Here is a 55,585-nt window from a genome sequence, read left to right on the forward strand (position 1 = left end):
AAGTGCATATGAACGAAACGATCATCGGCCGGCCGCCACGCAGCGAGGCAGCCAGTCCGCTGCAGATAGATCTGGCACGGCGGATTCTGGAGCGGATCAGGGATTCGGGCTGGACGGTCGGAACCCGCGTCTCGGTGCCGGACCTTGCCCGCACGTTCGGCGTCTCGCGTTCTCCCGTCAGCGCAGCGCTGGAACTGCTCGTCGCCCAGGGCATCTTGAGCCCATTCGAGACGAGGGGGCTACATCTGGCGCGTGATGTCGCCGATCTCGACCCGGAGGATATCTTGCCAAGTTCTCCGCTCGAGGAGCTTTACCGCAGGATGATGCGAGAGCGCGCGCTCGGCCAACTGCCCCAGGAAGTGTCCGAGGCGGAATTGATGCCGCGCTATCAGGTGTCGCGCGGTGTCGTGCGCAAGCTTTTGCTTCGCTTTGCCGCCGAAGGCCTGGTGCAGCGCCTGCCTGGGCATGGCTGGCGCTTCGCCGACACGCTTGTCGGCGAAGATGCCTACCGGGAAAGCTATGAATTCAGGATGGCCGTCGAATGTGCGGCGCTGCGGTCGCCCATGTTCAGCGCGGATCCCCAGCAACTGGTGCCGGTCCGGCGCGCTCACGAGCGTATCCTGGCGATCGTGTCGACGGGCAAGACGCTGATTGGCGGCGACGAATGGTTCCGGATCAACGCGTCATTTCATGAAGGACTTGCGGCCTGTTCCGGCAACCGTTTCCTGGCGGACGCGGTGCGCCAGCAGAACAATCTGCGCCGGTTGCAGGAATCGGCGGGTTTCGAGGAACTGCCGGCGGAACGTATCGAGCAGTCCTGCCGGGAACATCTGACAATCCTCGATGCCGTCGAGGCGGGCGAGATCGAATGGGCCGAGGCGCTGCTGCGCCAGCATCTGCGGCAGGCTTCGGAATTCGCTTCGCCGCAGCGCTCGATCTGATGCTTGTGGTCCGCAATGCGTGGCCACCATCCGCCATCAGTGAGGAGCTGTGCGAACTGGAAGAGCATTTTTCTTGATCGCCTCACGCCAAAATCTGCTCCATCAAACGCCGAGATGGGACGTTTGAGGGCCGATTTTCAGCGGTGCGTCGTTTTCATCCGGATTGGGGACAGGGGCTTCGTCGGGAAGTCTGTCTGGGTCCGGCTCACGCACCGGCTTCGGTTCAGGAAGCGGCGGCGGCGTGGGTGCGGGAGTGGGCGTTGGTTCGGGAGTAGGAAGAATGGCCATGGTGTGATTTTCCTTCCGCTCGCTACACTCTGCCCTGGCGGCCATCGATGTCAGCGGGATTTTGACGCCCCCCGTTTCGACGGTCTCGCTCTCCGGGCTGTTGCAGCAGAACGACCACGCGTGGCTATGGTTCCGATATGATGCCTCCAGCGATCCCGCAGGCATCAGGCGCACGATGGCGGGACGGCGCCATCAGAAAAAGTGATCGAATTGTCCACGTCTGCGGGCCTTGTCGGCCTCGCGGAGCGCCATAATTCCATTTCAGGGTGAGGCGAACTCACCTGTTGAATAGGAGGCGGCCGTGAAGCACCAAACACTTGACCAACTGCATGCCGTTGCCGACGTTCACGCTGAAGCAACAGATCTAGTGGCAACTCGCAGTCAACGTCTCGAACGTTGGGCGAAATTGCTGGAAAAGAATCCCGATCGGCGTCTCGAAGCGCTGACAGGCACCGAATACAAGTCCCCTGAGATACGCGAAAAAATGCGCTACAACGATTCACCTCTCACCGTTGCCTTCGAGGACCCGATTTTTCGGGCGCAAGGCTTGCGAGATGACACTTACGGTGAAGCCAGGCGCTTCTTCGAGCTGACCGACTGGCAGTTGCACGAGATCGTCTGCCATTGCCATGCCGGCGCCACGATACGAGCACGATGGGCTGCCTCTCGCGTCCGTGCGGCAATGTCCGAGAGGTTCGGTTTCTTCGCCTGGCTGCGGGGCATCTTCGCGCATTGAGTCAGCGGGCATTCACGCCGCCGGCATCGATACTTAGAGCGGTTCAGCTTTCGATAGAACCGCATAACCGCTCTAAGTATTTGTTTTTGCGCAATTCCCCAGGGAAAGCGCTACGCGCTTTTCCCGGGAAAACCGCTGCGCACTTTTCCTGGAACTGCTCTGGGGGCGGCATGTCCGGATGATGGAGCGGCGAAGTGGTTCCCGGGCCTCCCATTCGTGGTCGTGATGACGGATGTGCCATTCGGCGGCGATCCGCAATCGGCGGAACTTGATATCGTCGGCGTAGGCGGATTCAGTCGGCGGGCGCGGTGTAGCGACGATGGACCGCTTCGGCGATGGCGGCGCGGCTCCTGTGCGGATCGAGGCTTTCGTCATCCTCGATGATAGCCGCTTCCTCCGCAAGTTCCTCGTCTTTGACCTGGTTGCGGAACCAGGCCGAATAGTCGCCCGCGCGCAGATGATGTTCCCAGGTGCGGTCGTCGATCCCTTCGGCGATATGGAGGAACATCATCAGATTTTGCGCTTGCAGGTTGAGCGTACCGTCAGCGCCGCGGAAATAGAAACTGTTGTCGCCAAGATCGCCCTCGGCATACTTTCGAATATGCCGCTTGCGTTCCTGCCGGGGACGCTCGACCGCGATCGGCCTCGCGGGATCGGCTGTCGAGCGGTCCCAATACAAAACCTTATTTTCCGGTGGCGGCGCGACGCCCTCTGGCAGGTGCTCGCCAATTGCGGCACAGAAGCTTTCGACGACCTTGTCGGCTTCCGAACCGAGCGCCAGCACCGTGTCGACACCTGCCAGCACGTCCCGCGAAACCAAATCGGGATGAACTGTGATCAGAATGGTCGCCGAAAGGCTTTTTGGAAGCGCAAAGGACGTGCCGTCGCGCGCGTGCGGCAGCACGTGGTGTGCCTCGTCGATGATCAGCCAGTGCGGGCGTCCGGTGCGGGCGCGAAGCGCGGCAAGCTCCGGCAGCAACTTGGCGAAGGCGTTTGGCCGCTCCTCGGTCTTGATCCCGAGCATGTTGACGGCGACATTGTTGGACGGCTTTGACAGAAGATCGAAGATTTCGCGCGAGCTCGGCGGGCTGTTGGCATCGCCGACCACCAGCACGTCCTCCAGTTCCTCGTAGTCGCCCTCCGGGTCGAGCACGCAAAACTGAAAGCCCCGCTCGACGAAGCGTTCGGTCAGAGCGGTGGCGAGGGTGGATTTTCCGATTCCCGACGTGCCGGCCAGCAGGACGCTGCCGCCGCGTGGCGAAAGGTGCATCATTGCGCCCGAACCGTCCGCACCAATCTCGATGCGTTGCCGCGCCGTGTCCAGCAACGCGGCGTCATGCGCGATCAGGCCCTCGATCAACTCCCTCACGCCCGCGCCGCGGGCACCATTCGTCACGTAGTCCGCTGTCTCCCTTACCTTCGGCAGTGCATTGGCAACTGCAACGCCGAAACCGACAGCACGCAGAAAGGCATGGTCGTTCTCCGCATCGCCGATGCCGACGACATTGTGGGCGGACAATTCCAGATCCTCGAGGGCAGCGGCAAGACCGGTCGCCTTGTTGACACCGCTTGGCAGCACCATGACGGCGCCCTTGTTGAAGATGATCTCCAGCTCCAGGCCGAGGTCCTTGATCACTTCCAGCACGATGATCTCGTTGGGCTCCCTGGTGGCGACGACGGAACGTCCTATCGACAGGGGCGAAATCTTGCGCATCCTCAGCCGGTCGACGAACTCCGCCGGAGGGGCAGGCGCCAGGATCCGCTCCTTCTTCGAAGCCGGCGTGTAGACGAGCGCGCCGTTTTCGGCGACGACCTTGTCGAACATACCAAGCTCCGGGAAAACGCTTTCAAGGTCGGCAAGCTCGCGACCGGTCACCATTATCAATTTGCGGCCGGTTTCCTTCAACCGCTCGACCGCGGCACGGGTCGCGTCGGAAACGATCCCGTTTTCCGCGAGTGTGCCGTCGTAGTCGGTGGCTAGAGCAAGGGCATACATGGAACTGTCCGTCGGTAGGCCGAAGCTGACCTGAAATGCTTTCTCGCCGAACTGAGCGGAAAGCCGTCTGCTCCGGTGATTTTGTTGTGGCTGACTGGTTCCAACGGCATTGGCTGCCGATTGTTCCCGACGACGGAAGGCAAGAGTTGCTGATGCCCGGCTTTTGCTTGAGCATCGGTTTTTCCAAAGCCGGCACCCACTTCTAGCCGATGATCCTGAATCCGTTCGGCTCCTGGCCGGGATCGACATCTTGAGATGTCACGCCGGCGACCGCCGCCCCGGTCGGCCCTTTCCACAACCGGCTCATCATCGTCGAAACCGCGTCTTCGGCCCCGACGATCAGCGCCGTTACGGATCCGTCGTCCTCGTTGCGAACCCATCCGGACAGACCGAGCCTCTCGGCCTCGGTCCGTGTCCACACGCGAAAAGAGACGCCTTGCACTCTTCCACTTAGCTTGACGCGTACGGCCTTGCGCTTGCCCTCCATAGTCACCTCCGTGCCGGTGGTTTTCTCATATCATCAACTCCTCGGCCGCGAAAAAGGCTCCGCCGTCGCATTTTTAGCGGATTTGGCGGCCCGGCCGTCCGATGGAAGTGTCCGGTCCGCATGATGTCGGCAACGGAACCATGCGGCGGCGGCTTTGTTAAGGACGGACAGCTGCAGGTTGCTGGGCTTCGGAGCCACGATTTCATGACCAACAATTCTCCAACGGGAGGCGCCATCCCGGCATCCGTTCCGACGATCGATCCAAAAGCCGCGCCGACGCTTCAGCACGCCGAGGCCGAAGTCTTCTACACAGAGGCGATCCGCGAACTCGCCGCGACGGACATCCCCTTTCTTGTCGCCGGCACCTATGCGGTGAGCGCCTACACAGGCGTTACGCGCCAGACGAAGGACCTCGACATTTTCTGCAAGGCCGGCGACTACGCGCGCATTCTCGCCCATTTCAAGCAGGCCGGTTATGCGGTCGAGATCGTGGACGACCGATGGCTTGGAAAGGTATTCAAAAGCACGCATTTTTTTGACGTCATATTCGCATCGGCGAACGGGACCATGCCGGTCGGCGACCAGTGGCTGGAGCATGCACGGCAAATCGAGCTGCTGGGCACTCAGGTGCGGATCGTGGGTCCGACCGAGCTTATCTGGTCCAAATGCTTCATCCAGGACAGAGGCCGCCACGACGGCGCCGACGTCGCTCATACCATCCTCAAGGCGCAAGATCAGATCGACTGGCACCGGCTGCTTTCCTATCTCGAAGTTCACTGGGAGGTGCTGTTGATGCAGCTTCTGAATTTCCGATGGATCTATCCAAGCGAGCGCGATCATGTTCCCGCATGGCTGCTCGACGAATTGCTCGACCGTCTCGCCAAGCAGAGGGAGTTGCCTACTCCACGGATGAAGATCTGCCGCGGACGACTGCTTTCGCCCACCGACTATGAAATCGACGTCAAGGAATGGGGTTTTGCCGGCGTCGGGGGAACGGGAGAATTTCGCGATGGCTGACAAGAGCAAAACTGTCACGGCAAGGGATGGGAACGGCGGCACCGTGAGGATCGCGGCCGTCGGCGACCTGCATGTGAACGAGGACGCCCAGGCCTCTTGTCGCGATCTCTTCGGCGAAGTTTCGCGCGAAGCGGATATCCTCGTGCTCACTGGAGATCTGACCAATCTCGGCAGACCCCGGGAAGCCGAAATCCTTGCCGAGGATTTGCGCGCCTGCGCGATCCCGGTCGTCGCCGTGCTCGGCAACCACGACTATGAGTCCGGCGCGGTCGAGGACGTCACCAACATCCTTCGGCAGGCAGGGGTCCATCTTCTCGATGGCCAGACGACGGAAATCAAGGAGGTCGGCTTTGTCGGCGTGAAGGGCTTCGTCGGCGGTTTCGGATCGCGTATGCTCGGCTCCTTCGGCGAGCCGGCCATCAAGGCGATGGTTGCTGAAAGCGTCAGCGAGTCGATGCGGCTCGAAAACGCGATGCGGCAGGTCCGCACCAATCGCACGCTTGTCGTCCTGCACTACGCTCCGATAGCCGAAACGGTGGCCGGCGAGCCATTGGAGATTTTTCCGTTCCTGGGCTCGTCGCGCTTGGCCGAGACCATCGATCGGTTCAAGGTCAGCGCCGTGGTGCATGGCCACGCGCATCGCGGCGTCTATGAAGGTCGCACGCCCGGCGGTGCTCCGGTGTATAACGTCGCCATGCACGTGACGAAGCCGACCGGCCGTCCTTACGCCTTGCTCGAAATCTAAAAACACCCTACGCGTCGTTAGAGCGAGACGCGTTCAAGTTGAACTAGGGTATCCTGCTCTATCTATTTGTTTTAGCTGTGCTTCTGCGGCGGAATTTGATTCCACTTGCGCGCACAATGCTTTAGCGGTCGATCTCGCCGAACACGATATCGAGCGACCCGATAATCGCGGCGACATCGGCGATCATGTGCCCTCGCGACAGAAAATCCATAGCCTGGAGATGGGCAAAGGATGGCGCCCGGATCTTGCATCGATACGGCGTATTGCTCCCGTTCGAAACCAGATAGACGCCGAACTCGCCCTTTGGCGCCTCTACCGCGGCGTAGACCTCTCCTTCGGGCACACGAATACCCTCCGTGTAGAGCTTGAAATGATGGATCGTCGCTTCCATCGAGCGTTTGATCGTCGCCCGCGGCGGCGGCGTGATCTTCTGGTTCGGAATTGCCACCGGCCCTTGGCCTTCCGGCGATCGCAATTTCTCCAGGCATTGTTTCATGATCCGCACCGACTGGCGCATTTCTTCCATGCGGACGAGATAGCGGTCATAGCAGTCGCCGTTCTTGCCGACGGGAATGTCGAAATCCATCTCGGGGTAGCATTCATATGGCTGTGCCTTGCGCAAATCCCACGCCGCACCCGACCCGCGTATCATCGGGCCGGAGAAGCCCCAGGCCCAGGCCTCGTCCTGCCCGATCACACCGACATCGACATTGCGCTGCTTGAAGATGCGGTTGCCGGTGAGCAATTCGTCGAGATTGTCGCAAACCTTGAGGAACGGGTCGCAGAAAGCCCAGATGTCGTCCAGGAGCTTTGGGGGCAAGTCCTGGTGCACGCCGCCGACCCTGAAATAATTCGCATGCATGCGGGCCCCGGAGGCGCGCTCGTAAAAGACCATCAGCTTCTCGCGCTCCGCAAAACCCCAAAGCGGCGGGGTCAGCGCACCGATGTCCATGGCCTGTGTCGTGACGTTGAGGAGATGCGACAAAAGCCGGCCGATTTCGCAAAAGAGGACACGGATGAGTTGCCCGCGTTTTGGCACCGATAGTTTGAGCAGCTTCTCGGCGGCGAGGCAGAACGCATGCTCCTGGTTCATCGGCGCGACATAATCGAGCCGGTCGAAATAGGGCAGGGCCTGCAGATAGTTCTTGTACTCGATGAGCTTTTCCGTGCCGCGGTGGAGCAGACCGATATGAGGATCGGCGCGGTCGACGATCTCGCCGTCCAGTTCCAGCACCAGCCGCAGGACGCCGTGAGCAGAGGGATGCTGCGGCCCGAAGTTGAGGGTGAAGTTGCGAACTGCGGCTTCGACCATGACGGTGCTCCGCTGTACTGGGCTGTTACGGCCGAAGCCGGATACCCCGGTCGGCCGCCGGACCGCCGATCAGGTGCCTGCCGATCAGGTGGTTGTCTGGATGATCAGCGTCAGCGTGCCATCGCCATCGATATTGGCAGCGACAACCTGCGACGAATCAAGTCCGTTCGCCGCCAGCGCGGTTGCTGCCTGTGGCGACTCATCGATCGAGTTCTGCAAGGTAAGCAGATCTTCAACGCTGGTTTGGGTGATCACGGCCTCAGCCTGTGTCTTGAGTTCCGGAGGCAGATCCTCAAGGGCGACGATCGCAATGCCAGTAAAGTTCTGGTCGGTGAAACCCTGATCTGGCAAGGCTTGATCCGGCAGGGCTTGGTCGGGCGGCGTTTGGTCAGGCAGGCTTGGATCGGGCTGGGCTTCCGGGGCCGGGGGTGCGATCTGCGGAAGCTGCGGGTTGGTGGATTGCGCGTAGATCGGCTGCGCCAGGGCCAACCCCGAAAGGGCGGCAATTGTCGTCAACATGCGCATGATCGGTCCTTCCGTTTTCCGTTTTGCTCGAGGGAGGATCACCTGATCACCACTCAACCGCTGTGCCGGATTATGGTTCCCGGTCCCGTCCACGGATAAAGTCATTGGGGCGGCTCCGCCGCGACGAGCACAGCCGCCATTGCGCCACGGCGTTGTGCCCCCGTTTGCATGATCCTCCGGGAAAATCGATTCCGATTTACGGGGGCATGCGTCGGGCCGACGCTACGCAACGGAGAATCGATCGATGACCCACAGCCATGTCCCGTCGCCTTGGCGACGGGCGACCTCGGCAGTTACGGTGCCGTCGGGCAGGCGGGTTGACGTGAGTGCCAGGTCTCCGCTGACGACAGCCGGTGCCTGATTTCCGGAAGCAAATTTTCGGCCCGTTGCGGTGATGTCTGCGAAGAGTGCCCGGATCGCTTCCCGGCCAAGCGTCAGCTGCCCTTCACCGCTGTCGACGACGGCGTGCGGCTCAAAAAGCGCGGCCATGCCGTCGATGTCTCCCAGCCACTGCCGGGAAATCAGCAGGCGCTCCAAATCCTGGGGATCACGCGCAGGCTCACGGCGTGATTCATCGGTCATGGCAACGCTCCTCCGGGCCTATCATGAACTGCGGGTTCCTACGAACCGCAGGGTCTCATGAGTTGCAGGCTGCCGCAAAGGTCTTGGCGGCCTGCGCGCTGCCCTTGGGGGAAACGTCGTAGGTGGATTCGCCGCCGAGGTTGATGTGAAGGCCGCTTCCGGATGCGATCCAGCTCAGGAGGGGATCCTTGGCGCTCGCCTTGAATACCGGCATGGCGATGCCAAGATTGTCGTCGATCACGCCCTTGCCGACATAAACCCCAGACGCCGGGCGGCCTGTGATGCCGAGCTTGGCCATCATCCGCCTCGGTCGATATCGCGGTCCGCAACGCGCCATTTGGCGGCGCCGGCGCGGCGCCGGTAACTGCGGCCCTCGTTGAGGAAGTCGGCGATCCTTGCCGCCAACTTCGCCGAGGCGAAGGTGAGCAGCCGGTCGTGATGGACGACGGGCTCGCCCGTCTCATTGTCCCAGATCTCGAACCGGTAGCTTGGGTTCCGTATGGCTTCGAAACGGTTCTTCATATCCATGATCCCGGGTTATTTGGTTGCCTTGAGCGGTTTACGGCGCCAGGGCAGGCGCTTGGGCCGTGCCGTGGCGGCGGGCGCGCTTTCGCCGGCGCCGTCAGCAAACAGGAGAAGGTCGGCCCTTGCCCACAGCAGGTAGCAGGCAAGCAATGTCAGCGGCTCGGCAATAAGGGCAGGGGAATCGCCCAACCGCACCTCAGGTAAGGCGGCGCCTATCGACAGCGCCGCCGCAAGCATCGCCGGCAGGCGGCTGGCCAGCACCGCGCTGCGGAACGGATCGGGCCACGCAGTCGGCCACCCGGGCACGCCGGACCCGAAGGCGGCGCTGCCGAACTTGCCCAGTGCATGCAGCAATCCGGCGGTCGCCGCCAGCACCGGCTGGCCCAGCAGGAACAGCGCCGTGCCAAGCCCGATCGCGCCAATTCCCGACAGGAGATCGGCGAAGCGGTTAAGCGTGGGATCGGGGACATCGCGCCCGGCCCACGCGCGATGATAGACTTCGCCGCTGCAGAAGAAGACCAGCGTCGCCAGCGTCAGCGCCACCGCACTGCTGCTGCCGGCGAAATAGTCGAACAGCGCGGCGACGCCGCGCATGCCGGATCCCTGAGGGGCGGCGAGCTGGATCGCAACGCCCATCGCCAGCCCGAGTGCATTGCCAAGATTGTAGTAGCCGCCAGGACCGGCCATACGCGCCCGGATCGCCGCCGCAAATCGTGAAGGCGCCTCCGCGGTCCGGCCAGAACCCGTAGCCTTCGGTTTTCCGTCAAGACTCGACGGTTCGAAGGACAAGAGATCGGCGAGCGCCGAGGCAGTGCGCCATTCGGATAGCGCGTCATCCCGGCGGAATGGCGCGTGATCGTTGTCAAGTCGCATCGGATCCTCCTCCGTCATGGAGCCGACGGTTCCGGGGAGCTCGAAGCTTCCGGCAATCGGCTATGATCGACGGACCAAGGTTGTGCGACCCCGGCTTACGGATGGCTTACGGGCGTTTTTGACTACGCTTTAGCAGCGGGCGCGCTCGCTCGGTCTCGCGTCGGCTAGCTTGCCGTCGGCGCGAAGCGCTGCGCGACGTGGTCGGCGATCGCCAGGCTTGAGGTCAGGCCGGGGCTCTCGATGCCGAACAAATTGATCAGGCTCCTGACGCCGTGCACCGTCGCGTCCTGGATGACGAAGTCGGCATTGGCTTGGCCGGGACCCGAAAGCTTCGGCCGGATGCCGCTATAGGCGGGCTGCAGGCTGCCATCGGCAAGGTCCGGCCAGTATTTGCGGATCTCGTCGTAGAAGCGCTCGCCACGCGTTGGATCGACGCGATAGTCGAGTTGATCCGTCCATTCGACGTCCGGCCCGAAGCGGGCGATGCCATCGAGATCGAGCGTCAGATGGACGCCGAGGCCGCCAGGCTCGGGTACGGGATAGACAAGCCGCGAGAACGGCGCCCGGCCGCCGACCGAAAAGTAATTGCCCTTGGCATAGCGAAGTTCTGGCACGAATTGCGGGTCGAGCCCGTCAAGCGAGCCGGCAAGTGCTGTGGCGCCAAGCCCGGCGGCGTTGACGAAGCGCGCGGTGGCGATTTCAAAGCGCTCGCCGCTGGTGCTGTCGACCGTGTCGAGCACGATGCGCCCACCCTCGACATGGCCGGAGACGATGCGGGTGTTGAGGCTGAGCGCCGCCCCGTGCTCTTCGGCGTCGCCCAGCAGCGCCAGCATCAGGGCGTGGCTGTCGATGATGCCGGTGGCGGGAGACAGCAGGGCCGCAGTGCATCGCAGCTTGGGCTCCAGCCTGCGCACCTCGGCGGCGGTCAAGGGCACCAGGTCGCCCGCGCCGCAAGCAGAGGCGTTGGCCAGGATGGAAGCGAGCACCGGCTCCTGTTCGGCATCCGTGGCGACAATGAGCTTGCCGCAGCGCGCATGCGGGACCGCCCGCTCCTCGCAATAACGGTAGAGCTTTTCCCGGCCTGCCACGCAGAGCTTGGCCTTCAGCGACCCTGCAGGATAGTAGATGCCGGCATGGATGACCTCGGAATTGCGCGAGCTCGTTCCGGTGCCGATCGCGTTCGCAGCCTCGAGGATCAGGGTGTCCAAGCCGCGCTGCGCCATCTCTCGCGCGATCGCCAGGCCAACGACGCCGGCGCCGGCGACGATGCAGTCGACATGGTCCATGATCAGGCCACCTCAGCCTTGTTGTTATGCCTGATAAGCCGTTCGGTGGCCATGTGCCGGCGACGCGCGTGGACGGCTTCGCGCAGGTTCTCGCGTTCTGCGGCTTCGAAGCTGAAATTCTGCATGTCTGCGTCGATCCGGCAATCCTTGGAAAGGGCTTGACACCCCTACAAGAAACAGCTGCATCAAACAGCATAATGCAAGAGGGGCATACCTGCCGATGCTCCGGACCTACGTCCCGGCATGCAGGACAGGAGGCATCATGGACGCTCGACCGAATTCTCCCGAAGCTCGCGACATCAGCTACCACATGCACGGCTACACCAATGCCCGCAAGCATGAGGAGGCAGGGCCGCTCGTCATCGAGAAGGGCGACGGCATCTATGTCGAGGATCTCGCCGGCAACCGCTATATCGAGGCGATGGCCGGGCTTTGGAGCGTCGCGGTCGGCTTTTCGGAGAAGCGGCTGGTCGATGCGGCGATGCGCCAGATGTCCAAGCTGCCTTACTATCACGACTTCGGCTCCAAATCGCATTCGCCGCTGATCGATCTCGCCGAGAAGCTGGTGCAGATGGCGCCGGTGCCGATGAGCAAGGCATATTTCACCAATTCCGGTTCCGAGGCCAACGATACGGCCATGAAGATGATCTGGTACCGGTCGAACGCGCTCGGCCAGCCGGCGCGCAAGAAGATCATCAGCCGCAATCGCGGCTATCACGGCGTCACCATTGCTTCAGCGAGCCTGACCGGCCTGCCCAACAACCACATATCCTTCGACCTGCCGATCGCCAATGTGCTGCACACCTCGACGCCGCACCACTGGCGCGAGGCGCTGCCGGGCGAGAGCGAAGAGCAGTTTTCAAGCCGGCTTGCCGACGATCTGGAAAGGCTGATCCTGGCCGAGGGACCGCAAACCATTGCCGCCTTCTTCGGCGAACCGATCATGGGCGCCGGCGGCGTCATCGTTCCGCCGGCCGGCTATTGGGAGAAGATCCAGGCGGTACTGTCGAAATACGACATCCTGCTCGTCGCCGACGAAGTCATCTGTGGCTTTGGCCGAACCGGCGAGATGTTCGGCTCGCAGACCTTCGGCATCAGGCCCGACATCATGGTGCTGTCGAAGCAGATTTCTTCGTCGTACCTGCCGATCTCGGCCCTGCTGATCAACGAAAAGGTTTTTGAGCCGATTGCCGACGAAAGCAATCGCATCGGCACCTTCGGGCACGGCTTCACCGGCGGCGGCCATCCCGTCGCGGCGGCGGTCGCGTTCGAGAACCTGAAGCTGATCGAGGAGCGCGATCTTGTCGGCAATGCGCGCACGGTCGGCGCGCATATGCAGAAACGGTTGCGCAACCTCGCTTCGCACCCGCTTGTCGGCGAGGTACGCGGTGTCGGCCTGATCGCGGCAGTCGAACTGGTCGGCGACAAGGCGAACAAGACCCCGTGGGAGACCGCCGGCGCGCTGGGCGGGCTCGTCAATGGCTTCCTGCAGCAGAACGGCGTCATCTCGCGCAACATGGGCGACGCGCTGGCCTTCTGCCCGCCGCTGATCATCACCGAGCCTCAGGTCGATCAGATGGTCGACGCATTCGAAAGATCGCTCGAAGCCGCCGCCGAACAGGTCGGGTCACAGGGCTGAACAGGCCACCCGAAGGCAGAGGCTGAATTGGCGTTGCGATTGGCACTGGATCATACTTGAACATCCTTTGCGCCGGTGCTACGTCCACCGATATCGACAGGGGCGCTCCGTATTGCCGGGGCTGAGATGGTGGGCGTCAAGCCTTCGGTCCCTCAAGCTGATCTGGGTAATGCCAGCGGAGCGAGGCGACAATGTTTTCAGGTGCACAGATTTCCCTCTATCCGATGTGCGACGATTTCGTCGGCGTCATCCTTGGGGCGCTTTCGGCGATGGATCCCTATCGCCCGAATTTCCGCATCGAAACCGACGACATTTCGACGCTGATCGTCGGTCCGCCGGAACAGCTTTTCCCGGCCATGCGCGATCTGTTCGCATCGGCAGCGGCGAGCGGCGTGCACTGCGTGTTGTCGGCAGCGGTGTCGCGTGGCTGTCCGGGCGAGCCCGACGATCCGATCTGCACGCCGATTTCCGGCAGCAGCCATAAACTGTCCCTGGCCGAGCGCATCGACGCGGCGCGGGCGCATGTCGACAGTGCGAAAAAACTCGGACAAGAGGTCGCCGCACAGTTCTCGCTCTATCCGCTCGGCGAGGGCCATCACATGGACGAGATCTACGGCTGCATCGAATTTCTCAAGACTTCGGGCGTCTTCGACAGGTCGAAGAATTTCTGCACGAAGCTGAGGGGCGATGCCGGGCCGGTGTTCGCGACGTTGTCGGAGGCCTTCCTTCGCTTCGGCGCGCCGCAGGGCCATGTCGCGCTCGATCTCACCGTGTCGGCGAACAGCCCGAGCCCTCGGTAGGTGTCGATATCAGCCGGCCTGCAAACGGCGGTCTCCAGACAATGCAAGTTCGCGCTGCCCCTCACCCTTATCTTCTCCCCGTTCTTCAGGGAGAAGGTGCCGGCGGGCGGATGAGGGCAGCGCCGATCGACAGTGACTAAAGAGCCGCAAACACGCTTTTCACCGCATCGGCCGTCTTGGAGACGACGATGTCGGCCTCTTCGCGCGTCAGGCAGAGCGGCGGCGCGAAGCCCAGAATGTCGCCCTGCGGCATGGCGCGACCGATGACGCCGCTTGCCGCAAGAGCGGTCGCGACCTGCGGCCCGATCTTCTGCGAGGCGTCGAAGAACACGCGGTCGTCCTTGTCGGCAACGAACTCGATTGCCGCCAGCATGCCGTCGCCGCGTACCTCGCCGACGTTTTTGTGGCCGCCGACGGCTTTCGCCAGTTCGGCAAGGAAATAGGCGCCGGTCTCGCCGGCGTTGGTCACCAGGTCCATCTCGTCGATCAGTTCCAGGTTGGCGACACCGGCGGCAACGCAGATTGGGTGCGCCGAATAGGTCCAGCCGTGGCCGAGCGAGCCGAGCTTGTCGGAGCCCTGCACCAGCACTTGCCAGACCTTGTCCGCGACGATGACGCCCGACAGCGGCGCATAGGCCGAGGTCAGGCCCTTGGCGATGGTGATCAGGTCGGGCTTGATGCCGTAATGGTCGGAGCCGAACATGGTGCCCAGCCGGCCGAAGCCGGTGACCACTTCGTCGGCAACCAGCAGCACGTCGTACTTCTTCAGAACCGCCTGGATTTTTTCCCAGTAGAGGGCGGGCGGCGGCACGATGCCGCCGGTGCCGAGGATCGGCTCTCCGATAAAAGCGGCAACCGTGTCCGGGCCCTCAGCCAGGATCATCTCTTCGAGCTTATCGGCGCAATACTGCGAGAACTGCTCCTCGCTCAGCGAGCGGTCGGCGCGGCGGAAATAGTAGGGCGCCTCGGTGTGCAGGATCGGCGCACGCGGCAGGTCGAAGGCGTTGTGGAACAGGTCGAGCCCGGTCAGCGATCCGGTCATGACGCCGGAGCCGTGATAGCCGCGCCAGCGCGAGATGATCTTCTTCTTCTCCGGCCGGCCGAGCACGTTGTTGTAGTACCAGATCAGCTTGATGTTGGTTTCGTTGGCGTCGGAACCGGAAAGGCCGAAATAGACCCTCGACATGCCTTGGGGCGCCCGGTCGATGATCATCTTGGAAAGCGTGATCGACGCCTCGGTGCCGTGGCCGACATAGGCATGGTAGTAGGCGAGGTTCTTCGCTTGCGCGGCGATGGCGTCTGATATCTTCTGGCGGCCATAGCCGACATTGACGCAGTAGAGCCCGGCGAAGGCGTCGATGCTCTTGCGCCCGTTATTGTCCCAGATGGTGACGCCTTCGCCGCCCGCTATGATGCGGGTCGGGCTCTCGCCTCGCGCATGCGTGCCCATATGGGTCGAAGGATGGAAGAAGTGGTCGCGGTCCCAGGCGGCGAGTTCGTTGGACTGGTCGAGCATCTTTTTTACTCCTGAGGAAAAGTGTCGGGCGCGGCTTACGCCACGTCCAGGCAGAGATATTTGAGATCGGTAAAGGCTTCGAGGCCGTGGCGCGAGCCCTCGCGGCCGATGCCGGACTGTTTGACGCCGCCGAACGGGATCGGCGCGCCGGTGATCTTCACGCGGTTGATGGCGACCATACCGTAGTCGAGCGCGCGGCCCATGCGCAATTGGCGGCCGCCGTTCTCGGTGACGACATAGGCGACGAGGCCGTATTCGGTGGCGTTGGCGCGGGCGATGACCTCGTCTTCGCTGTCGAAAGGCGTCACGGCGGCGACCGGACCAAAGGTTTCCTCGCGCATGATCAGCGCGTCGTCGGTGACATCGGCCAGAAGGGTCGGCTGGTAGAACAGCGGTCCTGCAGAATCGCGTTTGCCGCCGGTGAGGCAGCGCGCGCCATGGGCGAGCGCATCGGCGACCTGTTCCTCGACCTTCTTGACGCCGCGCTCGTGCATCAAGGGCCCGATGTTGGTGTCATCAGTCAGGCCATTGCCTGTCCGCAACGCCTCGATGCGCCTGGCGAAGGCGGCGCAGAAACGATCGTAGATCGGGCGCTGGACATAGATGCGGTTGGCGGCGAGACAATCCTGGCCGGAGGTGGCGAATTTGGCATCGACGGCTATGGTCACAGCCTTGTCGAGATCGGCATCGGCGAAGACGATCAGCGGCGCATGACCGCCAAGCTCCATCACCAGCCGCTTCATCGTCGGCGCACTTTGCGCTGCGATCAGCCTGCCGATCTCGGTGGAGCCGGTGAAGCTCATGGCGCGGATGCGAGCGTCTTCGCACATCCGCCCGACGATGGTCGAAGCCTTGCCGGTGAGAACGTTGAAGACGCCTGCCGGCAGGCCGGCGCGTTCGCCGAGTTCGGCCAGCGCCAGTGCCGACAGCGGCGTTTCCGACGAAGGATGCGCGACAATGGTGCAGCCGGCGGCAAGGGCTGCCGCCGCCTTGCGGGTCAGCATGGCCGCGGGAAAATTCCATGGGGTGACAACGCCGACGACACCGAGCGGTTCGCGCCGCACCACCATCTCGGCGTTTGGCAGATGGCTGGTGACGCTTTCGGCGTTGAGGCGTTTTGCCTCCTCGGCATACCATTCAACGAAGGAGGCGGCGTAGTCGATCTCGCCCCGCGCCTCCCTAAGCGGTTTGCCCTGTTCGAGCGTCATCAGCAGCGCCAGATCCTCTTTGGCGGCAATGATCAGATCGAACCATTTTCGCAGGATTTTCGAGCGTTCCTGCGGGAGAGCCGCGCGCCAGGCGGGAAAGGCGCGCGATGCCGCGTCGATTGCCTTGCTCGTCTGCTTGGCGTCGAGGGCGGCGACGAAGGCGATGGTGGCGCCTGTCGCAGGATCGGTCACCTCGAAGCTCTCGGCGGCTTCGCTCGCCGTCCAGTGGTCGTCGACATAGGCGAGTTCGCGCAGCAGCCGGCGGTCGGCGAGGCGGTCAAGCGCTTCATGGCGTTGTGAGCGGGCAAAATGCGCAGACATTTCGATGTCTCCCCGGTTCGAAGTGATACGGAGAGACTATGCGCGCGGTGCAGACAGAGAGGCTGTTTCGGCGCCCACGCGTAGAGAGATTGTCTCTATTGCATCACCCGGGCAGACGATCTCTCTGGTGTTACGATGACATAGGCAACAGATCGGCCACCGGCAAGGCGACCTCCTCCTTCACCGTCTTGGTGACGATGTAAGTGAAATAGCGGTCGATGCCGATCTCGCGTTCGAGCAGGGCGTCGACGAGCCGCTGATAGGCGTCGATGTCGCGTGCCATCACTTTCAGCAGATAGTCGACGCCGCCGCCCACTGACCAGCAGGCGACGATTTCCGGGACGTCACGGATAACGCGCTCGAAACGATCGAAATCGGCTTGGCGGTGGCTGGCCAGCGTCACCTCCATCAGCACGGTGGCGACGGGTGCCACGGCGCGCACCGCGACCTTGGCGTGATAGCCGGAAACGATGCCGGCCTTCTCCAGCTTGCGCAGCCGCATCCAGCACGGCGTCGGCGACAGGCCGACCTTGTCGGCGAGCGCCAGCTTGGTAATGCGCCCGTCGCGCTGAACTGCGTCGAGAATTTTGAGGTCGATCTGATCGAGTTTCGGTGCGGCCATAAGCGTCCACTTTTTCGTCGCAGCCACCATGACGGCGCATTATTTCGATTGTCAATTGCACTGATTTCGATCTCTAATATGTCATGACATTGTGGCGTCCAGATCCCGCGCTCATCCGGCGGCCGGCCTATCAATCGCTCGCCGACCAGTTCGCGCGCGCCATTCATGACGGCCGCCTGGCCAACGGCTCGCGGTTGCCGACGCATCGGCGGCTGGCCGACGACCTGAAACTGTCGGTGCAGACGGTCAGTCGTGCCTATGAGGAACTGATCCGCCGGGGCCTGGTTTCCGGCGAGATCGGCCGCGGCAGCTTCGTGCAGACACAGCGCCGCGAGCCGGAGCCGCCATACCTGCCGGAGCGCCTTGGCGAGGTCATCGATCTCTCCATCCTGAAGCCGGTCTGCGAGCCGATGCATCTGGAACGGCTGAAACAGGCGCTGGGCTGGCTCGCCGAGAACCTGCCGTCGAGCTCGGCGCTGTCGTTTCGGCCGAACATGGTGTTTCCGCGCCATCGCGCTGTGGCGGTCGAATGGCTGCGGCTGTGCGGTCTCGATGTGTCCGCGCAGAATGTCAGCCTGACCAACGGCGCCACGGCCGGCATGACAGTGGCGCTGATGAGCGTGGCGCCGCCCGGTTCGACCGTCGCCACCGAGGCAATCGGCCATCACACGCTGATCCCGCTGGCGCGCTATCTCGGCTTCAATCTCGAGGGCTTGCCGATCGACGACAATGGCCTGATCCCGGAGGCGCTCGACGAGGCGTGCCGGCTTTCCGACATCCGTGCCGTGTTCGTGCAGCCCTCGGTGATCAACCCGACCGCGACGCTGATGGACGCCGCGCGGCGCGAGCAGATCGCCGCGGTGGCGCGCAAGCACGACATCGCCATCATCGAGAACGACGTGCTCGGCCCACTGCTCGAGGACCGGCCGCCGCCGGTTGCCGCCTTCGCGCCAGAGCGCACGCTCTACGTCACCTCCTTCACCAAGATCGTGGTGCCGGGCCTGCGCATCGGCTATCTGGCGGCGCCCGATCGCTATGTCGCCGCCGTCGCCAACCGGCATCTCGTCTCCAACTGGATGGCGACGCCGATGGTGGCAGAGATCGCGACAAAATGGGTGGCCGACGGCACCGCGATGGAGCTCGTCCGCTGGCAGCGTTTAGCACTGCGGCGGCGGCAGGAGATCGCCGCGGAAGTGCTTGCCGGGGTCGACTATCGCGTCCATCGCGACGGATTGCATCTGTGGCTGCAACTGCCGGGCGATCGCGCCGAGGAGAGTTTCGTCTCACAGGCTCGCCTGCAGGGCGTGGCGATCGCACCAGGCACATCGTTCCGCATCTCGGCGGCGCCCTGGCAGCCGGCGGTTCGTATCTCGCTGGGCTCGACCACTGAGGGGGAACTGCGCGCCGGCCTGAGCGTTGTCACCAAACTTCTGCTCGGCGATCCGGAGCATCTCCTGCTGGCGATCTAGGCAGACATTGCCGCGAAATCGTGCGGAGTCAGAAACATTGTCATGATATTATTTTCCTGATTGACATGATTTGGCGCGTTCCGCATCGTTGAAGGCATCAAAGTTCTCCAGCACGGGGAAGTTCATTGTCCGCGCCCATCATCAAGATCGACGCCATTTCGAAAAGCTTCGGCACCTTCAAGGTGCTGGACGGCCTGTCGATGCAGGTCATGCCGCGCGAGAAGCTGGCGCTTATCGGCCCATCCGGCTCGGGCAAGACAACGATCCTGCGCATTCTGATGACGCTGGAGAGGATCGACAGCGGCCATATCCAGATCGACGGCGAGCAGCTTTACCACATGGAGCGCAACGGCCAGCTGCTGGCGGCCGACGAACGGCATCTGGCAAGAATGCGCCAGAAGATCGGCATGGTTTTCCAGCTGTTCAACCTGTTTCCGCACAAGAGCGTCATCGACAACGTCACGCTGGCGCCGATCTTGACCAAGGGCATGCCGCGCGCTGCTGCCGAAAAACGGGCGATGGAACTGCTCGACATGGTCGGCATGGCCGACAAGGCCAAAGCGATGCCGGCACAGCTCTCCGGTGGGCAGAAGCAGCGCGTGGCGATCGCCCGGGCGCTGGCGCTGCAGCCCAGGATCATGCTGTTCGACGAGGTGACATCGGCGCTCGATCCGGAACTGGTCGAGGAGGTGCTGAACGTCTTGTGGCGGCTCTGCTCCGAGACAGACATGACCATGCTGCTGGTCACCCATGAGATGGGTTTTGCCCATGATTTCGCCGACCGGGTGCTGTTCTTCGACCGCGGCAAGATCGTCGAGGAAGGCAAGCCCGACGAGATTTTCCGCAATCCCAAGCAGGAGCGTACGCAAGGCTTCCTGAAGAAGATCATCGCGGCCGGACATCGCGTCTGACCGCCATGCAGGAGGCGGCGCCGTTCTCTAAGAACGGCGAAGCCGTTTCGAACCAAAGCAAACCAAGAAGAGAAACAAGGAGTTGGGAACGATGAAAAAACTTGGCATTCTGGCCGGCATGGCCGGTGTTGCACTGACCGCGATTCTGGCCGCCTCGACCGCGGGATCGGCCGACGACGGCAAGCTCGAAGAGCTCAAGGCACAGGGCTTCGCCCGCGTCGCCATCGCCAATGAGCCACCCTACACGGCGGTTGCGGCCGACGGCAAGGTTTCGGGCGCGGCGCCCGATGTGGCGCGTGAGATTTTCAAGCGCCTCGGCGTCGCCGACATCGTCGCCTCGATCTCGGAATATGGCGCGATGATCCCCGGCCTGCAGGCCGGCCGTTTCGACGTCGTCACCGCCGGCCTGTTCATGAAGCCGGAGCGCTGCGCGGCGGTCGTCTATTCGGAGCCGGTGCTGTGCGACGCCGAGGCGATGCTGGTCAAGAAGGGCAATCCGAAGGGCTTCAAGAGCTACGAGGATGTTGCCAAGGATGCCACCGCGACGATCGGTGCGCCAGGCGGCGGCACCGAGGAGAAGCTGGCGCTCACTGCCGGCGTGCCGCGAGACCGCGTCATCGTCGTGCCGGACGGCCAGAGTGGCCTGAAGATGCTGCAGGACGGCCGCATCGACGCCTATTCGCTACCGGTGCTGTCGATCAACGATCTGGTCAAGAAGGCCAACGATCCGAACCTTGAAGTCGTCGCTCCGGTGGTCGGCGCGCCGGTCTATTGTGACGGCGCGGCGTTCAAGAAGGGCGACGAAGCGCTGCGCGACGCCTTTGACGTCGAATTGGCCAAGCTGAAGGAATCCGGCGAATTCGCCAAGATCATAGAGCCTTACGGCTTCTCGGCGGCGGCGGCGATGTCGACGACGCGCGATAAGCTCTGCTCGGCAAAGTAGGCGCCTTTTCCTTCTCGCCGTTCACGGGGAGAAGGTGGCCCGAACGCATGTTGCCCAAAGTGCGCAGCGGTTTTGGGATAACGACATGCACAAACAAGACCGGATGAGGGGGAGCGCCATACTTTCGTTGGTTCGCGCCGCCCCTCATCTGTTCGCCGGCATCTTCTCCCCATGAACGGGGAGAAGGGGCTGTCGCGGCAGTCTTGCATAACCGCAAACGATAGGAAATTTTGAACCGCAATGACCCAATGGTCCGGCTATTTCGGCCTGATATTGCAGGGAGCACTTGTTACCATCGAGCTGACGCTGATGGGGTCGGTGCTGGCCCTAGTCATGGCCTTTCTCGCCGGGCTGGGACGGCTATCGCGTTTTTTCGCCATTCGGGCGCTGGCCACCGCCTATATCGAATTCTTCCGCGGCACCTCGATTTTCGTGCAGCTGTTCTGGGCCTATTTCGTGCTGCCCTTCATCGGCATTTCGCTGACGCCGCTGCAGGCCGGCGTGCTGGCGCTCGGCCTCAATGTCGGCGCCTACGCGGCGGAGGTGGTGCGCGGCGCGATCCAGTCGATCGGCCGCGAGCAGTACGAAGCCTGCACCGCGCTCAACCTTGGCCGCTGGCAAGCCATGCGCCACATCATCCTGCCGCAGGCGCTGCTGGTCATGCTGCCGACCTTCGGCAACAACGCCATCGAATTGCTCAAGGCCACCGCCGTTGTTTCGCTGATCTCGCTCGCCGACCTGACCTTCCAGGCGCAGGTGGTGCGCTCGCAGACCGGCAACACGCTGGTGCCGTTCACCACCATTCTCATCATCTATTTCGTCCTTGCGCTGATCATCTCGTGGGGCGTGCGATCGCTGGAACGCCGGATGGCGCGCGGCCTCGACGGGGTGCGCGTATGATGGATCGGGCCTCATAATGGAGTGGGATTGGAATTTCGTCTGGGAGATCATGCCGACGCTGATCCAGGGCGTGAAGATCACCATCCTGGCGACGCTGCTCGGCTCGGTTCTGGCCGCGATCGTCGGGCTGGCCATCGCGCTGGCGCGGCGTTCGCCGAACAGGAGCCTGTCGCGCACCGTCGGCTTCCTCGCTGAATTCATCCGCGGCACGCCGCTTTTGGTGCAGCTCTATTTCATCTTCTACGTGCTGCCGGATATCGGTATCCTGCTGCCGCCGCTGGTGGCGGGCGTCATCGGCCTCGGCCTGCACTACGGCACCTACACGGCCGAGGTCTATCGCGCCGGCATCGACAATGTGCCGCGCGGCCAATGGGAAGCCGCCAAAGCCTGCAATCTGAACGCCCGGCAGACCTGGACCCACATCATCATGCCGCAGGCGATTCCGCCGATGATCCCGGCCCTTGCCAACTACTTCATCGCCATGTTCAAGGAGACGCCGCTGCTGTCGGCGATCACCGTGCTGGAACTGATGAACCAGGCCAAGAGCGTCGCCAACACCTATTACCGCTATGTCGAGCCGATGACCTTGGTCGGCGCCTTCTTTCTCGTCATCAGCCTGTTCTCGGTCGTGCTGCTGCGCTGGCTGGAACGCCGCTACGGCAAGATCGAGAGATAGTCTTTCATGAAACACGTGCCCGAAATCAGATTGACGCCGACACGGCCGGCGCTCGACGCGCGTCCGCTGGAAAAGCGCGTCGGCCTGATCATTCTCGCCACCGACCATACGACCGAACCGGATTTTCGCCGCATGGTGGCGAGCGACCGGATTGGCGTCTATGTCGCGCGCATCCCCTATGCCAATCCGACGACGCCGGAGAATTTGCGCAAGATGCAGCCGTCGCTGACGGCGGGTGCGGCGCTCATCCTGCCCGATGAGCCGCTCGGCGCGATCTGTTATTCCTGCACCTCGGCCTCAGTGGTCATCGGTGATGCCGAGATCGAGGCGGCGGTGCAGGCGGCCAAGCCAGGCGTCCCGGTGGTCACACCGCCGATGGCAGGCGTGCGCGGCTTGAAGGCGTTAGGTGCCAGAACGATCAGCATTCTTACGCCCTACACGGTAGAGACCAGCCGGCCGATGGCGGCCTATTTCGCGGCGCACGGTTTCGAAATCGCCAGCTTCACCTGCCTCGGTTTCGAGGACGACCGCGAGATGGCACGGATTGCGCCAGCGTCGCTGGTCGATCTGGCGCGCGAGGCGACCGCTGCGCAAGCGGACGCGCTGTTCGTCTCCTGCACGGCGTTGCGGGCAGCACTTGCTGTGGTCGGCATGGAAGAGGCGATCGGCCGTCCGGTCGTCACCAGCAACCAGGCGACGGCCTGGAACTGCCTGCGGCATTGCGGCGACGTCGAGCCGCGCACCGAATTCGGCCGTCTGATGGCGCTGCCTTTGGGACAATGAGGCCGTGACGCTTGCGCCCATCACCCTAGCCGACATCCAGTCAGCCCGCGAGCGCATCGCAGGCAAGGTCGAGCGTACGCCGACCGTGCCTTCCCCGAGTCTTTCCGGGCACTTGGGCGCGCCTGTTTATCTCAAGCTCGAACATCGGCAGATCACCGGCAGCTTCAAGCTGCGCGGCGCCTCGAACGCCATCGCGTCGCTGAACGCTGAGGACAAGGCGCGCGGCGTGGTCGCCGCCTCGACCGGCAATCACGGCCGGGCGCTGGCCCATGCGGCGAAGCTCGAAGGCATGCGCGCGACGATCTGCATGTCGCGGCTGGTGCCGCAGAATAAACTCGACGAAATCCGCCGGCTCGGCGCCGAGATCCGCATCGTCGGCAACAGCCAGGACGATGCGCAGCAGGAGGTCGATCGGCTGGTCGCGGAAGATGGACTGGTCATGCTGCCGCCCTTCGACCACCCTGATATCATCGCCGGGCAGGGCACACTCGGGTTGGAAACCATCCAGCAGGTTGCGGACGCCGCCCTGGTTCTGGTGCCGCTGTCCGGCGGCGGGCTGGCGGCGGGTGTCGCCGCGGCCGTAAAGGGCGTCAGCCCCGGCACCAAGGTCATCGGCGTTTCGATGGAGCGGGGTGCGGCGATGAAGGCGAGCCTCGATGCCAGACATCCAGTTTTGGTCAAGGAACTGCCGACGCTGGCGGATTCGCTCGGCGGCGGCATCGGCCTCGACAACCGGCTGACCTTCTCGATGTGCCGCGACCTGCTCGACGACGTGATCCTGCTCAGCGAGGACGAGATCGCCGCCGGCCTCCGCCATGCCTATGAACAAGAGCGCGAGATCGTCGAAGGCGCCGGCGCAGTTTGCATAGCGGCCGTGCTTGCCGGCAAGGTCAGGGCGAATGGCCCGACAGTGCTCATCCTGTCCGGTCGCAACATCGACATGACCCTGCACAGGAAAGTCGTTTGCGGCGAAGCAAATGAGGAGAGCGCCGTATGAGCCGGATGACGATACTCACCGAAGCCGAATTGCGCGCAATCGTGAAGCTGGATCTCGATGCCGTCGCTTGTGTCGAAAATGCGTTCCGCGCGCTTGCCACCTTGCCGGTGGCGATGCCACCGATCCTGCGGCTCGACATTCTCGAGCATCGCGGCGAGGTCGACGTCAAGACTGCCTATGTGCCGGGGATCGACGGTTTTGCGATCAAGATCAGCCCCGGTTTCTTCGACAATCCGAAGCTCGGCCTGCCCAGCGTCAACGGCATGATGGTGCTGCTGTCGGCCAAGACCGGACTGGTCGAGGCGCTGCTGCTCGACAATGGCTATTTGACCGACATCCGCACGGCGGCTGCCGGGGCAGTCGCGGCGAAGCACCTTTCGCGGCCGGATTCCTCGATCGCTGCGATCTTCGGCGCCGGCGTCCAGGCCGGGCTGCAGCTCGAGGCGCTTATGCTGGTGCGGCCGATCGCCGAGGCCCGCATTTGGGCCAGGGACGCCGCCAAGGCCGAAGCCGCGGCGGATGCATTGCGCGAAAGACTGGGCATCGCCGTGCATGCGGAGCCCGATGCGGCAACAGCGGCGGCCGGCGCCGACATCATCGTCACCACGACGCCGTCGACCGAGCCGCTGATCAAGGCCGGCTTCGTTTCCTCCGGCCAGCACATCACCGCGATGGGCTCGGACGCTGAGCACAAGAACGAGATCGCGCCGGCGATCCTGCGCATGGCCGATCTCTATGTTGCCGACAGCGCGAAACAGACACAGCGCCTGGGCGAACTGCATCATGCCATCGCGACGGGCGTGATGGCGGCCGATGCCGAGATTACCGAGCTCGGTCAGATCATCGCCGGTGAAAGACATGGCCGGCGCTCAGACAGCGACATCACCATCGCCGACCTCACCGGCACCGGGGTGCAGGACACGGCAATCGCCACGCTCGCGCGCGACCGTGCGCGGGCGGGGAATGCCGGGACTATTTTCGAGAGTTGATGCCGGCCGCAAGGCCCAACAAACGAGGACCAAGAACAATGCAACCTAATCTGAAATTCACGCGCGGCGAATATGCGGAACGCCTCGCCATGACACGCAAGGCCATGGAGGCCAAAGGCGTCGACCTCCTTATTGTCAGCGACCCCTCCAACATGGCCTGGCTGACCGGCTATGACGGCTGGTCGTTCTACGTGCACCAGGCCGTCATCGTGCCGCCGTCGGGCGAGCCGGTGTGGTACGGGCGCGGTCAGGACGCCAATGGCGCCAAGCGCACCGCCTATCTCGCCCACGACAACATCGTTGGCTATGCCGACCACTATGTGCAGTCGACCGAGCGCCACCCGATGGATTTTCTATCGCAGGTGCTGGCCGATCGCGGCTGGGGCAAGCTCGCCATCGGCGTCGAGATGGACAATTACTGGTTCTCCGCCGCCGCCTTCGCGTCGCTGCAGAAACATCTGCCCAATGCCCGCTTCGTCGACGCCACGGCACTGGTCAACTGGCAGCGCGCGGTGAAGAGCCCGACCGAGATCGACTATATGCGCAAGGCCGCCCGCATCGTTGAAGCGATGCACCAGCGTATCGTCGACAAGATCGAAGTCGGCATGCGCAAATGCGATCTGGTCGCCGAGATCTATGATGCCGGCACGCGCGGTGTCGACGGCATCGGCGGCGACTACCCGGCGATCGTGCCGCTGCTGCCGTCGGGCGCCGATGCTTCAGCGCCGCATCTGACCTGGGACGACAGGTCGATGAAGTCAGGCGAGGGTACCTTCTTCGAGATCGCCGGCTGCTATAACCGCTACCATTGTCCTCTTTCCCGGACTGTGTTCCTCGGTAACCCGACGCAGGAATTCCTCGATGCCGAAAAGGCGACGCTGGAAGGCATGGAGGCCGGGCTTGCCGCGGCAAAGCCTGGCAACACTTGTGAGGACATCGCCAACGCCTTCTTCGCGGTGCTGAAGAAATACGGCATCGTCAAGGACAACCGCACCGGCTATCCGATCGGGCTTTCCTATCCGCCGGATTGGGGCGAGCGCACGATGAGCCTGCGTCCCGGCGACCGCACCGAGCTGAAACCGGGCATGACCTTCCATTTCATGACCGGCCTGTGGCTGGAGACGATGGGGCTCGAGATCACCGAATCCATCCTGATCACCGAGACAGGCGTCGAGTGCCTGGCCAATGTGCCGCGCAAGCTGGTGGTGAAGAATTGAGCACGGTCCCCCACCTTCGCCCATCGCCGATCACGCCGACGGTGGATTTCGAACGCGACGGCGTCCAGCACGGTTTCCTGCGCCTGCCCTACAGCCGTGACGATTCGGCCTGGGGATCGGTGATGATCCCGATCTGCGTGATCCGCAACGGCAACGGGCCGAGCGCATTGCTCACCGGCGGCAATCATGGCGACGAATATGAGGGGCCGCTGGCGCTCTACGATCTCGCCCGCACGCTCGATCCGAAGCACGTCAGCGGCACGGTCATCATCGTGCCGGCGATGAACTATCCGGCATTCCGGGCCGGCACCCGCACCTCGCCGATCGACAAGGGCAATCTGAACCGCAGCTTTCCCGGCCGCCCCGACGGCACGGTGACCGAGAAGATCGCCGACTATTTTCAACGTGAGTTGCTCCCCCGCACAGACATCGCGCTCGATTTCCATTCCGGCGGCAAGACCCTCGACTTCGTGCCGTTTTGCGCCGCCCATATCCGGCCCGACAAGGTGCTGGAGGCGAAGGGCTTCGCCGCGGTCGAGGCGTTCTCGGCGCCCTGGTCGATGAAGATGCTGGAGATCGACGCAGTCGGCATGTTCGACACTGCCGCCGAGGAGATGGGCAAGCTGTTCATCACCACCGAGCTTGGCGGGGGCGGAACTTCCCGCGCGGAGACGGTGCGGATCGCGCGTCGCGGCGTGCTCAATGTGCTGCGCCATGCCGGCATTGTCGCTGGTGCGGTCGAGATGCAGCCGACCCGCTGGCTCGACATGCCGTCAGGCGATTGCTTCTCGTTCGCCGAGGACGACGGGATGATCGAAACGATGATCGATCTCGGCGAGCCCGTCGAAGAGGGCCAGGTCCTGGCGCGCATCCACTCCATCGGCCGCACCGGTGCCGCACCTCAAGAGATCAGGGCAAGGATGTCCGGCCTCTTGGCCGCGCGGCATTTCCCCGGACTGGTCAAGGCGGGCGACTGCACCGCAGTGGTCGCCGTACTCGTCGATTGAAGGCGGAACCAGCCAAACTCAGGTTTGGTCGTTCCGCCGCGCGGTATCGCCCTCGAAGCCGTAACGCCAATAGGCGACGACAAGGTGCGCGTCGCGCGCCAGCTTCCGGTCCTGCCGGAGGTAGGAGCGGATGGCGCGGAAGCTCTTGTGTTCGCAGCCGACCCAGGCGAAGACGCTGCGGTCGTCTTCGGGCAAAGGCACGTTCCGGACCGCGTCCTGAAGCAAAGTCGATTTGCCTGGCGCGACGCCATTCCTATGCAGCCATTTTATATCAAGCGTGGCCTGCGAAAGCAGCTTTTGCTCCTCGTCGCCATCAGCGACTTCGATGCGGACGACGGCGTGCACGCCTGCCGGCAGCGCCTCCACTATGCGGCCGATCGCGGGCAGGGCGGTCTCGTCGCCGGCAAGCAGGCACCAGTCGGCTTTGGGCACGTGGCCGCCGCCCGGCCCGGTCATCCCGACGATGTCGCCGATGCGTGCATTGGCCGCAAAGCGCGCGCCGGGCATACCGTCGCCATCATGCAACACGAAGTCGATATCGACCTCTCCCTTTTCGACGTCGATGCGGCGGATCGTGTAGACGCGCACGTCCGGTCGTCGTTCCGCTTCGGGCCATACCGGACGGCCGTCCACGCCGGTGACTGGCCAGGCGGGTACGGCGCCATCCCTGGGAAGCAGCAGACGGACATGAAGCCCGCCCGTCGCGAAGCGCCGCAGGTCGTTTCCGGCCAGGGTCAACCGCCGCATATGTGGCGTCACATTGGCGGTCTGCACAACGCGCATCTCGCGGAAATAGGGTAGCGGCTGGCCCGCCGCTCCATCGCCCTGCCAAACGATGCTGGGGCTCTCCGCCGCTGCGAAATGCAGCAGATGCTCGGCGATGGAGAGCTTCACATAGGCGAGGGACGTCTCGTCCCTGCCTTCGGCAAAAACCTTCAGGCAGCGTTGGCAGGCCTCCATGCTGGCTGAGCCGAAGGCCGTGTCGATGCGGCTGCAGGCGCCGTCGACGGCGACATCGCCATGATCGGCAAAATGCGCGCAAAGCCGCTTCATGATGTCTTGCGGACAAGACAGCACGATTTCAGCGGATGCCTTGAGGTTCCTCGGCATTTCAACCATGGCGTGGCACTCCTTTTGCGAGCAGATGGACGAGATAAGGTCCGCCAAGCAATGAGGCGAACAGGCCGGCTGGGAGTTCGTATGGAAAAGCCACCATGCGCGACAGCCAATCCGACACGATCATCAGCAGCGCGCCGACCAGGACCGCGCCGGCGAGGTGAAGGCGGGCGCGGGTAAAGCCGATCAGCCGTGCAAGGTGTGGCGCGATGAGGCCGACGAAGCTCAGCGGTCCGACGAACATTGCGGCAAGCGCGGTCAGGAGTGCGGCGAGAACGATCAGCGTCAGCCGACCGCCCGCAATTGGCAGGCCCAGTCCGCGTGCGGTATCTTCGCCGAGCGGCAGGATATCGAGCCAGCGGGCGGCGAGAAACAGCGGCAATGTCAACAGCATCAGGCAAACGATCATGACCCAGGCATCGAGGCCGGTCGCCTGACTGGTCGAACCGCTGAGCCAGCGCAGCAGGACATAGGACTGCGTATTTCCCATGGCGATCGTTGCGGTGATTACGGCGCTGCACAGCGCGCTCATCGCGATGCCGGCAAGCAGCAACCGCTCGGAGCCGAATTTCGCCCGTGCGGCGATGGCCAGCATGGCGATCAGCACCGCCAGCGAGCCGAAAACTGACCCGGCGAGCTGCCGGCAAGCCCCGCCGTCGCACTGACCATCAACACCGCTGTCAGGCCGGCGCCGGCTCCGGTGCCGACACCCAGCACCTCGGGGCTTGCTAATGGATTGCCGGTGATCCGCTGGATAACGACGCCCGCCACCGCCAGCATGGCGCCGGCGGCTGCTGCCACACCGATCCGTGGTGCGCGCCAGGCGGCGAGATCGGCCAGCATATCGCCACTGGCGATCGACCAGCCCGCTGGACCGCGCCCGAGGACAAGCGCCACCACCGCCGCGACAAGGGTCAGCAGAAGCAGCAGCAGGATGATGAACCGGCCGGCCTTGCGCGGAGATGTGCCTGATGTGCCGAGGTTCGGCCATTCGAGCAAGCGCAGCCTCGGCAGCAGCCAGAGCAGAACCGGGCCGCCGAGAAGCGCGGTGCCGGCGCCGGTCGGAATGCGTTCGCCACCGGCGCCAGCCGCCAGCTGTACCAGCCCATCCGTCAGCCACAGCAGGATGGCACCGATCAAAGGTGCGGCCAGCAGCTTTTGCCCTAGCGAACGCGCGCCTGAAAGCATGGCGAGCGCGGGTGCTGCAAGGCCGACGAAGCCGATGACGCCGACCTCGGCGGCCACGGTGGTCGCCATCCACACGGCGAGCGCAATGACGAGGAAGCGGCTGGTGTGACGCGCTATGCCGAGACTGCGCGCCGAGGCCTCGTCAAGGCCAAGGATCGTCAGCGGCCTGAGCAGCAGCAGGGCGGCGCCGGCTCCGACCGCCAGCCTGGTCGACAGGGCGATGGTCGGGCCCCAATCCTGCTGGACCAGCGATCCGCCGCCCCAGATGAACAGCGAGAACAGATAGTCGCCATTGGCGAGGATCAGGGCGGCGCTGATGGCGCTCGCGGTGAGCGCCACCATCATTCCGGCAAGCACGACGGAGACGGGCTCAAGCCCGCGCCGCCAGGTCAGCGACAGAACCAGCAGCACCGCGGCGATGCCGCCGGCAAAGGCGACCGGCCCTTGTGACCGTTCCATCAGGAACGGCGCGTAGACGGAGGCGGCCGTCATGGCGAGTTGCGCGCCGGCCGAAATGCCGAGCGTCGACGGTTCGGCCAGCGGGTTGCGCAGCACACGCTGCAGCAAAAGGCCGGACAGGCCGAGAACGGCGCCGGCCAGCACCGCCGCTGCCGCGCGCGGCAGCGTGCTGTAGAAAAGGATGACATGATCGAGGTTGACGCCGTCGCTCGTCGGCGCGGTCGGCCACTGCGTGCTGATGCGCCATGCGAACAGCAGCGCCGCCACCGCCGCGAGGAGGCCCCAGAGCGCGATCGGCGACAGCGCACGGCCAGCCGTGGCGCGCTCGGTCATGGCGCGGTCAGCCATGACCGGCCAGGGCCGCCGTCGCCAGCCATGCGAAGCGGCGTGCCGAGGGCAGGCAGCCGAAGTGATTGATGGGCTCAAGCAGGGCGACACGGCCCTCGCGGACAGCCGGCAGGGCATTCCACAGCGCATTCTCGGGAAGCGCGCGGCCGACATCGGCCGGCAGCGGCGAAACGACGAGGATCGAAGCGTCGGGAACGCGCGCCAGCGCCTCCAGCCCGACCGGAGCAGCGGCGCTGTAGCTCGTCTCGTCGGTCCAGGCATTCTTGATGCCGAGACGCCGTAGCACGTCGCCGAACATGGAATCCCGGCCAAAGGCGCGGAAATGGCGTGAATCGCCCAGGCTGATAACGAAGACCGGCCGCCTGGAGTCAGCCGGCAGAGTAGCGCGCAATCGCGTGATTTCGACTGATGTCTCGTCGACGTAGCGTTTCGCTTCGGCCTGTCGTCCGAGCTTTTCGCCAAGCGCCAGCGTTGCCGCTTCGGCGAGCGCGTAGGGTGGCACGCCAGGCGCGTAGACCGTTTGCGCAAAGACCGGCGCGATGCGCTCGAGCATCGGGCGCTGGTATTCGTAGAAACTGGAGATGGCGATAAGGTCCGGCGCGACGATGCGCAGCAGTTCGTAATTGGGCGTGCCGCGCAGCCCGAGATCGGTCACCGATCGCGGCATCTCGGGTTCTACCGCCAGCTTGCGAAACTGGATCAGTTCGGTCGCCGCGACCGGTTCGATGCCAAGCGCGATCAAGGTTTCCAGCATGCCCCAGTCGATCGCCGCCACGCGCAGCGGCGCAGCCCTGGCGGCAATCGGCGGCAGCATGGCCGCCATGCCAAGCGCGAGCACCCGCCGCCGGTTGGGGAAGAGGTGGATCATCACCAGGGTCTACAGCCGATAGCTACCAAGTCGTGTGGGCCTTCAGCTTGAACGACCGGCCTTCGCCATAGGAACAGGTCAGGGTCGTCTGGCAGCTTGCCACGTATGTCTTGTCGAAGAGATTGGTGATGTTGAGGTCGACGCCCCAGTTCTCCTTCTCGTAGCCGAGCTTCAAATCGGCCAGCGTGACGGCCGGCACCTTCGCCGTGTTCTCGTTGTCGGCCCATGAGGAGCCGAGGTGACGCACGCCGGCGCCAATCGAGACGCCGTCATACCAGTCGCCGCGGAAAGTATAGTCGACGGATGCGGAGACCATGAGTTCGGGCACGATGAAAGGTGTCTTGCCGATCAGCGCCGGGTTGGTGTCCTTGGTGATCTCGAGGTCATAGGCGGTGAAAGCACCCGTCACCCGCAAATCCTCGGTGATATTTACCTTGCCCTCGAGCTCCACGCCGCGCGAGCGCACCTCGCCCCTCTGAACCTGAGCAAAGGGATTGTCCGGACTTGCGACGGCCACGTTCTGACGGGTGAGGTCGAACACCGACAGGGTGAACAGGCCATCGACGAAGGTCGGCTCATATTTGACGCCAACCTCGTATTGCACGCCCTCTTCAGGTTTGAACAGATCGCCATTTGCGTCGGTACCGATGATCGGATTAAAGAATGTGGCGATGCTGGCATAGGGGGTGATGCCGTTGTCGAACTCATAGGCGAGACCAGCGCGGCCGGAGAAATCGCCAACGTTGCTGCTCTGTGAGCTGGAAGTCGCCGAGTAGTAGGTCGGGCCGTTATCGGCGCTAAGCCAGCCCCAGTCGTAGCGGCCGTTCAGCGTCACCAGCCAGCCATCGCCGAAGCGGAGCTGGTCCTGCGCATAGAAGCCGAGCTGTTTCTGCGTCAGGTCCTGGTTGAGATAGCTGACGCGAGGCGTTAGCGGCGAACCATAGACGGGATCGAATGCATCGATCGGTGGAGTCGTCCCAAATAGGGCCGACGACTGGACCTGGTCGATGTTGTAATATTTGTAGTCGATACCGGCCAGCAGCGTATGTTCGATCGCGCCGGTCTCAAATTTGCCTTCGATCTGGAGGTCCGACAGGAATGTCATGACATCGGTATCGTGGCCGAAATTGATGCGATCCAGTTCCGTCGCGCTCGCCCAGCCGTTGGGGTAGACGCTGGCCTCGTCGATGGATGCCGCGCCGAAGCGCGTGTTGGAGCGCACCGTCCAGTCATTGTCGAAGGTGTGCTCGAACTCGTAGCCGATCGAGCCCTGTTCGCGCTTATAGAGATCGATGCTCGGCTCAGTGAAATTGGCGTCGGGATCGATGCGGCCATAGTTCACGCCGTCGACGACCCGGTCCACCACTGTGCCAATGTAGGGCAGGAAATTGCCGCCATTGTGGTTCTCGTCGATATGGCTGAAATTCGCGAGCACCGTCAGCCGGGTCTGATCGTCGGGCTGCCAGGTGATGCTCGGCGAGATGAAGCCGCGCCAGCCGTCCTGCAGGTCGCTATAGGTGTCGCCGCCGGCGACGCGGCCGTTGACGCGATAGCTGACCACGCCGTCGCTGGCCACGTCGCCGACGTCGAAGCCGAGATAGGCCCTACCGGCGTCGTTGACGCCGGTTTCGACATAGCGCTGCCTGCCGTCGGGACGCTTGCTGACATAGTTGACGATGCCGCCCGGATTGCTGCCGCCATAGAGCACCGAGGCCGGACCTTTCAGCACTTCGATGCGCTCGATCCCGAAGGAATCGACGTAAAATCCACCGAATCCATAGCTGAACAGCTGCAGGCCATCCATGTAGACGCCGGTGTCCGTCGCTTGGAAGCCACGGATGAAAATCCAGTTGGTATCGCTGTCGGGACCGAAGGGCTGCGTGAAAACGCCGGCCGTATATCGCAGCGACTCGTCTATCTTCTGCGCGCCCTGATCGTCGATTTCCTGCCGTCCGATCACCGAGACGAATTGCGGGATCTCGGTGAGTTTGGTCGCGGTCTTGGACCCGGTCTTTGTCTCCTTGGCCACGACGCCGTCGACAGGTCCGGTCGCGCTGTCGCCGGCCTCGCCCTCGACCACCACGGGCTCGAGCTGGGTGTTGTTTTGCTGAGCGAACGCGCTCACGGACGGGATCAAAGCGAGGGCGGCGCCCGCCAACAGCGGCTTCATCCGGCAGATTCTGTTCATTAAGGCAACCCCAGGGTTCTCGAACGTATATACCTGACTGTTTACCTCAGCTTATGTCGGGGTCATTGGACGGATTTGCGCGGTTTGTCGGTTTTTGTCCCAAAAGGCCGATATTGCGATTTCATGCTGCGGAAAAGCGCGTCGCGTCTGATGAGATTGATGCGACGCGCTTAAGTTCTTGTTTTATGCATGTCGTCATCCCAAAACCGCTGCGCACTTTTGGGCGACATGCATTGGCGCCCACCGGCACTCTTCATCCACGCACCAGGCGTCAATCCGACGACGGATTTGAACACTCGCGTCAGATGGGCCTGATCGAAAAAGCCGGTTGCTTCCGCGATATCGCCGAGTGAGGCGGATTCATGCGCCATCATTGTCTGAATTTTTCGAACCCGTGCCTGCATCTGCCAACGGTGCGGCGGTATACCCGTAGCCGCCTTGAACGCGTGGCTAGTTGCGGTTTCCGATAGGCCGGTCAGCGCGGCCAGATCGGCGAGACGGATCTTGCCCAGGCAATGCGCGTCGATGTAGTCGGTGACCAGGCGCAGTTTTCGACGAGACAGCGGCGTGCGGCGCCGCTGTCCGCCCGGTTGGCCGATCTCGAAAAGTCCGGCGAACAATGCGTTGAGCAAGCCCTCGCCGTAGAGATCGTGCATCGGCTGGCCGCTGTTGCATTCGGCCGCGATCAGGCCGGCAAGCATGGCGATCCGGTCGTCGCGAAACTGAAACCGCGACACATGCAAGGCGTCGCGGTCCAGGCTGCCGCCGAAGCGGCGCGTCAGCGCTGCCTCGTCAAAATGCAGATCGAGATGCTTGATGCGGCGCAGGCCCTCGACCCTGCCTCTGATGGGGACCCCGGCCGGTATATAGGCCATCGAAAATGCCCGGTCGTGACGGCGTAATTCGCCCTGCGAACCCTCGACGAAAAAGGCGCCGTCGCCATCGACATCCAGCGTGACAAAGAGCCGAGGGTCGGGAGAGACATAGTAGCCTCCCGCATTCGCTCCGCACGCAACGTCCCAGAGGTCGGCGACGACGCCGTCCCAGACATGCCCTTTCAGGCCGCCAATAACGGAAAAACCCTGGATGCGACTTTCCATGCGTGGAGCGAAGGTCACTTCCCGTTTCCCTGTGATTGCATGATCTCTCGGCCTTGATATATTTCATGATGAAAATTATCAAGTTTATAGAGACAGCAGCGGGCAAGCGGTCCGAGGTTTGGCGAAAGCCGAAGCGACATTCGATCTCCCCCGCAAAGGCGAAATCGGCAGCTTCGCCGATGGCGAGCTTTTGGGACTCTAATTTCGCGCTGCTTCGAGACGCGCGCGAAATTCCTCGAGCTCCGCTTCGGCAATGGCTGCCACTTCGGTCTCGCCTGGATAGCTTCCACCGGCGACCTCCTTGCGGAAGCCCGACAGCGCCTCGAGCCGCGCGTCCCTGACGGATTGGTGCAAGGCGGCCAGATTGCCCCACGCACGGGCGTGGCGCGGCAGGCGAGTGCTCTCGCCGCAAATGTCCGAGGTGAACAGGAAGATGACGTCTGCCTCGGTGCCCGAGCCGAGCGACACCGTGACCAGCGAGGTGCGGCGGTTGATCTCGGCCATCACCTCGGCCGCAATGATTTCGCATTCGACGGCGAAGGCACCGGCATCCTCCAGCAGCCGGAAGCGATCCCACAATTCCAATGCCTCTACGGCGGTCTTGCCTACCGCCCGGATGCCGCCGACCCAGGTGGATTTGCGCGGCACGAAGCCGAGATGCCCCATGACCGGAATCTGTTCATCGGCGAGCAGCCGGACGCTGTCATAGCCGCGCCCGGTGATCACCGCATCGGCGCCTGATGTGACGGCGTCGAAGGCCGTGCGCAGGATCTCGTCGCCGGTGATGGCGTCGGCGAAGCCGAGGGCAGCGGTGACGAAGACGCGGCGCGATCCCTCGCGCACGCGCAAAACGTTGGCGGCGCGGCAGACGACCATCTCGACGCCGGCGGCCTCGGCGGCGGCGGCCTCTTCCGCCGTCTCCGCCGTCACCTGTGCGACATGGCGCCCGGTTCCCTTCAGCGCGCGCAGGTCCGCGACGGTTACGCTGCGCTCGGCCTCGCGGCCGCCGAAATCGAAGATGCGCGGCATCTCAGCCTTTCAGCTTCTTGGCGTAGTAGTCCGGCGCCACCACGCCAGGCTTGGAGAACCAGGCCGGCACGTCGACGCCGGAATAGAGCAGGATGTTGCCCCACGGATCGAAGGCGCCGGTGCGCACGATGACTTTGGCCTTAGCCGCCATCTCGCTGAGGATGGTCTCGTGCTCAGTGGTTTCGAAATCGGCGTCGGGGAACAGCCGCTTCAGCTTGGCCAGCAGCGGCGCATTGTGCACCGGCAGCGTGTCGGCATAGCCGACGCGCTCGGCGATGAAGCTGGCGGCGATCGGCGCCAGCACGGTTTCGAGGTCCGGCACGTCAGGCGAGATGGCGAGATCGATGCGCCAGGCGCTTGACGGAATCGGAAAACCCGCATCGCAGACGATCATCAGGTCGCCATGGCCCATCGAGGCGATGGCGTGCGCCAGTTCGGCATTGAGCAGCCGGTTTCGGTTCATGTCGGTTCCTTCCATGTTGTCTTCAGGGCTTGGGCATAGAGCGCGTCTGCCTTGGCCCGCTGAGGTAGGCCGGGAATAACGCCGAGTTCGGTGCAGGCGATCGCGCCGCAGACGACGCCGAAGCGGACCGCGTCGATGATGCCGCGGCCTTCGGCCAGCGCCACCGCGAAGCCAGAGTTGAACGCATCGCCGGCGCCCGTCGTATCGACCACCGTGACTGGCACCGCCGGCACCATCACGTCGAGTTCGTCGGTCAGGATCAGCGCGCCGCTGCGGCCGAGCGTCACCACGACGTTGCCGACACCGCGGCGGCGCAATTCGCCGGCGAGTTCGCGCGATGAGCGCGGATCGTCAGCCGGCAGGCCGAGCAGAATGCGCAATTCGCTCTCGTTCGGCGTCAGATAGTCGACGGAGGCGAAGATCGCGTCGGGAAGCTGGCGTGCCGGTGCGGGATTGAGGATGGTGCGGGCGCCATGCTTGCGGCCGAGCTCCATGGCGCGGGCGGCGGCGGCGATCGGCACTTCCAGCACGGTCATGACGACGTCGCTCTCGGCGATGCGCAGGTCCGCCGTTTCGACGGTCGTGGCGTCCATCAATTCATTGGCGCCCATGTCGAGGATGATGAAATTCTCGCCCTTGTCGTTGAGGATGATGAAGCCGACGCCGGTGGCGCGCTCGGCGCGCGTCGTCACCAGGCTCGAATCCACCCCTTCGGCGGCGTAGAGATCGGTGGCGATGCCGGCCAGCTTGTCGGTGCCGATGATTGCGAGCAGCGACGAAGCGGCGCCCAGCCTTGCGGTGGCGACGGCCTGGTTCGAACCCTTGCCGCCCGGACCCATGTCGAAATCGGTGCCAAGCATGGTCTCGCCGAAGATCGGCAGTTTTGGCGCCCGCATGGTCAGCCCGACCGCGAAACTGCCGACGATTGTGATTTTGGGCGTGATCTTGGGTGTGGTCATCAATGCCTCGTTCGGGGCCTCATTCAGGACGCCATGGCGCGCGCCAGGATCGCTTCCTCGTTGATGCCAGCGCCGATCAGTTCGCCCGAGATCCGGCCGTTGCGCAGCACCAGAACGCGTTCGGCGTTCATGATCAATTCCGGAATCTCCGACGAGATCATGACCACCGCCACGCCTTCGCCGGCAATGCCACGCAAGATGGCGTAGATTTCTGCCTTGGCGCCGACATCGACGCCGCGCGTCGGTTCGTGCAGGATCAGCACGCGCGGGTTGGTGACGAGGCTGCGTCCGAGGATGATCTTCTGCTGGTTGCCGCCGGACAATGTCGCCAGTTTCTGGCCAAGATGTGAAATGCGCGCGTCGAGCCGGGCGACCTGCGCGCGGGCCTCGCGACGGACCGCGCCGCGCCGCATGAAGCCGGCAAGCGAAAAGCGCGGCAGCGAGGCCGAGACGACATTGTTGGCGACGCTCATCGCCAACAGCGCGCCGGCGCCGCGCCGGTCCGCCGGCACCAGCGCCATGCCGTTGCGGATCGAGGCGTGCGGATCGGCGGCGCGCAATTCCTCGCCGTCGATGGTGATGCGGCCGCTGCGGCCGCACAGGCCGAACAGCGCTTCGCCAAGCGTGTCCTTGCCGGAATCCGGCAGGCCGCCAATGCCGAGGATTTCGCCCGCGCGGGCATCAAAACTCAACTCATCCAGCCCAAGGGCTGTCAGCTTCTCGACGGACAGCACGATCGGCGCGCCATCCGACCGCGCCTCGGGCTGCAACGACCACTGCGCCGCCGTGTCGAGATCGCGGCCGACCATGGCGCGGATCAGCCGGTCTTCCGACAGGCCGTCATTGTCCAGCGTCTCGATGGTGCGGCCGTCGCGCATCACCGTGATGCGGTCGGCAAGGTCGAGCACTTCCTTCAGATGATGCGAGACGTAGATGACGGTGACGCCTTCGCCGCGCAATTGCCTGATAATGTCGAATAGCCGCTCGCTCTCGCGTTTGGAAAGCGCGGAATTGGGTTCGTCGAGGACGAGCACGCGGGCGCGCTGGCGGATGGCGCCGGCAATCTCGACAAGCTGCATCTCGGCGACGGAAAGCCGACCGACCCTGGTGTCGGCATCGAGCTTACCCATGCCGAGGCGGGACAAGGCCACGCGCGCCTCGCGCCGCATCGCGTCACGCGGCACCAACGACGCGGCCGAGCGCGCCGCCATGTCCGACATCATGATGTTGTCGGCGATGGTCAGCGTCGGGCAGAGCGCCAGTTCCTGGTAGACGACGGTGATGCCGGCGGCCCGACTGGCCAGCGGCGAGGCGATGGTTGCCTGCTTGCCGTCGATGCGGATTTCGCCGCTGTTCGGCTGCAGGTCGCCGGCAAGGATGTTCATCAAGGTCGATTTGCCGGCGCCGTTCTCGCCGACGACGGCGTGCACTTCGCCGGGACGAAAGTCGATGGAAATACGGTCGAGCGCCAGCACCCCGGGGAACCGCTTGGTCAGGCCGGAGATTTCGACGATGGGGGTAGGGGGCTGTTGCTCTGTCATTGGCTGGCTGAACGAAGAGCCGCCGACCCCAAGGCCGGCAGCCCTCGTCACGCTGGCTTGTTACTTCTTGGCGACCTCGGCGATGTTTTCCTTGGTGTAGACGCCGACGCCGGTGTCGAGATTTTCGATTGGCTGACCCTTGAGGAACTGGACAATCAGGTCGACGGCGGCGAAGCCCTGCTTCTCCGGTGCCTGGTCGATCGTCGCCTCGACATTGCCGTCCTGGACAAGCTGCACCGTCTGGTCGAGCAGGTCGAAGCCGACCACCTTGACCTTGTCGGCGGCGTTGTTGCGCTCGACCCAGGTGCCGGCGGCCGGCGTCGAGCAGCATTCGAGCGACAGCACGCCCGAGATCGCCGGATTGGCCAGCATGGCGTTCTCGATCGCGGCATAGATCTTCTGCGGGTCGGTCCCGGTGTTGAGTGTTGAGACCACCTCGATGCCGGGCTCGGCGGTAAGCGCCTCGCGCGCACCTTTTTCGCGGTCGAGCGACCACTGGGCGGCGGCGTCGATCGTGGTGATCATCACCTTGCCCTTGCCGCCTAGTACCTTAGCCATCAGCTTGCCGGCTTCACGACCCGACTGGACGAGATCCTGGCCGGCGAAGGCGAGACGCTTGCTCTCCGGATTGTCGGTGTTGAAGGTCACGACCGGGATGCCGGCGGCGATGACGCGGTCGATCAGTGGCGCCAGCGCGTCGGTCGAAACCGAGGAGATCGCCAGGCCATCCATCTTGCCCATCAGCGTTTCGATCTCGCTGATCTGGCCGTCGGCGTCAGCGCCGACGGGACCGATGAATTGAGCGTTGACCTTGTCCTCCTTGGCGGCGCGCTCGACGCCGGCCTTCATGAACGGCGCGAATTCGTTGGAGACGTCGTGGTAGGAGACGTAGATGTCGAGCGGCGCGCCGGCGGCGATCTTGGCCTTGATACGCTCGGCCAACGCGAAATCGGTCAGCTTGGCGCCGGCATGGGCCGACAGCGGCAGCAGGCTGAGTGCGGCTGCGAGAATGATATGTCTGAGTTTCATGGATAGTCCTCCCTTGTTTGGCCTTTTGGCGGCCTGTTGGTTTGGCCTGTTGCTTGGTTATTGCTGTTTTCAGCTCGGCCGGCGCGTGCTCCATTTGTCGATGCCGACCGCTATGATGATGACCAGACCGATCATCAGTTCCTGCACGAAGGGCGATACGCCCATCAGCACCAGCCCGTTGCGCATGACGCCGATGATCAGCACGCCGAGAATGGTGCCGAGGATCGTGCCTTCGCCGCCCGACAGCGAGGCGCCGCCGACGATGGTCGCGGCGATGACGTCGAGCTCCAGGCCGAGACCGGTGCGTCCGGCCTGACCGCTCGGCAGGAAGGCCAGGCTCAAAATGCCGGCGAAGGCGGCCAGCACGCCCATCAGCACGAAAGCGCAGATCTTGACCGAATTGACGGAAATGCCTGAGACGCGCGCGGCCTTGGCGCTGCCGCCGACGGCGTAGACGCGGAAACCGAAATTGGAGAAGGACAGCACCACCCAGGCAAGTGCTGCGATGATGATGAAAAACACCAGCTGCATCGGGATAATGCTGAACAGATAGCCTTGGCCCATGAAGCCGAAGGTCTGCAGGACCTCGGGCAGGGCGCCGTTGCGGGCGTTCACCGTCACCGGCTGGCCGTTGGTCAGGATGAGGGCGGCACCGCGCACGATGGAGAGCATGCCAAGTGTCGCGATCAGCGAGGGCAGCCGGCCATAGGTGGAAAGCACGCCGTTGACGAGCCCTATGGCGACGCCGGTGAGCAGGCCGACGCCTATCGCCGGCAGCAGCGCCCAGCCGGCGATGATCAGCATGCCGGTGGCGAGGCCGGAGAATGCGTAGGTAGAACCGACCGACAGGTCGACCTCGCCGGCAATCAGCACGAATGTCATGCCGACCGCCATGATCCCAAGCAACGAGATCTGGCGACCGACATTGAGCAGGTTCAGCGATGTCAGGAACCCGTCGGTGGCGAAGGACAAAAACAGGCACAGCACGAGCAGGGCGATGAACACGCCCGCCTCACGCGCCCGCAACAGCCGCGCCAACGTCAATCGGTCCGTGGCTGGCGCGCGCGCGCCGGTCCTGACCGCATCGGCCATACAGCATCCTCCCTGTACGTGGCGAACGGCCGGTCACGACCGGCGCCGCCACTCTTCTCCCGTTCCATCATCGACCCGTACCGAGCTCGTGCCCGGGCCGATGCATGAGAGTCAATCATCCCGAACAGAATCAGGATGCGGCTCTATCTCCCTGCTTTTCAACGATCTTTCCGATCATGGTGGGCGTGATTTCTCGCACCCGCTTTTGACGTCAGGACGCCTTGCGGAACGAACCGGCAGGCACCTTGCGCAACTCGTCGTAATTTCCGTATTCGCGCACCTTCTTGAACGGCGCGTTTTCGACAGCGTTGTAGGAGCAGATATAGCCCCAGCGATAGGTATCCGAGCGATTGGCATCCGAGCGGTGCAGCAGATTGCCGTCGAAGATCAGCGCGTCGCCGGCTTCCATCTCGACATAGATATGCTCGTAGCGCTTCAGCGCGGCCTCCAGATGCTCCTGCTCGACATTGGTCTGATCGTTCTCGCGGATGTGGTTGAGGCGGCCGAGCTTGTGCGAACCCTTGAGCACCTGCAGGCAGCCATTCTCGCGGGTCGCCTTGTCGAGCGCGACATAGATGCTCATCATCTCCGGCGCGAGGCAGCCGTAATTGTACCAGTAGCCGAAATCCTGGTGCCATTCCCAGGCGCCGCCCTCATTGGGCTGCTTCATCGTCATCTTGTGGCTGTAGAGATAGATCGGTTTGCCGACGGCATCCTCGGCGAGATCGACCATGCGCTCGTCGCGCGCCAATAGACCATATTTGTCGTCCTCGGCCTTGGTCCACATCTTCAGGAGGGTGGTCTTGCCTTCCTTGTCGCCCTTGGCCATGACGGCGCCGCTCTTGGTCTCGGCCTCCAGCTGCTTGCGTGCGTGGTCACGAAAATCGTCCACCTCGGCCACACTCAGCAGCCTCTTGCGGATAATGTACCCGTCGCTGATGTAACGTTCCGTTTCTTCCTTGGTCATCGCGAGCATCGTCTTGCCTCCCTGGTCTTCGCGAACGGGCCCTCAGCGGCGCAACGCGCCTTGAAGGCGTTGGGAAGAGCGAGGTCTCGAATGCCGACCTCGCCTGCCTCTTGAGAACGACCATAGCGGCGCCTGGCAGGGAACGAAATGGACAGCATCGCGCATTTTTTATATAAAACGCGCATGCGGGCAAGAACGTCGGTTCTCGAGAGTTTCCACTATGTGCCGGCCTCCGGATGGACACGCACGGCGTTCAGCGTGCTGCGCGCCGGCAAGGTCGCCGCGGCGCCGGATTACCGGATAGAACGCGCGGCCTATCCCGGCCAGGACATCCTCTATTGCCTGTCGGGCCGGGGCGTCGTGGAGACGCTGGGGCAGCGGCTCGATGTATGGCCGGGCCAACTGGTGTGGATGGCCAACGAGGCGCCGCATGTCCATGCCGCCGACGAGCACGATCCGTGGAGCCTGCTCTGGTTCAGGCTCGACGGGCCGGACCCGGCAGTCCTGCGGCGCAAGCTGTTCGGCGAGGGCACCTTACGGACCATGTTCGCGGAGGCCATGAGCCCGGTTCCGTGGTTCGAGCGGCTGTTCGCCGCGCTGCGGCGGCGCGACGCTAGTCTCGACCTCAGACTCAACCAGTTGGTCGCCGAATTCGTGCTTCTGGTCGACCGGGCGCTCGCAGGCGGCGGCACCGATGATCTGCCGAAGCCGCTTGCCGCTGCCCTGGACGCCATGCGCGCAGAACCCGGATTTGCCTGGACCGCGCCTGACCTGATCGCTGTTACCGGGCTCGGACCCTCTCAGATCCGGCGGCTGTTCCAAAAACATCTGCGGACAAGCCCGCACCAATGGCTGATGCGCGAGCGGCTGATGCAGGCGCAATCGCTGCTGGTGCAGAGCGACCAAAAACTGGCCGAGATCGCCGAGGCCTGCGGCTTCTGCGACGTCTATCATTTCGGGCGTGAGTTCAAGCGTTCGGTGGGAATCTCCCCGGCCGCCTGGCGCCGCAGCGAGTTGAGCGCCGGACCGGGACATTAGAGCGCTTTTGCGTTTGAACTCTTCGTCGCATTTGTCGGACGCCCAACGAGACGTTTGGCTGCCGACGCGGTGGGCGTCCTGCCGCTTTCCGAACGGTGCTACTCGATAAGCAGCAAGCCGCGCTTTTTGTCGCCGTCGCTATCGATTGTGTCCATGGCTGAGAACAGGCGCTCTCGCTCGATCAGCCAGGGCCTGTAGTCCTCGTTTACGTCGAGCACGAAGACCATGTCCTCGGCCTCCAGATACCCTCCGACCGGGGAAAAATGGCCAACGCCGGCGCCGAAAATCTTCTCACGGGTGAAGTTGACGATGTAGCGGCGGCCGGGATCGTTGGCGCGCTTCATGTGCTCGCGAAACGCATCGGCGCTCAGATCCCGAAGCACGGAAACCTTCCGCTTGGTGTTCGTTCGAGCGACCTCGGCAAGCTCGTCCAGCGTGAGCCCGATGATGCAGAAGCCTGTCCAGCACTTTCCCGTTCCCGCGAGGACTTCGGCTTCGGTTGTCTCTTCCTCGCCGATGGAGCGGAATGTGTTTGCGATACTTGCCGGGCCGCACCTCGAGCCGTTCGATTGCCATATGACGTCGGCGTTGAAGGTGGCAGCCACGGGCAGCTTCCAGGCGCTGTCGATCAATTCAGGGGTGCGGATAACCGATGACTGGATCGCGTCTTGCGAAACTCTGGACTGACCAGCAATCAAAATTGCAGCGCCGCCCAGCAGACCGACGACGGCGATCACAATCACACCGAAAGCGAGACTGCGCTTCATTGCTGAACCTCTCGGCAGGCAGCAATCGGACAATGAAGAAAAGCCACCGCAACGTCAATCAGGCGCCACATCCCGCCAATCAACCATTGTCTGGCACAGATCCCTCAGAACGGCCGGGCCTTCACAGCACCTTCTGCCGGAACTTCGAATGACAGCTTGAGCAATCCTGCAGGATAAGATGCAGGAGGTGCTCGGCGGGAGTGCTGGCAGGATCGGCTCGCGCCACTGCCGGCCGCTTGCCAAGCAGGCTGCCGCCGTCCATCGCCGGGCTGGAACCCATCCTCATGTCGTCGGTAATGCTGGCGGGCGCCCGCTCGGCCTTGGCGGCAAGCGTGGTCGCCAGCGTCCCGATGTGACGGGCCAGCGCCTCGAATTCCGAACGGGCATGATCGATTTCCAACCTGGCACCCGAAGGCGCCCCCAATGTCGCGCTGGGAAATTCCGCAATGAGCGCAGGGCCGGTGCGGGCGCGAATGGTTCCGGCTGCCGCCTTGAAGGCCGCGGCGTCATAGGCCAGCTTGCCATCGAACATCCCGGCGATCGTTTTCGCGGCGGTAGCCATCTCCTTCATCGAGGCCTGGCGCGAGGCGATGATTGGGTCAGGTCCGGCGGCTGCCATCACCGCAGAGGCACAGGCAAGCGACAGCATCGCTGCGGCGGCGGTCCATTTCACTGAACCATGCCTTCTCCCGCCAGTTCGTCGATGATCGGGCAGTCCGGCCGCTCATCGCCATGGCAGTGCTCGACCAGGTGATGCAACAGGCCGCGCAATCCCATCAGTTCGGCGATCTTCCTGTCGATCTCCTGCAGCTTGGCCCCGGCGATAGCTTTGACGTCGGCGCTCTCGCGGTCCTTATCCTGGTACAGCGAAAGCAACTGGCGGCACTCGTCGACCGAAAAACCCAGGCTGCGCGAGCGCTGCAGAAACCGCAAGCGGTGGATGTCGTCTGCCGAATAGTCACGATAGCCATTCTCCGTCCGGGCCGGGCGCAAAAGCCCGATGTCCTCGTAATAGCGTATCGTCTTGGACGGCAGGCCGGATTTTTCGGAAGCGACGCCAATGTTCATGATGAAAATCTCCGTTCGCAAAGAAAATAGACCTTCCAGCAACTGGAAGGTCAAGTGCCAGGGTGATTTTCACGCGTTGCGGCCCGTTCGGGAGGAGGATGACGAGACGCGGTATCGTAACCAGGGTCGTTAGCACGCCTGCAGTAGTTCCAGAGTCGGCTCAAGCCCTATCTATTCACGCGGCGGATCCTCGCTAAAGCGAATGTGTTAGCGAAGGCCAAGGAAGCTGAGTATCGCGATTACGATAACAACGGCCCCAACCAGCCAGATGATATTGTTCATGACAGTTCTCCTTTGTCTCTGCCGCGAGCCTTGTGGCAGCTGGCCATAATTTATAGCGAACGCCCTCACGGCGTTCTCGTTCCAAAACTGGCGCTTCAAGCCGGCAACTGTTCTTGGGATCGGGAAAGCCCGCGCCTCTGGAGGAGCGCGGGCCGACCGGAGTACGGGCCCCGATCCAGCAGCCAATATCCGGGAGATATTCGCTGTCATCCTACAACTGTTAGTACGCGCTAATGTTCCGCCCATGCAGAAAAAGTCCGTGAGGATCGGACGTATGGCGCCTCGGCCGTGCTCGAATCTTGCCGGAATTGAGGGCTCTCCGGTGGACACCTCTCTGGTGGGGCATATGTTTCTAGTGCGGCGCACAGCAGTATCGCCAGGCAACAGTGCATGCCGGATTTCGGGATGAAACCAGTTTGCGGAAACGTTTGTCGAACAACGCTCGAAACCTGATGCCCAACATCTGGTGCCGATGAGCAAACACCTCCGGCGGCACTTTACACCGTGCACGCGCCGAGGAGACAGAATATGCCGGCCAAAGCCTATATCAACCGGATCGCGACAGCGGTGCCGGAGCATGAGGTTTATCGATTCTATCTGCGTTTCGCGGCTTCCATGCTTGCGGCCGATCGCCGAAGAATTTTCGAACGCATGGCCGATCTTGCCGGCATCGAGCGCCGGTATTCCTGTTTTGCACCTGCCGGCGATCCCGAGGGACTAACTGCCGATCTTGCCGGGACTTTTATCCGGGGCGCCTTTCCTGGAACGGCCGAGAGAATGGCAATGTTCTGTCATGCCGCACCTGTTCTGGCGCAAAAATGCGTCGACGGTTTGCGGCTTGGTGACGGCGCTTCCCGCATCACCCATCTCATCGTCACCACCTGCACCGGTTTTTCGGCGCCCGGCATCGACCTGGAGCTGGTTGCGCGATGCGGCCTGTCGGACAGGGTCGAACGCACGATGATCGGTTTTATGGGGTGCTACGCGGCGATCAACGGCCTCAAGCTTGCCCGCCACATCGTCCGCTCCGATCCGCACGGCAAGGTCCTCCTGGTCAATATCGAACTCTGCACGCTGCACCTGCGCGAAACCACCGAGCTGGAGAAGCTGCTGTCGTTCTGCCTCTGGGGCGACGGCTGTGCGGCCGCACTCGTCACCGCTGAGCCTCCCGGCATCGAGCTTGACAGCTTTCACTGTGTCGTGGCCCACGAAAAGCGGGATCTGATGAGCTGGAGCATTGGCGACCACGGCTTCGACATGGTTCTTTCCGGACAGGTCCCGGCAGCGATTCATGACGCATTGCGGACCAACCGGGACGCCATCCTCGGCGGCCGGACGACGGAAGCGATCGGCCTTTGGGCCGTGCACCCCGGTGGACGTTCGGTTCTCGACGCTGTCGAGAGGGCTCTGAAGCTCGCGCCCACCGCCCTGGAACCATCGCGTGAGGTGTTGCGCCGGTTTGGAAACATGTCGTCCGCGACCGTCATGTTCGTGATGAAGGAAATGTTGAAGGCGCCGCCGGGCCTGCTCGGCTGCGGCATGTCTTTCGGACCCGGGCTGACGGCCGAAACCATGCTTTTTCGAACTGTGTCATGAGCGGCCTGGAGCACCGCCAGCTTGAGCCGGAAATCCTCGACGGGCTTGCGGCCGACGATTCGCGAGCACTTGCCGCACGCCGCGATCTCCGTCGGATCAACGCGCTGATGTTTCAGACGAAGATCATGGCGTCGCTGCTCAGGAAATTTGTGCCAAGACCGCCACGTCGCATTCTGGAGATCGGCGCCGGCGATGGCAAATTCATGCTGGCGGTAGCGCGGCGCATGGTTGGGCAATGGCCTGGGGTCGAATTGGTAATGCTCGACCGCGTCGACCTTATCACCGCGCAATTGCGTGGTGATTTCGACAGGCTGGGATGGGCGGTCGAAGGCGTCGCCGCCGATGTCTTCGACTGGGCCAGAAACAATGAGGACACGCGGTTCGACGCGATCACCGTCAATCTGTTTTTGCATCATTTCCACGATGCCGAGCTCGTGCGTCTGTTTTCGCTGATGGCGCCGAAAGCGCCGTTGCTGTTGGCGACTGAGCCGTCGCGGACGAAACTGGCACTTGCTGCAACCCGTCTTCTCCCGGCAATCGGCGCCAATGACGTCACCAGAAACGACGCGGCTCAAAGCGTGCGCGCCGGCTTTCGCGGCAGCGAGCTTTCCGGTCTCTGGCGGGCAGTAAACGGCAAACCGCTCGAGGAACGGCGTGCCGGCCTTTTTTCCCACATTTTCGTCGGCGCCAGCGCGGGTGACGACCCATGACGCGGTTCCGTGACGCGATCATCATAGGCGCCGGCCCGGCGGGCACATCCGTCGCGCTTACGCTGGCCCGGTGCGGATGGGCCGTGGCCATTGTGGAAAAGAGCGCGTTCCCGCGGCGCAAGGTCTGCGGCGAATACATGTCGGCAAGCAATCTTGCGCTTCTGGACCAGTTGGGGATAGGCGATGCCTGGCGTGCCAGTGCCGGCCCCGAAATCCACCGTGTCGGCTTCTTTTCCGGCGAGACCTGCGTCGAGGCGCCGATGCCTCGCGCAAGGAATGGAGTTTCTGCAAGGCCCGGCTTCGGCCGGGCGCTTGGCCGGGACATTCTCGACTGTCTGCTTTTGCAGGCGGCGGGGTCGGCGGGCGTCGAAATCTTTCAGCCTTGCCGCGCCGTCGCCATCGATCGGGCTGGCGAAATGCAAACGGTGCGAATTCAAGCCGGAGACGAAACGACAACATTGCATGCGCCGGTGATTGTGGCCGCACATGGCTCCTGGGAACCCGGACCGCTGCCCAGCCAGCTCGGAAAGAGCAACCGCCCTTCGGACCTGCTCGGCTTCAAGGCGCATTTCACCGGATCGTCGCTGGCGCCTGATCTGATGCCTCTGCTGGTGTTTCCGGGCGGTTATGGCGGCATGGTCTCGGCGGACCATGGCCGGCTGTCGATCTCGTGCTGTATTCGACGCGACATGCTCGCGCGGTTGCGCAAACAGCGTCGCCCCAAACACCACAGCCACGCGTCGGCCGCCGACGCGGTCTGCCGTCATCTGATGGAATCGTGCCGGGGCGTCAGGGATGTCCTGGAGTCGGCTCACCCCGACGGTCCGTGGCTTGCCGCAGGTCCGATCCGGCCGGGAATTCGCTCCTGCTACGAACGGGACATCTTTCGCGTCGGCAATGCAGCCGGAGAGTCTCATCCTGTTATCGCCGAGGGCATCTCGATGGCTCTTCAGTCAGGCTGGCTGCTGGCGTCGGAACTTGCCTGCGCGCCAAAGGGTCGTGCAGGGCGCGAGGCTGCCGGCAGACGCTACGAGGCGGTCTGGAAAAGACTGTTTTCAACCCGGGTCCACGCCGCTGCAGCTATCGCCGGAATTGCGCTTCGCCCCGGTAGCGCCAGCTTGATGGCGGCAATTGTCCGGAATTTCCCGCAGGCACTGACATGGGGTGCGCAACTAAGCGGAAAGACAAAGCCGGTTCCCGGCTTTGTCTAATGGCGGTTCAAACGGCAATGCTGGCGCAAACCGCAAATGGGCGCGTTTTTTTTCGGTGTCGATGGAACAACAACCGCCGGTCGCGGTTGGGAACACAGTCGTTCTACTCCAGCGACTATGGAGCCGTTCGCACGGCTCGGACAAAGGCCCCGCGCTTCCTCCCCGCGGGGTCTTTTCCTGTCTGAAGACTGGGACATTCGCTACCGACGGCCCCAACCTTAAAATCATTGTGTCGAGGAACTAGCTGCGGCCGTGGAGCGCTGCCGTTCATGGCTCGTCGATATCTTGTTTCGAGGGATTACGTGCGAGAGCGCGTTCCTCCTCGTCGTCCGGCAGCGCCTCGTCGCTGTCCTGGTACGGATTGTCGTCGTCTTCCTCCGGCAGCTCACCCTCTTTCTCGAGGTCATAACGGATGTCGCCGTTTCCCGGCACGCTGTCTGGTAGAATTTTGCCGCCTTTGATCGCGTCCCAATCCTGCTGTTCGATTGTCGGGCCTTCGGACGGATCGTCGGGTTTTCTGCGCGGTGCCATAGAAGCTCTCCTCTGCTTATGTGGATCACATGCCTAACTCCGCGGCCCGCTGCGTAGTTCCTCGACCGAACCGGCAGGGCCATTTTGCGTCCATCCCTCGGCTGTCCCGCCGGCGCGGCCATCCAACCACCGACACGTGCCGCAAGACCGGCCAGCAAGCGGCTTTGAACTTGCGTGGTATCTAATATAAGAGCACACTTCAAAAACGGGTGGAGGGGAAACAGCTCAGAAAAAGCAATAGGGAGGAAAGCCATGAACAGCATGAGCCTCACCACGCTTGAACGCGGCAAGACGACAGTTGATGCCGCGGCCCTGGAGGCGCTTTCGGTGCAGTTGCGCGGCACCGTGCTGAGGGAAGGTGACGCAGCCTATGACGACGCACGCAGCATCTGGAATGCCATGATCGACCGGCGACCGGGGCTGATCGTGCGCTGCGCCGGCGCTGCCGACGTCATCGCCTCGGTGAATTTTGCCAGGGAAAACCGGCTTCTTGTCGCGGTCCGCGGCGGTGGCCACAACATCGCCGGCAGTGCCGTCTGCGACGGCGGCCTGATGATCGATCTGTCGTCGATGAAGTCGGTGCGGGTCGATCCGGCGACGCGGCGGGCATGGGTGGAGCCTGGAGCAACGCTCGCCGATGTAGATGCCGAAACACAGGCGTTCGAACTGGCTGTGCCGACCGGCATCAACTCGACCACCGGCATATCGGGTCTGACACTGGGTGGCGGCTTCGGCTGGATCACGCGGAAATTTGGCCTGACCATCGACAATCTTCTCTGCGCCGATGTGGTTACCGCCGACGGCAAGCTGCTGCGCGCCAGCCAGACCGAAAATCCGGACCTGTTCTGGGCATTGCGCGGCGGCGGCGGCAATTTCGGCATCGTCACGGCGTTCGAGTTCAAGCTCCACCATGTCGGTCCGCAGGTGCTGTCGGGGCTTGTCGTTCACCCCTTCGCCGACGCAGAAAACGTGCTGAGCGAGTACCGGGCAGCACTCGAGACGGCTCCCGACGAACTGACCTGCTGGGTGGTCATGCGGCAGGCGCCGCCGCTGCCGTTCCTGCCGGCCGAATGGCATGGCAAGGAGGTGCTGGTTCTGGCCATGTGCTATTGCGGCGATCTGCGGGAGGGCGAGAGAGCGACGCAAAGGCTTCGCGCCATCGGCACACCGATCGCCGATGTCGTCGCTCCAAATCCGTTCACCGGCTGGCAGCAGGCTTTCGATCCGTTGCTGACGCCCGGTGCCCGCAATTACTGGAAGAGCCACGACTTGACCGCGCTTTCCGATAGTGCCATCGAGGTCGTCACTGCGGCGATATCCAGGCTTCCCGGCCCTGAATGCGAAGTCTTCTTTGGCCATGTCGGCGGTGCCGCGGGCCGCGTGACGCCGGATGCGACAGCGTTTCCGCAGCGTAGCGCGCATTACGTGATGAATGTTCACGCCCGCTGGCGCGAACCGGAAATGGACCGCGCCTGCATCGACTGGGCGCGCGGTGTTTACGAAGCGGTCAGGCCCTATGCCGCCGGCACGGCCTATGTGAACTTCATGCCCGAGGACGAGGTCGACCGGGTCGAGGCAGCCTATGGCGGCAACTATCGGCGGCTTCTGGAAATCAAGCAGCGCTACGACCCGCTGAACCTGTTCCGCATGAACCAGAATTTGCGCCCGGTGGAAAACCTGCGCGCTGCATAGCGTGCGCACGCAATGACAAGGCCCGCACTCCGGCGGAGGTCGCGGGCCCCATTTCGGTCGTACGCCAGAGTGGTTCGCTGAGCCGCTCTGGCTATTTCTTTGTGCAGTTCCCGGGCAGAAACCGCTGCACACTTTTCCTGGAATTGGGCTAGAGCGGTTCATCGTTTCACGGAAACGCCGAACCGCTCTAAGTATTTGTTTTTACGCAATTCCGGACGGAAAACCGCTACGCACTTTTCCTGGAATTGCTCTAGGCAGGCATCAAGATCGCAATGCGATGCACGCCGACCACGCTACTTGTATTCGTGGCACCGTCGGTCTTGCCCTTGGCGCAAGTGTACATCTCGCCTTCCTTAAGTTTGAATTCCTTGCCCGCCTTCTTGATCGTGAATTCGCCGGCAGCAATCGTGCATACCATGTCGTTGTCCATCACGGTTTCAGGAAAGACTGCTCCGGGCTGGAAGACTATATCGACGATTGAGATGCTCTTGTAAGCGGGAATGTCGGAGTTGCCAGTGCCGACCTCTACCACTCTGATGCCGGGCGCAACCTCCTTGCCCTCCGTCGGACCGTATTGCTTGGCGGCCCTTGCAGGCGTCGCCAAGGCGAATAGAGGCGTTACCGCCGCGGCGGTGACGCCGAGAGCAATTGCAGACCTGCGACTCATGGCTTCCATCGCATCCTCCCTTTTGTTGGTCACGCACAAATGTGCATGGCCAATGTATATTAGCACAAGCGCATCTATCTGTATGCAAGGCCGCGCCCGAAGCGCAACCTGCGCGCAGACGATCACAGGTGATCCGACGCTTTTTATCCCGAAACAGCCCTCAGCTGTCGCCCACCCAGGCAAGGTCTAGTCCGTTCGGTTTCTTGACTCGGTCGGCAAAAACGGGCAGCAAAGCCTGGTATGGCGGGCATTTCCGCCGTTTTCATAGTCGGGGAGGGAGCTTTTTTGATATCGACCTTCGCCAAATCGGCGATCGGTTGAGGGATTGGTTAACCAAGTTTGTCCATCTTTGAATCAATCGGCAACAGACGCGAAGCGTGCAGGGGGCACCAGGCGACTGCGATTATGACGGCAGCGAGTCCCGCATGCCGCAAGGCCGATTGAGGTTGGTTGTATGGCGTTTATGCGTTTGAATAACCGGGGTGACAATCCTGATTCTGGGTTGACTTCGATGAGGCCCGGCCTTCGCTGGGTCGCGGTTCCCGTTGTTGGCGTTGCGATTGCTTTGTGGTCGGTGGCGACCCTGGCCGGCCTTTATTCGGTGGGGACTTCGCTCACCGCTGCCTCCAACAGTCTTCCGCAAGGCTTGCTCTCGCCGCGCACTATCGCGCTCGCCGATCACCGGCGCGCGCTTACCAATTCGTCAGCCAATTCCTGGGCGCCGTCACTGGCAAGCCGGCAGCGTCAGGCGTCGCTGCTCAGCCGGTGCGATGCCGGCTGTGCGCACGCCGCCGCGAGCTTCATGCACGAGGGCAAGGCGGCGCGTCTCAAACCGTTGGCGCAGCCGGCTGCCGTGCCGCTTGTTGCAGAAATCTCTCCGCAAGCGCGCTTCGACAGCGTGGTGGCGAAGGCGGCGTTGTCGCCGCAAAAGCTTGCTGCTGCCTTTGCCCACGCAGCACCTCCTATGCTTGCCAGCCTGCCGGCGGCCGAGCGCGTCGAGGAGCCGGTGCGCCTGTCCGAGCAGAACGGCCCGGCCTCGGTGCGCTTCGGGCCGGAGGTCGCTGAGGTCGAACGATCTTCCCGTCTGGCGCTCGCGCTTGCGAATGCATTGCCGGAACAGATGATCGACGTGCTGCCGGAGGTGGCGACAGCCGCCCCTGCTGCGCCGCAAGAGGGCGAGGTGCAGATGGCCTCGCTGCCGCCGCAGGACGAGATGCCCGACAGCGTTCCGTTGCCGACCTTCCGCCCGCGGGCGGAAATCGATCGGTCAGAGGCGCCCGAGGTCGAGACACCCAAGGTCGAGGCACCCAGGGCCAAAGCGCCCAAGGTCCAGCCATCGAAGGCCGTCAAGGCCCAGTCTCAGTCATCCAAAGCCAACAAGGCGCAGATCGCTGACGCTCCGCAGGTCGAGATGCCCCGGGCGCCGGCCTTGTCGCCGAGGAGTTCGTCACCGGCGGCGGTGCCAAGCATGCAAGCCAGCCAGGACATGCAGGGCAGCAAGCAGGGCAGCCCGGGCAAGCCGGCCAAGCGGTCGAAGGCCACAGACATGCTGGCCTATGCCAAACCCGACAGCCCGGCGGGCGGCGGGGCCTTCCGCAACCTGTTCAGCAAGCCCGGCGTCGGCAGCGGCGTCGCCGTCTACGACATCTCGGCGAAAACCGTCTATATGCCTGATGGTTCGCGGCTCGAGGCGCATTCGGGACTGGGCTCGATGGCCGACCAGCCGCGCTACGCCAACCGGAAGAATGCCGGCCCGACGCCGCCCCACACCTACGATCTGAGGCTGCGTGAATCGCGCTTCCATGGCGTCGAGGCGCTGCGTCTCACTCCTATCGACGGCAGGAACAAATTTGGTCGGGACGGCTTTCTTGCGCACACCTACCTGCTGCGCGGCCGCAGCGGAGAATCGAGCGGCTGCGTCGTCTTCAAGGACTATGCCCGCTTCCTCGCCGCCTTCAAGAAGGGCAAGGTCAAGCGTCTCGTCGTGCGCGGCTAGCAAGCCGCTGATGCAGGTCGTGCCGGAAGGCGCGGCGCGCAGGTCGCCGCGACGGCCGTCTTCATGGCTTCTTCATCCCAGGGTCTTCGCGACGTCGCTTCGCTCCCGTTTCGCCGCGGGATGGCGAAGCTGTGGGAAGATTTCGGCCAATCTCGAAGGTTTTCATTCCCGGCCGAGGATACTATGACTGACCAGACCGGGGCGGCGGCTTCAACCAATCAAAGAGGATGTCATGACTATACGCGCTGTCGTTTGGGGCGAGAATATCCACGAGCGGACCAATGAGGTGGTCGCGGGGATCTACCCCGAGGGCATGCACGCAACGATTGCCAACGCGCTGAAGCTCGATCCCGAAATTTCCGTGTCATGGGCGACGCTGGAGCAGCCGGACCATGGCTTGCCGGCCGATCGTCTGGCGCAAACGGATGTGCTGCTGTGGTGGGGACACAAGGACCACGGCGCCGTCGCCGACGAAGTCGTCGAGCGCGTGGCGCGCCGCGTCTGGGAAGGCATGGGGCTGATTGTCCTTCACTCCGGCCATTTCTCGAAGATATTCAAGACGCTGATGGGCACGCCCTGCACGCTGAAATGGCGCGAGGCCGGCGAGCGCGAGCGGCTTTGGGTGACGAGCCCCAACCACCCGATCGCTGCCGGGATCGGCGAGTATTTCGAGCTCGAGAATGAGGAGATGTATGGCGAGCAGTTCGCCGTGCCGGAGCCGCTGGAAACGGTTTTCATCTCTTGGTTCCAGGGCGGCGAAGTGTTCCGGTCGGGGCTGACCTATCGCCGCGGCGCCGGCAACATTTTCTATTTCAGGCCAGGTCACGAGACCTATCCGACCTATCACGACGCCACCGTGCAGAAGGTGCTGCGCAATGCAGTGAAATGGGCGCACAACCCGCAGGGGTCAAACCCAGCCATCCTCGACGCGCCGAACGTGCCGGTGGAAAAGGCGCTCGAGCCGATCGTCGAGCGCGGTGGAAAACTCCATGCCGCTGATGAGGCCGGCTATCGCTAGCCATCCCGAGCCTTCGGTTCGGAAAATCCACGGTCGAACAAAAAGATAAAGCCCAATCCTAAGGATAAGAATCATGCGTCTGTTGATACTCGGCACCGGCTGGATGGCGGAGGAGCACGCCAGGCAGTTCGGTAAGATCGAAGGCGTCGAACTGGTCGGCGCCGTCGATGTCGACCGCAAGCGTGTCGACAAGTTTTCGGAAATCAACAACATCCCCAACCGGTTCGCGTCGCTGGAAGACGCGCTCGCATGGGACAAGTTCGACGCGGTGGCGAACGTGACGCCGGATCGCATCCACCATCCGACCACCATGATGCTGGTCGCGGCGCGCAAGCCGGTGCTCTGCGAAAAACCGCTGGCCGAAAATTACCAGAGAGCCAACGAAATGGCCGATACCGCCGAGCAAGCCGGCATCATCAACATGGTCAACCTGACCTATCGCAACGTCGCCCCGCTGCAGAAGGCGCGCGCCATGGTGCTTGCCAGCGAAATCGGTCAGGTCAGGCACGTCGAAGCGTCCTATCTGCAGAGCTGGCTGGTCTCCAAATTCTGGGGCGACTGGCGCACCGATCCGAAATGGCTGTGGCGGCTGTCACGCGGCCACGGCTCCAATGGCGTGCTGGGCGATGTCGGCATCCACATCCTCGATTTCGCCAGCTATGGCGCCGCACTCGACATCGATCATGTGTTCTGCCGGCTGAGAACCTTCGACAAGGCGCCCGGCAACCGGATCGGCGAATACGAGCTCGACGCCAATGACAGTTTCGCCATGGCGCTGGATTTCTCCAACGGCGCGATCGGCATGGTGCACGCCAGCCGCTGGGCGACCGGCCATCTCAACGAACTCAGGCTGCGCATCTATGGCGACAAGGGCGGCATCGAAGTCGTGCACAATCTGAACGGCTCGGAGCTGAAAGTGTGCATCGGCGAGAACATCGAGAACGCCAAATGGCAGGTCGTCGATGCCGGAACGGTGCCGACCAACTACCAGCGCTTTGTCGATGCGGTGCGCAGCGGCGTTCAGGCCGAGCCGTCGTTCCGCCATGCGGCCGAATTGCAGAAGGTGCTCGACCTTGCCGTCGTCTCCGACGAGAAGCGGGCAGAGCTCAGAGCCCATGCCGAAACCCATTGATGTCGTTCGCTGAAAGGGTCCAACCATGGTCACGCGCCGCGCCGAATGTTCCTGCGGTCAGCTGTCAGCCACCTGTTCGGGCGAGCCAGTACGCGTCTCCGTCTGCCATTGCCTGGCCTGCAAGCGGCGCACGGGCAGCGCGTTCAGCTTCAACGCGCGGTTTGCGGAGAATAATGTGTCGATCCAGGGACGCTCGGCAGAGTTCACGCGCCTTGGCGA

General features: G+C 63.2%; 55 protein-coding genes, 1 pseudogene and 1 riboswitch (1 of these 57 cut by a window edge). Of the genes and pseudogenes, 25 read left to right on the forward strand and 31 right to left on the reverse strand.

The features are described 5' to 3' along the window. Positions 1-8 precede the first annotated feature (8 nt). The gene (locus tag NKH73_RS11525; RefSeq protein WP_352931333.1) at positions 9-941 is read left to right on the forward strand and encodes a GntR family transcriptional regulator; all 933 of its coding nucleotides are present in this window, start codon (positions 9-11) and stop codon (positions 939-941) included. A gap of 102 nt (positions 942-1,043) precedes the next feature. Here NKH73_RS11525 and NKH73_RS11530 read toward each other — a convergent pair whose 3' ends face one another. Beyond that, on the reverse strand, positions 1,044-1,229 hold the full coding sequence (locus NKH73_RS11530; protein ID WP_352931335.1) for a hypothetical protein: 186 nt from the start codon (positions 1,227-1,229) through the stop codon (positions 1,044-1,046). A gap of 301 nt (positions 1,230-1,530) precedes the next feature. On the opposite strand from NKH73_RS11530, the gene NKH73_RS11535 reads away from it, so the two are divergent. Next, a complete protein-coding gene (locus tag NKH73_RS11535) occupies positions 1,531-1,965 on the forward strand; it encodes a hypothetical protein (protein ID WP_352931337.1) in 435 nt (144 codons plus the stop codon). 292 nt (positions 1,966-2,257) lie between these two features. Here NKH73_RS11535 and NKH73_RS11540 read toward each other — a convergent pair whose 3' ends face one another. Then, the gene (locus NKH73_RS11540) at positions 2,258-3,961 is read right to left on the reverse strand and encodes an HAD-IIB family hydrolase (protein ID WP_352931339.1); all 1,704 of its coding nucleotides are present in this window, start codon (positions 3,959-3,961) and stop codon (positions 2,258-2,260) included. 202 nt (positions 3,962-4,163) lie between these two features. Further along, positions 4,164-4,448, reverse strand: coding sequence for an acylphosphatase (locus NKH73_RS11545; RefSeq protein WP_352931341.1), 285 nt, complete (start codon positions 4,446-4,448; stop codon positions 4,164-4,166). A 204-nt stretch (positions 4,449-4,652) separates the two neighbouring features. Between NKH73_RS11545 and NKH73_RS11550 the strand changes: the two genes are divergently transcribed. Beyond that, positions 4,653-5,465 carry a nucleotidyltransferase family protein gene (locus NKH73_RS11550; RefSeq protein ID WP_352931343.1) on the forward strand — a complete coding sequence of 271 codons (813 nt, stop codon included), beginning with the start codon at positions 4,653-4,655 and terminating at the stop codon, positions 5,463-5,465. Then, positions 5,458-6,210: a metallophosphoesterase family protein gene (locus NKH73_RS11555; protein ID WP_352931345.1), complete on the forward strand. Its 753-nt coding sequence runs from the start codon at positions 5,458-5,460 to the stop codon at positions 6,208-6,210. The genes NKH73_RS11550 and NKH73_RS11555 overlap by 8 nt, the downstream gene beginning before the upstream one ends. Before the next feature lie 121 nt (positions 6,211-6,331). Here the strand turns inward: NKH73_RS11555 and NKH73_RS11560 are convergent, their stop codons facing one another. From NKH73_RS11560 to NKH73_RS11595, 8 genes are all read right to left on the reverse strand, one after another. After that, positions 6,332-7,522, reverse strand: a complete 1,191-nt coding sequence (locus tag NKH73_RS11560) for an NADH-quinone oxidoreductase subunit D (protein ID WP_352931347.1) — start codon at positions 7,520-7,522, stop codon at positions 6,332-6,334. 84 nt (positions 7,523-7,606) lie between these two features. Continuing rightward, entirely contained in the window at positions 7,607-8,152 is a 546-nt protein-coding gene (locus tag NKH73_RS11565; RefSeq protein WP_352931348.1) for a hypothetical protein, read from the reverse strand. A gap of 117 nt (positions 8,153-8,269) precedes the next feature. Beyond that, positions 8,270-8,629 carry a YybH family protein gene (locus tag NKH73_RS11570; RefSeq protein ID WP_352931350.1) on the reverse strand — a complete coding sequence of 120 codons (360 nt, stop codon included), beginning with the start codon at positions 8,627-8,629 and terminating at the stop codon, positions 8,270-8,272. A 55-nt stretch (positions 8,630-8,684) separates the two neighbouring features. Further along, positions 8,685-8,927: a hypothetical protein gene (locus NKH73_RS11575; RefSeq protein WP_352931352.1), complete on the reverse strand. Its 243-nt coding sequence runs from the start codon at positions 8,925-8,927 to the stop codon at positions 8,685-8,687. After that, entirely contained in the window at positions 8,927-9,151 is a 225-nt protein-coding gene (locus tag NKH73_RS11580) for a hypothetical protein (RefSeq protein WP_352931353.1), read from the reverse strand. The genes NKH73_RS11575 and NKH73_RS11580 overlap by 1 nt, the downstream gene beginning before the upstream one ends. A 15-nt stretch (positions 9,152-9,166) precedes the next feature. Then, a complete protein-coding gene (locus tag NKH73_RS11585; protein WP_352931354.1) occupies positions 9,167-10,027 on the reverse strand; it encodes a hypothetical protein in 861 nt (286 codons plus the stop codon). Positions 10,028-10,191: 164 nt separating this feature from the next. Next, on the reverse strand, positions 10,192-11,313 hold the full coding sequence (locus NKH73_RS11590; RefSeq protein WP_352931356.1) for an NAD(P)/FAD-dependent oxidoreductase: 1,122 nt from the start codon (positions 11,311-11,313) through the stop codon (positions 10,192-10,194). Between the two features lie 2 nt (positions 11,314-11,315). Continuing rightward, positions 11,316-11,438: a hypothetical protein gene (locus NKH73_RS11595; RefSeq protein WP_352931358.1), complete on the reverse strand. Its 123-nt coding sequence runs from the start codon at positions 11,436-11,438 to the stop codon at positions 11,316-11,318. Between the two features lie 137 nt (positions 11,439-11,575). Between NKH73_RS11595 and NKH73_RS11600 the strand changes: the two genes are divergently transcribed. Next, on the forward strand, positions 11,576-12,952 hold the full coding sequence (locus NKH73_RS11600) for an aspartate aminotransferase family protein (protein WP_352931360.1): 1,377 nt from the start codon (positions 11,576-11,578) through the stop codon (positions 12,950-12,952). An 88-nt stretch (positions 12,953-13,040) separates the two neighbouring features. Continuing rightward, positions 13,041-13,153: riboswitch (TPP riboswitch) on the forward strand. Beyond that, positions 13,144-13,752, forward strand: coding sequence for a YkoF family thiamine/hydroxymethylpyrimidine-binding protein (locus tag NKH73_RS11605; protein WP_352931362.1), 609 nt, complete (start codon positions 13,144-13,146; stop codon positions 13,750-13,752). It overlaps the preceding riboswitch by 10 nt. A gap of 136 nt (positions 13,753-13,888) precedes the next feature. Here the strand turns inward: NKH73_RS11605 and NKH73_RS11610 are convergent, their stop codons facing one another. From NKH73_RS11610 to NKH73_RS11620, 3 genes are all read right to left on the reverse strand, one after another. Continuing rightward, on the reverse strand, positions 13,889-15,268 hold the full coding sequence (locus NKH73_RS11610; RefSeq protein ID WP_352931364.1) for an aspartate aminotransferase family protein: 1,380 nt from the start codon (positions 15,266-15,268) through the stop codon (positions 13,889-13,891). A gap of 35 nt (positions 15,269-15,303) precedes the next feature. Continuing rightward, a complete protein-coding gene (locus NKH73_RS11615) occupies positions 15,304-16,797 on the reverse strand; it encodes an NAD-dependent succinate-semialdehyde dehydrogenase (protein WP_352931365.1) in 1,494 nt (497 codons plus the stop codon). A 130-nt stretch (positions 16,798-16,927) separates the two neighbouring features. Further along, a complete protein-coding gene (locus NKH73_RS11620; protein WP_352931367.1) occupies positions 16,928-17,419 on the reverse strand; it encodes an Lrp/AsnC family transcriptional regulator in 492 nt (163 codons plus the stop codon). Positions 17,420-17,502: 83 nt separating this feature from the next. Between NKH73_RS11620 and ehuR the strand changes: the two genes are divergently transcribed. From ehuR to doeB, 10 genes are all read left to right on the forward strand, one after another. Continuing rightward, on the forward strand, positions 17,503-18,888 hold the full coding sequence (gene ehuR, locus NKH73_RS11625; RefSeq protein ID WP_352931369.1) for a MocR-like ectoine utilization transcription factor EhuR: 1,386 nt from the start codon (positions 17,503-17,505) through the stop codon (positions 18,886-18,888). Between the two features lie 125 nt (positions 18,889-19,013). Next, on the forward strand, positions 19,014-19,799 hold the full coding sequence (gene ehuA, locus NKH73_RS11630; protein ID WP_292502755.1) for an ectoine/hydroxyectoine ABC transporter ATP-binding protein EhuA: 786 nt from the start codon (positions 19,014-19,016) through the stop codon (positions 19,797-19,799). 91 nt (positions 19,800-19,890) lie between these two features. Continuing rightward, positions 19,891-20,742, forward strand: coding sequence for an ectoine/hydroxyectoine ABC transporter substrate-binding protein EhuB (gene ehuB / locus NKH73_RS11635; RefSeq protein WP_352931371.1), 852 nt, complete (start codon positions 19,891-19,893; stop codon positions 20,740-20,742). Between the two features lie 240 nt (positions 20,743-20,982). Then, complete coding sequence (ehuC, locus tag NKH73_RS11640; RefSeq protein WP_352931373.1) at positions 20,983-21,642, forward strand: ectoine/hydroxyectoine ABC transporter permease subunit EhuC; 660 nt, start codon at positions 20,983-20,985, stop codon at positions 21,640-21,642. A gap of 16 nt (positions 21,643-21,658) precedes the next feature. Continuing rightward, entirely contained in the window at positions 21,659-22,318 is a 660-nt protein-coding gene (gene ehuD / locus NKH73_RS11645) for an ectoine/hydroxyectoine ABC transporter permease subunit EhuD (RefSeq protein ID WP_352931375.1), read from the forward strand. A 6-nt stretch (positions 22,319-22,324) separates the two neighbouring features. Beyond that, a complete protein-coding gene (gene eutA / locus NKH73_RS11650) occupies positions 22,325-23,101 on the forward strand; it encodes an ectoine utilization protein EutA (RefSeq protein WP_352931377.1) in 777 nt (258 codons plus the stop codon). Positions 23,102-23,105: 4 nt separating this feature from the next. Beyond that, on the forward strand, positions 23,106-24,098 hold the full coding sequence (gene eutB / locus NKH73_RS11655; protein WP_352931379.1) for a hydroxyectoine utilization dehydratase EutB: 993 nt from the start codon (positions 23,106-23,108) through the stop codon (positions 24,096-24,098). Further along, positions 24,095-25,087, forward strand: a complete 993-nt coding sequence (locus tag NKH73_RS11660) for a cyclodeaminase (protein WP_352931381.1) — start codon at positions 24,095-24,097, stop codon at positions 25,085-25,087. Before eutB ends, NKH73_RS11660 begins: the two co-directional genes overlap by 4 nt. 38 nt (positions 25,088-25,125) lie before the next feature. Further along, positions 25,126-26,304 carry an ectoine hydrolase DoeA gene (gene doeA / locus NKH73_RS11665; protein ID WP_352931383.1) on the forward strand — a complete coding sequence of 393 codons (1,179 nt, stop codon included), beginning with the start codon at positions 25,126-25,128 and terminating at the stop codon, positions 26,302-26,304. Beyond that, positions 26,301-27,311 carry a N(2)-acetyl-L-2,4-diaminobutanoate deacetylase DoeB gene (doeB, locus tag NKH73_RS11670; RefSeq protein WP_352931386.1) on the forward strand — a complete coding sequence of 337 codons (1,011 nt, stop codon included), beginning with the start codon at positions 26,301-26,303 and terminating at the stop codon, positions 27,309-27,311. The genes doeA and doeB overlap by 4 nt, the downstream gene beginning before the upstream one ends. Positions 27,312-27,329: 18 nt before the next feature. On the opposite strand, the gene NKH73_RS11675 is transcribed toward doeB, so the two are convergent. From NKH73_RS11675 to NKH73_RS11735, 12 genes and pseudogenes are all read right to left on the reverse strand, one after another. After that, positions 27,330-28,430: a DUF2218 domain-containing protein gene (locus NKH73_RS11675; RefSeq protein WP_352931388.1), complete on the reverse strand. Its 1,101-nt coding sequence runs from the start codon at positions 28,428-28,430 to the stop codon at positions 27,330-27,332. Beyond that, positions 28,423-30,422: pseudogene (gene fhuB, locus NKH73_RS11685) on the reverse strand (Fe(3+)-hydroxamate ABC transporter permease FhuB). The gene NKH73_RS11675 and the pseudogene fhuB overlap by 8 nt, the downstream one beginning before the upstream one ends. Further along, the gene (locus NKH73_RS11690) at positions 30,415-31,290 is read right to left on the reverse strand and encodes an iron-siderophore ABC transporter substrate-binding protein (protein ID WP_352931393.1); all 876 of its coding nucleotides are present in this window, start codon (positions 31,288-31,290) and stop codon (positions 30,415-30,417) included. The pseudogene fhuB and the gene NKH73_RS11690 overlap by 8 nt, the downstream one beginning before the upstream one ends. A 22-nt stretch (positions 31,291-31,312) precedes the next feature. Beyond that, positions 31,313-33,460, reverse strand: coding sequence for a TonB-dependent siderophore receptor (locus tag NKH73_RS11695; RefSeq protein WP_352931394.1), 2,148 nt, complete (start codon positions 33,458-33,460; stop codon positions 31,313-31,315). Between the two features lie 188 nt (positions 33,461-33,648). Beyond that, on the reverse strand, positions 33,649-34,596 hold the full coding sequence (locus tag NKH73_RS11700) for a helix-turn-helix domain-containing protein (protein ID WP_352931396.1): 948 nt from the start codon (positions 34,594-34,596) through the stop codon (positions 33,649-33,651). A gap of 180 nt (positions 34,597-34,776) precedes the next feature. Further along, complete coding sequence (locus tag NKH73_RS11705; RefSeq protein WP_352931398.1) at positions 34,777-35,607, reverse strand: 3-methyl-2-oxobutanoate hydroxymethyltransferase; 831 nt, start codon at positions 35,605-35,607, stop codon at positions 34,777-34,779. Between the two features lies 1 nt (position 35,608). Further along, a complete protein-coding gene (gene rbsD, locus NKH73_RS11710) occupies positions 35,609-36,070 on the reverse strand; it encodes a D-ribose pyranase (protein ID WP_352931400.1) in 462 nt (153 codons plus the stop codon). After that, a complete protein-coding gene (locus tag NKH73_RS11715; protein ID WP_352931402.1) occupies positions 36,067-37,029 on the reverse strand; it encodes a ribokinase in 963 nt (320 codons plus the stop codon). Before NKH73_RS11715 ends, rbsD begins: the two co-directional genes overlap by 4 nt. Before the next feature lie 23 nt (positions 37,030-37,052). Beyond that, on the reverse strand, positions 37,053-38,570 hold the full coding sequence (locus NKH73_RS11720) for a sugar ABC transporter ATP-binding protein (RefSeq protein ID WP_352931404.1): 1,518 nt from the start codon (positions 38,568-38,570) through the stop codon (positions 37,053-37,055). Positions 38,571-38,630: 60 nt separating this feature from the next. Continuing rightward, entirely contained in the window at positions 38,631-39,599 is a 969-nt protein-coding gene (locus tag NKH73_RS11725; protein ID WP_352931406.1) for a sugar ABC transporter substrate-binding protein, read from the reverse strand. 69 nt (positions 39,600-39,668) lie between these two features. Then, positions 39,669-40,691, reverse strand: coding sequence for an ABC transporter permease (locus tag NKH73_RS11730; RefSeq protein WP_352931408.1), 1,023 nt, complete (start codon positions 40,689-40,691; stop codon positions 39,669-39,671). A 211-nt stretch (positions 40,692-40,902) separates the two neighbouring features. Beyond that, complete coding sequence (locus NKH73_RS11735; protein ID WP_352931410.1) at positions 40,903-41,667, reverse strand: phytanoyl-CoA dioxygenase family protein; 765 nt, start codon at positions 41,665-41,667, stop codon at positions 40,903-40,905. Positions 41,668-41,841: 174 nt separating this feature from the next. Between NKH73_RS11735 and NKH73_RS11740 the strand changes: the two genes are divergently transcribed. Continuing rightward, entirely contained in the window at positions 41,842-42,696 is an 855-nt protein-coding gene (locus tag NKH73_RS11740) for a helix-turn-helix domain-containing protein (protein WP_352931412.1), read from the forward strand. 98 nt (positions 42,697-42,794) lie between these two features. Here the strand turns inward: NKH73_RS11740 and NKH73_RS11745 are convergent, their stop codons facing one another. From NKH73_RS11745 to cueR, 3 genes are all read right to left on the reverse strand, one after another. Further along, positions 42,795-43,463, reverse strand: a complete 669-nt coding sequence (locus tag NKH73_RS11745; protein WP_352931414.1) for a phytochelatin synthase family protein — start codon at positions 43,461-43,463, stop codon at positions 42,795-42,797. Between the two features lie 121 nt (positions 43,464-43,584). Further along, entirely contained in the window at positions 43,585-44,136 is a 552-nt protein-coding gene (locus NKH73_RS11750) for a cytochrome c (protein ID WP_352931416.1), read from the reverse strand. Further along, positions 44,133-44,531 carry a Cu(I)-responsive transcriptional regulator gene (gene cueR / locus NKH73_RS11755; RefSeq protein WP_352931418.1) on the reverse strand — a complete coding sequence of 133 codons (399 nt, stop codon included), beginning with the start codon at positions 44,529-44,531 and terminating at the stop codon, positions 44,133-44,135. Before cueR ends, NKH73_RS11750 begins: the two co-directional genes overlap by 4 nt. An 810-nt stretch (positions 44,532-45,341) precedes the next feature. Here cueR and NKH73_RS11760 point away from each other — a divergent pair. From NKH73_RS11760 to NKH73_RS11770, 3 genes are read left to right on the forward strand one after another with little or no spacing between them, the layout of a single operon-like run. Further along, entirely contained in the window at positions 45,342-46,409 is a 1,068-nt protein-coding gene (locus NKH73_RS11760; RefSeq protein WP_352931420.1) for a type III polyketide synthase, read from the forward strand. After that, on the forward strand, positions 46,406-47,119 hold the full coding sequence (locus tag NKH73_RS11765) for a methyltransferase domain-containing protein (RefSeq protein WP_352931422.1): 714 nt from the start codon (positions 46,406-46,408) through the stop codon (positions 47,117-47,119). Before NKH73_RS11760 ends, NKH73_RS11765 begins: the two co-directional genes overlap by 4 nt. Next, positions 47,116-48,330, forward strand: a complete 1,215-nt coding sequence (locus NKH73_RS11770) for an NAD(P)/FAD-dependent oxidoreductase (protein WP_352931424.1) — start codon at positions 47,116-47,118, stop codon at positions 48,328-48,330. The genes NKH73_RS11765 and NKH73_RS11770 overlap by 4 nt, the downstream gene beginning before the upstream one ends. A gap of 267 nt (positions 48,331-48,597) precedes the next feature. Here NKH73_RS11770 and NKH73_RS11775 read toward each other — a convergent pair whose 3' ends face one another. After that, positions 48,598-48,861 (reverse strand): hypothetical protein, encoded by a 264-nt coding sequence (locus NKH73_RS11775; RefSeq protein ID WP_352931426.1) that lies wholly within the window; start codon positions 48,859-48,861, stop codon positions 48,598-48,600. A 252-nt stretch (positions 48,862-49,113) separates the two neighbouring features. Here NKH73_RS11775 and NKH73_RS11780 point away from each other — a divergent pair, with 252 nt between their 5' ends. After that, positions 49,114-50,553, forward strand: coding sequence for an FAD-binding oxidoreductase (locus NKH73_RS11780; RefSeq protein ID WP_352931428.1), 1,440 nt, complete (start codon positions 49,114-49,116; stop codon positions 50,551-50,553). A 250-nt stretch (positions 50,554-50,803) separates the two neighbouring features. Here NKH73_RS11780 and NKH73_RS11785 read toward each other — a convergent pair whose 3' ends face one another. Next, positions 50,804-51,220, reverse strand: coding sequence for a hypothetical protein (locus NKH73_RS11785; protein WP_502894159.1), 417 nt, complete (start codon positions 51,218-51,220; stop codon positions 50,804-50,806). A 511-nt stretch (positions 51,221-51,731) separates the two neighbouring features. On the opposite strand from NKH73_RS11785, the gene NKH73_RS11790 reads away from it, so the two are divergent. From NKH73_RS11790 to NKH73_RS11805, 4 genes are all read left to right on the forward strand, one after another. Continuing rightward, positions 51,732-53,216: a DUF2778 domain-containing protein gene (locus tag NKH73_RS11790; protein ID WP_352931431.1), complete on the forward strand. Its 1,485-nt coding sequence runs from the start codon at positions 51,732-51,734 to the stop codon at positions 53,214-53,216. A 232-nt stretch (positions 53,217-53,448) separates the two neighbouring features. Next, on the forward strand, positions 53,449-54,234 hold the full coding sequence (locus tag NKH73_RS11795; protein WP_352931433.1) for a ThuA domain-containing protein: 786 nt from the start codon (positions 53,449-53,451) through the stop codon (positions 54,232-54,234). Positions 54,235-54,307: 73 nt separating this feature from the next. Next, complete coding sequence (locus NKH73_RS11800; protein ID WP_352931434.1) at positions 54,308-55,366, forward strand: Gfo/Idh/MocA family protein; 1,059 nt, start codon at positions 54,308-54,310, stop codon at positions 55,364-55,366. A 25-nt stretch (positions 55,367-55,391) separates the two neighbouring features. After that, a protein-coding gene (locus NKH73_RS11805) for a GFA family protein (protein WP_352931436.1) crosses the window boundary here: on the forward strand, positions 55,392-55,585 show its 5' portion. The gene runs 208 nt beyond the window's last position; the window shows 194 of its 402 coding nt (coding positions 1-194); it begins with the start codon at positions 55,392-55,394; its stop codon lies off the right edge, out of view.

It is taken from the genome of Mesorhizobium sp. M0938 (assembly GCF_040319125.1).
Classification (GTDB): Bacteria; Pseudomonadota; Alphaproteobacteria; order Rhizobiales; family Rhizobiaceae; genus Mesorhizobium; species Mesorhizobium robiniae.

Coding starts and splice junctions, on each gene's coding strand:
- NKH73_RS11525 (WP_352931333.1), top strand. CDS start 9: ATGAACGAAACGATCATCGGCCGGCCGCCACGCAGCGAGGCAGCCAGT.
- NKH73_RS11530 (WP_352931335.1), bottom strand. CDS start 1,229: ATGGCCATTCTTCCTACTCCCGAACCAACGCCCACTCCCGCACCCACG.
- NKH73_RS11540 (WP_352931339.1), bottom strand. CDS start 3,961: ATGTATGCCCTTGCTCTAGCCACCGACTACGACGGCACACTCGCGGAA.
- NKH73_RS11545 (WP_352931341.1), bottom strand. CDS start 4,448: ATGGAGGGCAAGCGCAAGGCCGTACGCGTCAAGCTAAGTGGAAGAGTG.
- NKH73_RS11550 (WP_352931343.1), top strand. CDS start 4,653: ATGACCAACAATTCTCCAACGGGAGGCGCCATCCCGGCATCCGTTCCG.
- NKH73_RS11555 (WP_352931345.1), top strand. CDS start 5,458: ATGGCTGACAAGAGCAAAACTGTCACGGCAAGGGATGGGAACGGCGGC.
- NKH73_RS11560 (WP_352931347.1), bottom strand. CDS start 7,522: ATGGTCGAAGCCGCAGTTCGCAACTTCACCCTCAACTTCGGGCCGCAG.
- NKH73_RS11565 (WP_352931348.1), bottom strand. CDS start 8,152: ATGACTTTATCCGTGGACGGGACCGGGAACCATAATCCGGCACAGCGG.
- NKH73_RS11570 (WP_352931350.1), bottom strand. CDS start 8,629: ATGACCGATGAATCACGCCGTGAGCCTGCGCGTGATCCCCAGGATTTG.
- NKH73_RS11575 (WP_352931352.1), bottom strand. CDS start 8,927: ATGGCCAAGCTCGGCATCACAGGCCGCCCGGCGTCTGGGGTTTATGTC.
- NKH73_RS11580 (WP_352931353.1), bottom strand. CDS start 9,151: ATGAAGAACCGTTTCGAAGCCATACGGAACCCAAGCTACCGGTTCGAG.
- NKH73_RS11585 (WP_352931354.1), bottom strand. CDS start 10,027: ATGCGACTTGACAACGATCACGCGCCATTCCGCCGGGATGACGCGCTA.
- NKH73_RS11590 (WP_352931356.1), bottom strand. CDS start 11,313: ATGGACCATGTCGACTGCATCGTCGCCGGCGCCGGCGTCGTTGGCCTG.
- NKH73_RS11595 (WP_352931358.1), bottom strand. CDS start 11,438: ATGCAGAATTTCAGCTTCGAAGCCGCAGAACGCGAGAACCTGCGCGAA.
- NKH73_RS11600 (WP_352931360.1), top strand. CDS start 11,576: ATGGACGCTCGACCGAATTCTCCCGAAGCTCGCGACATCAGCTACCAC.
- NKH73_RS11605 (WP_352931362.1), top strand. CDS start 13,144: ATGTTTTCAGGTGCACAGATTTCCCTCTATCCGATGTGCGACGATTTC.
- NKH73_RS11610 (WP_352931364.1), bottom strand. CDS start 15,268: ATGCTCGACCAGTCCAACGAACTCGCCGCCTGGGACCGCGACCACTTC.
- NKH73_RS11615 (WP_352931365.1), bottom strand. CDS start 16,797: ATGTCTGCGCATTTTGCCCGCTCACAACGCCATGAAGCGCTTGACCGC.
- NKH73_RS11620 (WP_352931367.1), bottom strand. CDS start 17,419: ATGGCCGCACCGAAACTCGATCAGATCGACCTCAAAATTCTCGACGCA.
- ehuR (WP_352931369.1), top strand. CDS start 17,503: ATGACATTGTGGCGTCCAGATCCCGCGCTCATCCGGCGGCCGGCCTAT.
- ehuB (WP_352931371.1), top strand. CDS start 19,891: ATGAAAAAACTTGGCATTCTGGCCGGCATGGCCGGTGTTGCACTGACC.
- ehuC (WP_352931373.1), top strand. CDS start 20,983: ATGACCCAATGGTCCGGCTATTTCGGCCTGATATTGCAGGGAGCACTT.
- ehuD (WP_352931375.1), top strand. CDS start 21,659: ATGGAGTGGGATTGGAATTTCGTCTGGGAGATCATGCCGACGCTGATC.
- eutA (WP_352931377.1), top strand. CDS start 22,325: ATGAAACACGTGCCCGAAATCAGATTGACGCCGACACGGCCGGCGCTC.
- NKH73_RS11660 (WP_352931381.1), top strand. CDS start 24,095: ATGAGCCGGATGACGATACTCACCGAAGCCGAATTGCGCGCAATCGTG.
- doeA (WP_352931383.1), top strand. CDS start 25,126: ATGCAACCTAATCTGAAATTCACGCGCGGCGAATATGCGGAACGCCTC.
- NKH73_RS11675 (WP_352931388.1), bottom strand. CDS start 28,430: ATGGTTGAAATGCCGAGGAACCTCAAGGCATCCGCTGAAATCGTGCTG.
- NKH73_RS11690 (WP_352931393.1), bottom strand. CDS start 31,290: ATGATCCACCTCTTCCCCAACCGGCGGCGGGTGCTCGCGCTTGGCATG.
- NKH73_RS11695 (WP_352931394.1), bottom strand. CDS start 33,460: ATGAAGCCGCTGTTGGCGGGCGCCGCCCTCGCTTTGATCCCGTCCGTG.
- NKH73_RS11705 (WP_352931398.1), bottom strand. CDS start 35,607: ATGCCGCGCATCTTCGATTTCGGCGGCCGCGAGGCCGAGCGCAGCGTA.
- rbsD (WP_352931400.1), bottom strand. CDS start 36,070: ATGAACCGAAACCGGCTGCTCAATGCCGAACTGGCGCACGCCATCGCC.
- NKH73_RS11715 (WP_352931402.1), bottom strand. CDS start 37,029: ATGACCACACCCAAGATCACGCCCAAAATCACAATCGTCGGCAGTTTC.
- NKH73_RS11720 (WP_352931404.1), bottom strand. CDS start 38,570: ATGACAGAGCAACAGCCCCCTACCCCCATCGTCGAAATCTCCGGCCTG.
- NKH73_RS11725 (WP_352931406.1), bottom strand. CDS start 39,599: ATGAAACTCAGACATATCATTCTCGCAGCCGCACTCAGCCTGCTGCCG.
- NKH73_RS11730 (WP_352931408.1), bottom strand. CDS start 40,691: ATGGCCGATGCGGTCAGGACCGGCGCGCGCGCGCCAGCCACGGACCGA.
- NKH73_RS11735 (WP_352931410.1), bottom strand. CDS start 41,667: ATGCTCGCGATGACCAAGGAAGAAACGGAACGTTACATCAGCGACGGG.
- NKH73_RS11740 (WP_352931412.1), top strand. CDS start 41,842: ATGCGGGCAAGAACGTCGGTTCTCGAGAGTTTCCACTATGTGCCGGCC.
- NKH73_RS11745 (WP_352931414.1), bottom strand. CDS start 43,463: ATGAAGCGCAGTCTCGCTTTCGGTGTGATTGTGATCGCCGTCGTCGGT.
- cueR (WP_352931418.1), bottom strand. CDS start 44,531: ATGAACATTGGCGTCGCTTCCGAAAAATCCGGCCTGCCGTCCAAGACG.
- NKH73_RS11760 (WP_352931420.1), top strand. CDS start 45,342: ATGCCGGCCAAAGCCTATATCAACCGGATCGCGACAGCGGTGCCGGAG.
- NKH73_RS11765 (WP_352931422.1), top strand. CDS start 46,406: ATGAGCGGCCTGGAGCACCGCCAGCTTGAGCCGGAAATCCTCGACGGG.
- NKH73_RS11770 (WP_352931424.1), top strand. CDS start 47,116: ATGACGCGGTTCCGTGACGCGATCATCATAGGCGCCGGCCCGGCGGGC.
- NKH73_RS11775 (WP_352931426.1), bottom strand. CDS start 48,861: ATGGCACCGCGCAGAAAACCCGACGATCCGTCCGAAGGCCCGACAATC.
- NKH73_RS11780 (WP_352931428.1), top strand. CDS start 49,114: ATGAACAGCATGAGCCTCACCACGCTTGAACGCGGCAAGACGACAGTT.
- NKH73_RS11785 (WP_502894159.1), bottom strand. CDS start 51,220: ATGAGTCGCAGGTCTGCAATTGCTCTCGGCGTCACCGCCGCGGCGGTA.
- NKH73_RS11790 (WP_352931431.1), top strand. CDS start 51,732: ATGAGGCCCGGCCTTCGCTGGGTCGCGGTTCCCGTTGTTGGCGTTGCG.
- NKH73_RS11795 (WP_352931433.1), top strand. CDS start 53,449: ATGACTATACGCGCTGTCGTTTGGGGCGAGAATATCCACGAGCGGACC.
- NKH73_RS11800 (WP_352931434.1), top strand. CDS start 54,308: ATGCGTCTGTTGATACTCGGCACCGGCTGGATGGCGGAGGAGCACGCC.